This window comes from Hafnia psychrotolerans (assembly GCF_014639435.1).
In the GTDB taxonomy this organism is placed as follows: Bacteria; Pseudomonadota; Gammaproteobacteria; order Enterobacterales; family Enterobacteriaceae; genus Ewingella; species Ewingella psychrotolerans.
Genome location: NZ_BMFZ01000014.1, coordinates 73135 through 127415, shown reverse-complemented (window position 1 = coordinate 127415; position 54281 = coordinate 73135). Strand labels below are relative to the sequence as shown.

The window sequence follows — 54281 nt, the reverse complement described above, 5'->3', positions numbered from 1 at the left end:
GTCTGGACCGTGTCTCAGTTCCAGTGTGGCTGGTCATCCTCTCAGACCAGCTAGGGATCGTCGCCTAGGTGAGCCATTACCTCACCTACTAGCTAATCCCATCTGGGCACATCCGATGGCGTGAGGTCCGAAGATCCCCCACTTTGCTCTTTCGAGGTCATGCGGTATTAGCTACCGTTTCCAGTAGTTATCCCCCTCCATCAGGCAGTTTCCCAGACATTACTCACCCGTCCGCCGCTCGCCGGCAAAGTAGCAAGCTACTTTCCGCTGCCGCTCGACTTGCATGTGTTAGGCCTGCCGCCAGCGTTCAATCTGAGCCATGATCAAACTCTTCAATTAAAAGTTCGATTTGCTTCAACAAGTGAAGCGGTGCTCAGAGATTACTTCGTAATAATTCAACTAAATGAATTACTGCTTGGTCACTCTAAGACTTGATATTTTTTGCCACCGAGGTGGCTGATATCGTCTTGTAGTTACGCGCTTTCGCTTGGTAACTCGAGGTGGCGTATATTACGCTTTCCTCTTTCAGTGTCAACCGTTTATTTCACCGGATGCCGCTGTTTTTAATCTTTCCGACCCGGTCACTTCGTGATGTTGTTCACGTTGTTCCCTGTCGATGGAGCGGCATTATAGGGAGCCGGGACGGAATGGCAAGCGAATAAATGCAGTTTCATTTCGTTTGCCTGTTTTTTACTCACAAAGGCTTATTTAACCGCTTTTTTGATGAAAGAAGGCAGTTCTGTAAGGCTTGTAAGCACGCCGTCAGCCAAGGCTTCACCTTCTGCAGTAACCGGCTTACCACTTCTCACTAAGATTTTATGTCCCACGCCCGCTGCTGCTGCTGCCTGCATGTCTTCAATTTTATCGCCTACCATATAAGAAGCAGCCATATCGATGTTCAACTCATCTTTTGCAAGGAGGAACATTCCAGGCATTGGCTTTCGGCATTCACATATCTGAGTAAACGCTTCTACCACGCCTTCAGGATGATGAGGACAAAAATAGATGCCATCCAAATCAACGCCACGGTCTGCCAGTGACCAATCCATCCACTCTGTTAAGCGAATAAATTGTTCTTCTGTAAATTTACCGCGCGCGATACCCGACTGGTTAGTGACGAGGACTAAAGCAAAACCTATTTCCTTTAATTGCAGGCAGGCTTCTATTACACCTTCAATAAATTGGAAATCATCGATTTCATGGACATACCCGTGATCAACATTAAGGGTACCATCTCTATCTAAAAAAATTGCTGGAACAGTTTGTGCCACGTCTTGGCTCCTGATAGCTGATTAAGTGAATAGTATTGCATGTTTTAAGGGGGAGTGAGAATGCTATCCCAGTTGACTTAGACGTCTAGACGCCTTAGCATCCACCGCATACTTATGGCTTATGCCATAGAGCCATTTTCTTGAGTCACGGTCCCAAAGATAGAATAAGAAGAATATGATTAAACTTTCTAACATCACCAAAGTTTTTCAGCAGGGTTCGCGCTCTATTGTCGCACTCTCTGACGTGAGTCTTCATGTTCCTGCTGGGCAGATTTATGGCGTGATAGGCTCTTCCGGGGCAGGTAAAAGTACATTGATCCGTTGCGTAAATTTGCTAGAACGTCCGACAGAAGGCCATGTTGTGGTCGACGGCCAGGATCTGATGGCCTTTTCAGAGAAAGCATTGACCAGTGCACGCCGTCAGATTGGCATGATTTTCCAGCATTTTAACTTGCTGTCTTCTCGCACGGTGTTCGGCAATATTGCGCTGCCTTTAGAACTTGATAACCGCTCTTCCGATGAGATTAAAAAAAGAGTCGCGGAATTGCTGAAGCTTGTCGGTCTGGAAGATAAGCATGATGTTTACCCAGCCAATCTTTCCGGAGGCCAAAAACAACGTGTGGCTATCGCCCGCGCTTTAGCCAGCAACCCCAAAGTTTTGCTGTGTGATGAAGCCACCAGCGCACTGGATCCGGCAACGACCCGCTCTATTCTGGAGCTACTCAAAGACATTAACCGTCGCTTAGGGCTGACCATTTTATTGATCACCCATGAGATGGATGTCGTTAAGCGCATTTGCGATCAGGTTGCAGTGATCAGTGATGGTAAGTTGATTGAGAAAGATAAAGTCAGCGAAATGTTCTCACATCCTAAAACGCCACTGGCACAGCAGTTCATTCAGTCCACATTACATCTTGATATTCCAGATGATTATGCGGCTCGTTTGATTCCAGAACCTACTGATGGCCGTGTTCCTTTATTACGTCTAGAGTTCACTGGTCAATCGGTGGATGCCCCACTGTTATCTGAAGTCGTTCGCCGCTTTAATATTAATAACAATATTATCAGCGCGCAGATGGATTACGCCGGCGGGGTTAAATTCGGCATTATGTTGACAGAGATGCATGGTGAAGAAGCGAGTACACAGGCAGCTATTCAGTTCCTGCATGAAAATCAAGTTAAAGTAGAGGTGCTCGGTTATGTCTGAGGCAATGATGTGGTTAATGGGCCGAGGCATATGGGAAACGGTAATCATGACGCTGACTTCCGGTTTTTTCGGCTTCGTACTAGGTTTACCGTTTGGTGTCCTTTTATATGTCACCCGCCCTGGGCAGATTGCGGAGAATAAAAAGGTTTACCGCATTATGTCAGCGCTGGTGAATATCTTCCGTTCGATCCCGTTCATTATCTTGTTGGTGTGGATGATCCCATTCACCCGTTTAATTGTAGGAACGTCGATTGGTCTCCAGGCGGCTATCGTTCCATTAACTGTGGGGGCAGCACCCTTTATCGCACGTATGGTTGAGAATGCTCTGCTGGAGATCCCAAGTGGTTTGGTCGAAGCTGCCAGGGCAATGGGCGCAACCCCAATGCAAATCATCCGTAAAGTGCTGTTGCCCGAAGCGCTACCTGGCCTCGTCAATGCCGCAACTATCACATTGATCACTCTGGTGGGATACTCCGCAATGGGTGGTGCAGTTGGCGCTGGCGGTTTGGGGCAAATCGGTTATCAGTACGGTTATATCGGTTATGACGCCACCGTGATGAATACTGTATTAGTTTTGTTAGTTGTTCTGGTTTATCTGATTCAATTCTGTGGCGACCGTATCGTCAAAGCGGTTACCCATAAGTAAGGCAACAACAGCTGTAACCTAAACATTGCGAATAATTTATCTCCGCTTATAGAGGAAAGGATATGTCTACTAAATTTAAATCAATCGCGTTGGTTGGCGCGCTTCTGGGAACGCTGGCGCTGGTTGGATGTGGCCCTAAAGAACAAGATCCAAACCATATAAAAGTGGGCGTGATTGTCGGTGCTGAGCAGCAGGTTGCAGAAGTTGCACAGAAAGTGGCTAAAGAAAAGTATGGGCTGGATGTTGAGTTGGTAACCTTCAATGATTACGTTCTGCCTAACGAGGCGCTGAACAAAGGGGATATCGATCTTAATGCCTTTCAGCACAAGCCTTACCTGGATCAACAGATTAAAGATCGCGGTTACAAACTGGTCCCAGTCGGTAATACCTTTGTTTACCCGATTGCCGGTTACTCCAAGAAAATCAAATCCATTGATGAGTTGAAAGAAGGCGATCAGATTGCCCTGCCTAATGACCCGACTAACCTGGGGCGTTCTCTGCTATTGCTGCAAAAACAAGGCTTGATCAAACTGAAAGATGGCGTTGGCCTGTTGCCAACCGTTCTTGATGTCACTGAGAACCCTAAGAATCTGAAACTGGTTGAGCTGGAAGCCCCGCAACTACCACGTTCACTGGATGACAACAAAATTGCACTGGCGGTGATCAACACCACTTACGCAAGCCAAATTGGTTTGACGCCGGAGAAAGATGGCATCTTCGTAGAAGATAAAAACTCTCCTTATGTGAACCTGCTGGTTGCTCGTGAAGATAATAAAGATGCTGAGAACGTTAAGAAATTCGTTCAGGCTTATCAGTCAGACGAAGTAAATGCAGCGGCCAATAAAATCTTCAACGGTGGAGCCGTTAAAGGCTGGTAAGCCTTATCACTTTTCTATCATTGAGATTAAAACTAAAACCTTTCTAAACATTTCTTTTAGAAAAATAACAAGGCGGGCTTATGCCCGCCTTGTTATTTTCTCAATACCTTGCTTCAATAACGCCACATTATTCCCCTAACATAGTAAGAGCAGAGGATATACCATGCGTGCTTTACCTCTCTGTTTGTTAGCTTTCTTGTTAGCGGGTTGTGCTACGACTCATAAAACGCAGCCACCCGCTCCTGTACAGCCAACTCCGGTAGAACCAAAACCCGTAAAAACTAAACCCGCCCCTGTTCGTCCGGCGCCGGTGAAACTGTACAAAGATGCTGAAGCGCTGGTGGGAACCCCTTTCCGCGACTTGGGTGAAGTGTCAGGTGAATCCTGTCAGGCAGACACACAAGATTCTCCACCCAGTCTGGCAACGGCCCGCAAAAGAATGCTGACCCGGGCTTCTTATATGAAAGCAAATGCCGTCTTACTGCATCAATGTCAGATTCTGAGTGGAGTTCCTGGCTGCCATCAACAGGCTATTTGCCAGGGATCCGCCCTGAATGTCACCTTTAAATGACCTCATTTCACTTCGCTCAAATAGGGACCATTCATTCGCCCTATAAAGAGAAGTTTGCTATCCCTCGCCAGCCCGGTTTGATCGAAGATGGCGGGGGAGAGCTGCATCTGCTCTCCCCTTACAATCAGCCCGAAGCGGTGCGAGGTCTTGAAAAATCCAGTCATATTTGGGTTATGTTCATTTTCCATCAAACTATGGATGGCGGCTGGCGCCCCACTGTTCGACCTCCCCGTTTAGGTGGTAACACGCGCACCGGAGTATTCGCAACCCGTTCGACCTTTAGGCCGAATCCACTGGGTATGTCGCTGATCGAACTAAAGGGAATTCGTTGCCAGGGCCAGAATGTTATTTTGGAATTAGGAAGTTTTGATCTGGTTGATGGCACGCCGGTGGTAGACATCAAGCCCTATCTTCCTTTTGCGGAGAGTCATCCTGATGCTCGTGCGGGCTTTGCCCAACAGGCACCAGATTCAGACATGCCGGTAGAGTTTTTGCCTCAGGCTGAGCAACAATTGGCTGAATATTTTCGGTCATACCCTCACCTGCGTCGTTTTATCACTCAAGTTTTAGGTCAGGATCCTCGTCCTGCATACCGTAAAGGTGCGGAAAGTGAAAAGGATTATGCGGTAAACTTGTTAGAATTCAATGTGCGCTGGCGCGTTATTGGTGGGTTGAATCAGGTCTTATCCCTCGACAAAAACTAATTTCCGTCCCTTCTCTTTTGACAACCCTCAGTCGCTGGTAAACTAAGAAACTTTTCACGTTTTGGCTGCCCAATGGCAGCCCGATTGCAATTAGCAGTGCTAACGGAATCAACACAACATGCGTACAACTCAATATCTGCTCTCCACTCTGAAAGAGACGCCAGCCGACGCCGAAGTGATCAGTCATCAACTGATGTTACGTGCCGGGATGATCCGCAAACTAGCATCAGGGCTCTATATCTGGCTGCCAACCGGTTTACGTGTACTTCGTAAAGTCGAAAACATCGTCCGCGAAGAGATGAACAACGCGTGTGCCATCGAAGTCTCCATGCCGGTGGTTCAACCTGCAGACTTATGGCTGGAGAGCGGTCGCTGGGACCAATATGGTCCTGAATTGTTGCGCTTTGTGGATCGAGGCGATCGTGCCTTTGTACTTGGCCCAACGCATGAAGAGGTGATTACTGATCTGATCCGTAACGAAATCAGCTCTTATAAGCAGTTGCCGCTGAATTTCTTCCAGATCCAAACCAAATTCCGTGATGAAGTTCGTCCGCGTTTTGGCGTGATGCGCTCACGCGAATTCATCATGAAAGATTCCTACTCTTTCCACGCTACACAGGAATCCTTGCAAGAAACCTACGACACCATGTATGCGACCTATAGCAAAATTTTCAGCCGTATGGGCCTGGACTTCCGTGCTGTACAGGCTGATACCGGCTCGATCGGTGGTAGCGCATCACATGAATTCCAGGTACTCGCATCAAGTGGTGAAGATGACATCATCTTCTCGACAGAATCTGACTATGCGGCCAACATCGAGCTGGCTGAAGCAGTAGCACCTGCGGCACCGCGTGCGGCGGCCTGCGAAGAGCTGCGCCAGATCGCAACGCCTGATGCGAAAACCATCGCCGAACTGGTTGAACAATTTCAGACTCCGATTGAGAAAACAGTCAAAACACTGATGGTGCATGCTACGCCAGAGAGCGGCCATAAATTGGTTGCGCTGTTAGTGCGTGGCGATCACGAATTGAACGAAATCAAAGCCGAGAAGCTGCCACACGTTGCTTCGCCGCTGACTTTTGCCACTGAAGATGAGATCCGCGCCATCGTTAATGCCGGCCCAGGTTCATTAGGCCCGGTCAATCTGCCGATGCCAATCGTGGCTGATCGCACTGTTGCCGCCATGAGCGATTTCAGCGCTGGTGCTAATATCGATGGTCAGCACTATTTCGGTATCAACTGGGAGCGAGATCTACCACTGCCGCAAATTGCTGATATTCGTAACGTAGTGGAAGGCGATATTAGCCCGGATGGTAAAGGTACGCTGCTAATCAAACGCGGCATCGAAGTGGGTCATATTTTCCAGCTCGGTACGAAATATTCAGAAGCGATGAATGCCACAGTACAAGGCGAAGATGGCCGTAATCAGGTCATGACGATGGGCTGTTATGGCATCGGTGTGACCCGCGTGGTGGCTGCAGCAATCGAACAGAACCATGATGAACGCGGTATCATCTGGCCAGCAGCAATTGCACCTTTCCAGGTCGCTATTCTCCCAATGAATATGCATAAATCGTTCCGCGTTAAAGACGCTGCAGAAGAGCTTTACCAGACTCTGCGGGCCAAAGGCATTGATGTGATCCTCGACGATCGTAAAGAGCGTCCTGGCGTGATGTTTGCAGATATGGAACTGATCGGCGTACCGCATCAGGTGGTTATTGGCGATCGAAATCTGGATGCGCAAGAGCTGGAATACAAAAACCGTCGCAGCGGTGAAAAGCAAATGATCAAACAAAGCGATATCGTTTCTTATCTGCTGAGCCAGATCCCGCGTTAAGGATCGGCAATAGATCGTTGTAGATAAAAATGCCCGCATGAGCGGGCATTTTTGTTTGTGCTTTTAGTTTGACTGAAGTGCTTACGGGCAAGCTTTGGTTGCATCAAACTTTACGTTTGCATCCGCCACCACGGCTTTCTGTATCTGCCCTTCTTCCATCGACGGTTCCGTCATGAAATGCCCGTCCATCGACACAAAAACCAGCTGATTTGGTGACTTACGCGCAGCGAGATACCCCTGCTCCAGCGACTTGCTGGCAGACATCGGGAAAACTTTACCTGTCGCACAATCCTTAAAAGAAGCCGCATCAGCGCTGTATTGCATCATGCCGGTCAGCGGCATCGGCGTCTTCGGCAAAGTCTGCTGCGTAGGTTTTAGCGTGTAATTGAGCGACGAAACAATCGGCGCACCACTGGTATCAAGCATTTCAAGATTTTCATCTTTCGGATGGAAGTAACGCTTTTCACCTTTCGCATCGGTCAGGACCAGTTTGTCAGCGGTTCTCGCCCAACTGCCATAGCTGGCGAAAGTCTGATCGCCGTCCCTGGTATCCTGATAAGTTTCCTGCAGAACATAAGTGCCGTCCTGTTGGAGGAATAATGATGTCTCCAGCCCGCCGCAATCGGCGCACGGCAGGACACCACTGTAACTTTGCTGCATCGCCTGCAACGGTTTTTCTTGATTGAAAGCAGCGGTATGGCAGCCGAACAGTGACAGCGCCCCGAGCGCCAGCACTGCGGTTATGATGATTTTTTTCACAGTTTCTCCCCTACTGCTTTTTCTGAGTGTTGCGATAAATATTGTCCTGCAACACGATATAAGGCTATCGAACTTTGCCCCGCAATGCTTTTGTCGCGCCCTTGCGCACTTTACTTTCTACCCGACGAATTTTAGAACCCCGTGTCGGCTTCGTCGCCCGACGTGGTTTTTCCACCACCATCGCCTGCGTAATCAGATTACTTAAACGAGCCAGCGCCGCTTCGCGATTCTGTTCCTGACTCCGGGACTCCTGAGCCTTAATAACCACCCAACCGTCAGGGGTGATGGAGTGGTGATTGAACGCCATCAGCCGCTCTTTGTAATAGTCTGGCAAACTTGAGGCTTTAATATCAAAACGTAAATGTATTGCCGTTGACGTTTTATTGACGTTCTGGCCACCATTGCCCTGAGCGCGGATCGCCGTTAATTCAATTTCGCTGTCTGGTATTTCCATTTTCCCGGAAAGGATAAGCACACCGATTACCTTGCTTCTTTTACGATTGACTCTTTCCATTCAGAAAAATGAATTTCTAAATTACTCTGAGCATCGGAAAGCCAAATAGTTCCGTCTTGCAAAGTCGCCTGTAAATCCATGGTTCTGCTGCCAAATGCGGTGAGCTGAGTCAGCATTTCATCATCAATATAACGGATGCGCAGATTTTCAAAACCTCTGACCTTGCCTTCAATTTGCGACCACCAGACTCTGGCAGCCCGCTCACCGTATGCGTAAAGCACCACTTCGCGCGACTGGTTACAGGCTTTTTTCAGGCGTTTTTCATCTGGCAAGCCAAGCTCGATCCATAATTCAATGCCGTTGTGATCGTTTTTCCGCCAGATTTCAGGCTCGTCTTCCGCGCTCAATCCGCGGGTAAAGCTAAGATGCTCATCGGCATGGCAGATCCAAGCCAGTAAACGCAACATCATACGTTGTTCGGTTTCTGAAGGATGCTGCGCCAGCGTCAGGTTGGCATCGTAGAAAAAATTGCGGTCCATATCTGCAATATTAATTACCGCTTTGTAGATCGTCGCTTTTAACGCCATTGGAAACCTCTTGATAATAGACGCACAGTGTACTTGAAAGCAGTGCCTGGCAGCCAGTTTAACGCCGTCTTGCAAGGGATTAACTGACTATCAGCTAAAGAGAAACCTGCATTTGCTCGCTAATAACTGGACCTTGCCTGTGCTATAGTCGTTAAATACTGAGAGTTTATCTTTCTGGGCTTTTAATACGATAATTACCCCAGCGGGATATGCTTTTAAGGAGAACCTATGCAACAGTACTGTGAGTCTGTACGCCGTAAATATGCGGAGATTGCCAGCGGTGATCTCGGCTATGTGCCCGATGCGTTGGGCTGTGTGTTGAAAGCATTAGACGATGTGGCGGCGAATGCCGAACTTCCGTCTTCTATCCGGGAACAGGCGGCCTATGCCGCCGCTAACTTATTGGTGAGCGATTATGTCGATGAATGATGAGTACCAACCCATCAATTGTGATGACTACGATAATCTTGAGCTCGCCTGCCAGCATGATTTGGTTTTGACGCTGACGTTGCGTAGCGGAGAAATCGTTGAAGGGAAAGCCTGCGATCTGTTAATGCGCAAGAAAGTCGAATATTTAGTCGTCGATATCAACGGCGAAAAACGTGATCTGCGCCTTGACCATATTGAAAGTTATATCCACCCGGAAATCGGTACCGTAGTGGTCAGCATCGAATAGTACTGATCAACCGTCTAAGCTAAACGGGCAATCTAAGGATTGCCCGTTTGCATTTCTGTAGGATGTGCTTTTACAAGCAGGTCATTTAAGTGGCGTCAGATTAGCGTAATAAGCGGCCAAATCGTGGATATCCTCATCGGATAGTGATGACGTAAATGCCTGCATCACGCCTGCCTGTCCTGCGTTGCCACTTCTCATAAGACAGGATAGCCCGCCGGAAAATCACACTTTAAATGTCTTTATTTTTAAATGAGTTATCCGCGACCGGTTGATACCACGTTACCTGCCATTGTGGTGCATTAGTTTTTGCCAGCGCCTGACGAGTGATAAACAACCCCGGTGCAGCCATCAATTGTTCGTTGTAATAAATCAGCGGTGTGCGTTCACGCTGCCACGGTGGAATATTGAGTTCCTGCCACAGCTTTTTGCTCTGTCGGGAATGCTGACGCCCCGCTTTTTCAATCATGCCTTGCGTCTGAAAACGCACGCTGACCTGTTCATCATCACGTGGAAGACGGATGCTTTCAGCATTTTGTACAAACACTTCGCTGGCCTGTAACTGACCGAGACCATCGGGAAGCGTCAGCGGCGAAGCCGTATCCCAAAGTAAGACGGTCTGCTTTAACGAAGCCATCGGTGGCAGAAGATATAAACGCTGGCGAAAACGGCGCACGCTCAAAAGATTAAGTTGCAGTTGGGGTTCGGCATCCTCGCGACTGAGAGCAACTTCATCCCATATACGCTGCAACTGATCCCGTGAAGGCATGCAAGCCCCCTGATCTGCCAGCCACCGGCGTAATAAGGCCTGGCGACGTGGTACGGACATAGCAGCTATAGCGGGAATGTCCAGACTACCATTGCTATCGTCTGTTAAAACTTGCAGAGATTCGCTCAGCAGTTCATCCAGTAGCGTTTCCTGCTCTGCGCACAAGGTGGCGCTGCGGGATACCGCCTGCGGAAAATGCGGCCAGCGCTCATACAACGCAGGTAAGATGCAAAGCCTTAGAAAATTGCGGTCAAAGCGCACGTCCTGATTGCTGTCATCTTCAATCCATTTAAGGCCAGCATCGGTCGCGAATTGCTCCAACTGCTGACGGGAAAGTGACAAAAAAGGCCGTAACAGTGGATACCCCTTATTGCCTGATAGCGCGGCCATCGCCGAAAGGCCAGCCGGACCACTGCCCCGTTTTAACGCCAGCAAAAAAGTTTCACACTGATCATTCAAATGCTGAGCGGTAAGCAATATTTCACCCACTGCAAGATGATCGGCAAAGGCCTGATAACGGGCTGTTCTGGCCGCAGCTTCAACTCCCTTACCCTTCGCGTCAACATTGACATAGACCACTTCCAAAGGCACCTGTAGTTGCCGGCAGAATGCTACGACGTGCGCCACCCAGTCATGGGCCAACTCACTTAGCCCATGATGTATATGGATAGCGCGCAGAGAAAGATCGGGGTGCGGCCCTGCACGCAGTGCTGTGAGGGCTGCCAGCAACACGGTGGAATCCAGCCCGCCACTGAGGGCGACGCAGAGTTTACGTTCATCACCGATCTGTTCTGCGAGATGATTGGCCACGCTAGTTTGAGAAAGGTTTCTGTTCATGATGGTTCAGCTGATTTCGTAAAGTTCCAATGGCAGGCCATCGGGATCGCAGAAGAAAGTAAAACGTCGGGATGTATAAGGATCGATCCGCACCGGTTCACATGACACGCCCGTACTGGCAAGCCGGACAATCGCCAAATCAATATCGTCGACGCTGAAGGCCAGATGGCGCAAACCACAGGCTTCAGGGCGGCTGACCCGCGCCGGAGGGTGCGGAAAACTGAACAACTCAATAGCGTAATGCCCATTGAGAGCCAGATCGGCTTTCCACGAATCTCTCTCTTCACGATAAAACTCATCGAGTAGGGTAAAACCCAACACATCGCAATAGAAGGCTTTGCTACGGGCATAGTCCGACGCGATGATCGCAATATGGTGAATCTGACGCAAGTTGAGCATAATAATGTCCTGTCCGTTCTTGTGAATGACGGTCTATCGAATCCGCACCCACCTCCCTGAGAGGCGGGTATTTATGCGGCAGGCAGTTTGAGAACTTTCACCCAATAACGGCCATCTTCCGTAAGTTTCGCACCGTGAATGTCGGTTTCAAAGCCCGGATAACGTTCACCAATGGAACAGAGCATAATCAAGAAATCCAGCACGGCGCGGCTATGCTGGGTGATCATCTCTCCGGGCATCACTACCGGTACTCCCGGCGGATAGGGCAGGATCATATTCGCCGCGACCTTGCCGATCAAATCGCCAATTTCACACTCTTCTATGTGACCACGCACCTGATGCTGGAACATGTCGTAAGGCGTCATGACCATTTCGGGCAGCACATCAAATGCCCTAATCATCAGGCTTGGCAGATCGTGTTTACGGATCAGTTTATGAATGCCCTGAGCCAGATCCTGAATGCGCATGTGCCGGTAAAAATCAGGATCCTCCGCGTAGAGATCCGGCAGCATATTCTTAACACGCAAATTCAGATCATAACCCCGTTTAAAGTCCGTCAGCCCGCGCATCAAACTCATGGATTTCGTTTTGTCGATACCGATGCTGAACAGGAACAACAGATTGTAAGGCCCGGTTTTCTCAACCACGACACCACGTTCGTCGAGGAATTTCGCCACCAACGCAGCGGGGATACCTTCTGCCGCGAGCTGTCCCTGTTCGTCCATTCCGGGTGTCAGAATGGTTACCTTAATCGGATCCAGATACATATGATCGGTGTCTGCATTGGCAAAACCATGCCAGTTTTGATCCGGGTTTAGAGGCCAGCATTCAGCTTCATCGATCTCTTCAGGTTGCCATATGTCATAGAACCAGCCTTCCGTCTCTTCACGCAAGCGCTGAATCTCTTTACGAAAGTGCAGCGCGCGTTCAACCGAACGGTTGATCAAACGACGGCCGGGATTACCTCGCAACATGGCCGCCGCAGTCTCTGCCGAGGCAACAATACCGTAGTGAGGCGATGTCGTCGTGTGCATCATGTAAGCTTCATTAAAGGTGCTTTCGTCGTAATCACCTTTAATATGAATCATTGAGGCTTGTGAAAAAGCCGCCAGTAATTTGTGCGTAGACTGCGTTTCATAAATCACTTTGCCAGCCACTCGCTCGCCACTCATGCCGCTTTTGCCGGCATAAATTGGGTGGAAATTAGTGTAAGGCACCCAGGCTGAATCAAAGTGAATGGATGGCACATCCAGGGTTTGCTTGATGTAGTCGGTATTGTACAACAGGCCATCGTAGGTGGAATTGGTGATGACTGCGTGTACCGGCCAGGTCGCATTTTGCGTCATGGCGACTTTCTCTTCAATGCTCTCGCGGGTGAATTCACGCTGTGGAATCCCCCCTAAAATGCCATAAGCATTGCGATTCGGCCGCAGATAAATCGGCACGACATTGGTCATCATCATCAGATGCGCCAGCGACTTGTGGCAGTTGCGGTCAATCAATACTGTACTGCCAGCGGGAGCCGCATACATACCCACAATTTTGTTGGCTGTGGAGGTGCCATTCGTCACGATATAGCTCTGCTCTGCGCCGAAGGTTCGGGCGATATACTCTTCCGCCTCAAGGTGCGGGCCGGTGTGATCCAGCAGCGAGCCAAGTTCAGTGACAGAAATAGAGATATCAGCCTTTAGCGTTTTCGCGCCAAAAAAATCATAAAAAAGCGTGCCAACCGGGCTCTTTAAGAAAGCCGTTCCTGCCATATGGCCTGGCGTGCAGAACGTATATTTGCCCTCTTCAACATAGCGGAACAGCGCTTTAGTCAGCGGAGGCGTGATGGTGTCAATATACTCATCGGTGTACTGCCGGATACGTTTAGCAATATCATCGGCCGCATTCAGGGCATATTCGAAGAAATAGAGCACCATGCGCATGTCGTTTACGGTGACATCCAGTGAAGAATGGGTATTGATAAAACCATACAACGGCAGGTATTCATTCAGCTCGTTGATTTCAGTGCACAGCTCCGTGCTGTGCTGATCCCAGTCAAAAATGGCGCCACAAATACGAGCGTTATTTTCGATGAGCTTGAGCAGATCGGCATTGTTCCGTGGATAAATCGTCTTGAAGCCAAGGTTAGTCAGTGCAAGATCTAGTTCGCGGATTGGCTCATCTTTATAGTAGGCCCCTTCTGGGCTCATGATGGCGAGAATATTCATCTGACAAATCCTTCTAATAAAAAAGGCCGTGCAAGCACGGCCTTTCAGAGTCTATAAATGTCTGGATGAAACTCAGCAATAACCGTAATTCATCAAACGCTGATAACGGCGGTTACGCAGTTCTTCATTATTCAGCACATCCAGATCGCTGAGATCGGCTTCCAGCTGTGCGCGTAGCGAGACGGCCATAGCAGGAACGTCACGATGCGCACCACCCAATGGCTCAGGTATTACCGAGTCAATCAGTTTAAGCTCTTTCAGACGAGGGGCAATGATACCCATCGCTTCCGCAGCTAAAGGCGCTTTATCAGCACTTTTCCACAGAATCGAGGCACAACCTTCCGGTGAAATCACCGAATAGGTACTGTACTGAAGCATGTTAACTTTATCACCAACGCCGATAGCCAACGCGCCGCCTGAGCCACCTTCACCAATCACGGTACAGATAATCGGCACGTTCAGGCGGGACATTTCACGCAGGTTGTGCGCGATAGCCTCAGACTGGCCACGTTCCTCAGCGCCAACGCCTGGATAAGCTCCCGGCGTGTCGATGAAGGTAATGATAGGCAGCTTGAAACGCTCAGCCATTTCCATCAATCGCAGCGCTTTACGGTAGCCTTCAGGTGCAGGCATACCGAAGTTACGACGAATTTTTTCTTTGGTTTCTCGGCCTTTCTGATGACCAATGATCATCACGGCTCGTTCACCTAACCGCGCGATACCACCAACAATAGCTTTGTCATCAGAGTATGCGCGATCACCCGCTAGCTCATCAAAATCGGTAAAGATATGTTTGATGTAGTCTAGGGTGTAAGGACGACGCGGATGACGTGCCAGTTGGGCAATTTGCCAGGCACCCAGATCAGAGAAAATCTTACGAGTCAGTTCAACGCTTTTACCACGCAGGCGTTCAACTTCCTCGTCCAGATTAATATCCAATTTTTCGTCTTGACGGCTGACTGCTGTCAGCGAGTCAATTTTCGCTTCAAGCTCCGCAATCGGCTGTTCAAAATCAAGAAAATTCAGACTCATAGCATTCCTATTTTAGTCAAATTCCAGTTCCACCTGCTCGATACCTACAAGCGTCCGCAGATCCAGCAACAGTTTATCGGTTGGCGTAACACGCCATGACGCACCGAATCGTAGCCGGGCACGTGCATTTTCTCTTTGGTAATAGAGATGTACTGGTATCGTCCCCGATCGATGCGGTTCCAACGATTGGCGGAGACGGTTCAAAAGCTGGTCATCAATTTGCCTGTCAGTCAGCGAGATAGCAAGACCGCGAGCATATTTTTCCCGTGCTTCACTGATGTCCATAACATCGCGGGCCATCATTTTAAGGCCACCGCTGAAGTCATCAAAGCTGACCTGTCCTGTCGCGATAAGGATACGGTCTTTTTCCAATAAATGCTGAAATTTTTCCAAAGCTTCAGTGAAAAGCATCACTTCCAGACGCCCTGATCGGTCGTCCAGCGTACAGATACCAATGCGATTTCCCCGCTTGGTTATCATCACCCTCGCAGCAATAACCAGCCCAACCGCGATGGTCATTTTACCCCGTTCGGTCGGGTGCATATCTTTCAGACGCTGCCCGCCACCATAACGTTCGATCTCTTTCAAATATTGGGTGATGGGATGGCCGGTAAGGTAAAGCCCTAAGGTTTCACGTTCGCCATCCAATACCGTCTGTTCAGGCCACCGCGTAACATTAGCATAGGATTTCTCCACCTGCTCAGGCGCATCCGCCAATACACCAAACATATCAACCTGGCCAATGGCTTCCGCCTTTGCATGTTGATCGGCGGCTTTCAGCGCATCGGGCAGCGAACTCATCAATGCCGCACGGTGCGGCCCCAGGCGGTCAAATGCGCCGGACATAATCAGTTTTTCAAGGATGCGTTTATTAAGCTTTTTCACATCGGCACGGGCGCACAAATCAAACAACTCTTTGAAATAGCCTCCTTCATTACGTGCTTCGATAATCGCTTCAATCGGCCCTTCACCAACGCCTTTGATAGCACCGATGCCGTAAACGATCTCTCCTTCATCATTGACGTGGAAGTGATACAAACCGCTGTTGATATCCGGTGGAAGGATCTTAAGCCCCATGCGCCAGCATTCATCCACCAGGCCAACGACCTTCTCGGTGTTGTCCATATCCGCCGTCATTACCGCCGCCATAAATTCAGCCGGGTAATGCGCTTTCAGCCATAAGGTCTGGTAAGAGACCAGCGCATAAGCGGCGGAGTGGGATTTGTTAAAACCATAACCGGCGAACTTTTCCACCAGATCAAAGATTTTAACCGCCAGTTCGCCGTCAATTCCACGGGATTTAGCACCATCCTCGAAACCACCCCGCTGTTTGGCCATTTCGACCGGATTCTTTTTACCCATGGCGCGACGCAACATGTCCGCGCCACCCAACGAGTAGCCCGCCAGTACCTGAGCAATCTGCATGACCTGTTCCTGATACAGGATAATGCCATAGGTTGGCTCCAGCACCGGCTTCAAGGATTCGTGCTGCCATTGTATGTCGGGATATGAGAGTTCTTCACGCCCATGCTTACGGTCAATGAAGTTATCCACCATGCCGGACTGCAAAGGACCTGGGCGGAACAGAGCAACCAGAGCGATCATGTCCTCGAAGCAGTCAGGCTTCAGGCGTTTGATGAGGTCTTTCATCCCGCGTGATTCAAGCTGGAATACCGCAGTCGTTTCGGAACGTTGCAGCATGTCGAAGCTTTTCTTGTCTACCAGCGGAATTGCCGCGATGTCGATAGGTTCCAGGCCGGTTTTCGCCCGGCGGGCGTTGATCATACGCAGCGCCCAGTCGATGATCGTCAGGGTACGCAGTCCAAGGAAGTCAAACTTCACCAGCCCGGCATATTCCACATCATTTTTATCGAACTGGGTAACCGGATGGTTTCCCTCGGCATCGCAGTATAGCGGCGCAAAGTCAGTAATTTTGGTTGGCGCAATCACCACACCACCGGCGTGTTTACCGGCGTTACGAGTCACACCTTCGAGCTTACGAGCCATGTCGATCAGCGCGCGAACCTCTTCATCCGCTTCGTAAATTTCAGGCAACTGAGGCTCAGCGGCGAAGGCTTTTTCCAGGGTCATTCCCGGATCAGGCGGCACCAGTTTTGAAATGCGGTCGACGAAACCGTAGGGATGGCCGAGTACCCGGCCGACGTCGCGGATTACGGCTTTTGCCGCCATGGTACCGAACGTTATGATCTGTGAAACCGCTTCGCGGCCGTACATTTCCGCAACGTGATCAATCACAAGATCACGTTTTTCCATGCAGAAGTCGACGTCAAAGTCGGGCATGGATACACGTTCCGGATTGAGGAAACGTTCGAAAAGCAAGTCAAATTCCAGCGGATCCAAATCAGTGATTTTCAGCGCGTAAGCCACCAGAGAACCGGCACCTGAGCCACGCCCTGGTCCTACCGGCACGTCGTTATCCTTGGACCACTGGATGAACTCCATCACAATCAGAAAGTAACCGGGGAAACCCATTTGGTTGATAACTTTCAGTTCGAGTTCCAGACGGTCATCGTACTCTGGGCGCTTCTGCGCACGCTGTTCCGGGTCTGGGAACAAAAATTCCAGACGCTCTTCCAACCCTTCTCTTGATTTCGCAACCAGGAAGTCTTCGGTGGTCATCTCTCCGGTCGGGAACTGTGGCAGGAAATATTCACCAAGGCGAATAGTAACGTTACAACGCTTGGCGATCTCGACGCTATTCAGCAGAGCTTCGGGGATATCTTCGAACAGCTCACACATTTCGTTTTCACTACGCATATATTGCTGCGGCGTGTAATTTCGCGGGCGTTTAGGATCGTCTAGGGTAAAGCCATCATGAATAGCAACGCGGATCTCATGGGCATCAAAGTCACCTGGCATCAGAAAACGCACATCATTGGTAGCCACGACAGGCAGATCGCGTTCAGCCGCCAATGCCACAGCGGCATGCAGATAATTCTCTTCTTCCGGACGGCCGGTGCGAGTCAGTTCAAGATAATAGCGGTCCGGGAAATAGTGTTGGTAAAACTCCAGACATTGCTCGACCTGAGGCTGATTGCCACGGATGAGGAATTTACCAACATCCCCCATTTTTGCGCCAGAAAGCAGAATCAAACCTTCGTTTAACTCTGCCAGCCATTCACGGTCAATGATCGGTCCTGCTGCGCCATAGCCGCGTTGATAAGCCCGCGAGATAAGCAGGGTCAGATTCTGATAACCCTGATTATTCATCGCCAGCACGGTCAACTGAGCCAGTTCATCACCGAGGATCTCACTCTGCACGTTGAAATCTGCACCAATGAGCGGCTTGATCCCCGCTCCGTGAGCCGAGCCGTAGAATTTCACCAGCCCACAGAGGTTAGTAAAGTCGGTAATGGCCAGCGCAGGCATACCGAGCGACGCCGCGCATTTCACCAACGGGCCAACTTTGGCTAATCCATCCACCATAGAGTAGTCACTGTGTACACGAAGGTGAATAAAACGAGGTTCGGCCATATCCAGAATCCAGAAATGAGTAATGAATGAACGATTGTCGAGATGACAAACTCTTGTGGCTAACGCGAAAACACGCTAGCTAAGCCAGACCCAGCACACGTTTGACCGGCGCGAAACTGCGTCGGTGGTGCAATGTCGCCCCCAGCCTCGACAGACTCTCGAGATGAGCTGGGGTCGGATAGCCTTTATGTTTAGCAAAACCGTATTCAGGGAACTGACGATCCAGCTCGACCATCTCACGATCACGTGTCACTTTAGCTAAAATAGAGGCTGCGCTGATCTCGGCGACTTTGCTGTCGCCCTTGACCACGGCCTGAGAGGCCATTGGTAATACCGGACAACGGTTGCCGTCAATTAATACCATATCAGGCTTGATGCTAAGACCCGCTACCGCGCGTTGCATGGCCAACATTGTCGCATGCAGAATATTCAGCTCATCGATTTCATGCGGCTCAGCGCGTCCTAAACTCCAGGCGAACGCTTTCTCTATAATTTCGATGTACAAGGCTTCGCGGCGTTTCTCACTGAGTTTTTTAGAGTCTGCAAGGCCGACGATCGGTCTTGCAGGATCAAGGATAACCGCAGCAGTGACAACGGCACCGACTAACGGCCCACGACCCACTTCATCCACACCAGCAATGCATAACGCCTGCGGATAGATAAAAATATCACTCATCGTTTTGCCAGTTCTAGCACGGCCTGAGCAGCCTGTTCATCGGCGTCACAACGAATACTTTCGTGCAGTGCCAGGAAGGTTTTCTGCAACTCATGGCTCTGTTCGCCACCGGCTAATAGCGGCAATAATGCCGCAGATAATGTATCCGGTACACATTGGGTTTGCAGAAGTTCGGTGACAATTTCACGCCCGGCCAACAGATTTGGCAATGAGACGTAAGGCGTTTTCACCAGTCGTTCTGCAATCCAGTAAGTGAAGGGTTTCATGCGATAACCTACCACCATAGGACATTTTGCCAGCATGCACTCCAGCGCGGCCGTACCGGAAGCCAGTAACGCGGCATCGCTGGCAATCATTGCATTCCGCCCCTGCCCGTCCAGCAGATGTGCAGGCAAATCTGGCGCTATCTCAGCCTTGATTCGCTCAAACTGTTCACGCCGCTTGGCATTGACCAGCGGCACCACGATATGCAAATCGGGATAACTCTGACGCAACTGTAAAGCCGTTTTGAGAAAGTCTGCACTGAGCATTTCCACTTCGGCGTGACGGCTGCCCGGCAACAACGCCAGACAATGTACGTCAGAAGGAATACCTAATGCTGCGCGCGCCGCCGCTTTATCAGGCTGCAGCGGCATAGAGTCCGCCATCGTGTGACCAATGAAACGACAGGGAACATTGAATTTGTCGTAAAACGCTTTTTCGAAAGGCAGGAATGCCAAAACCAGATCAGTTGCTTTCCCGATTTTGAAAACACGTTTTTGGCGCCAGGCCCAGACAGACGGGCTGACGTAGTGAATAGTTCGGATCCCGCGCTGCTTCAAACGCCCTTCAAGGGTGATGTTGAAGTCAGGTGCATCAATGCCCACGAACACATCGGGATTTAATACAGAGAAACGTTGAGTCAAGTCTTTGCGGATTTTCAACAGGCGCGGCAGACGTTCGAGAACCTCTACCACGCCCATCACCGCCAGTTCTTCCATTTCGTACCAGGCTTCGCATCCTTCCGCCTGCATCAGCGGACCTGCAACACCCACAAAACGGGCGTCAGGATGATGCTTCTTCAAAGCTCGAATCAGCCCGGCGCCAAGAATGTCACCGGACGTTTCACCGGCCACCAGGCCAATTGTCAGAACAGGCTTTTGCATTATTTTCCGTAGCGCAGATCAGCGAATAATGCCGCGCGTTGAGCGGGCAAAGAAATCACTGAATGGTTTAGCTTTCGGGAATTCAGCCGCGATAGCAGCGATTTCCGGTTGTGCTTCTTCCAGCGTTTTACCACTGCGGTACAGTAACTTATAAGCATTGCGGATAGCGTGCAGATCGGCTTTTTCAAAACCACGACGCTTAAGCCCTTCGATATTGATACCGAATGGCGTAGCGTGGTTACCCTGCGCGATAACAAATGGCGGTACATCCTGAGCCACGCCAGAACAGCCACCGACCATCACGTGTGCACCAATGATACAGAACTGATGCACAGCGGTCATACCACCAATGATAGCGTGGTCGTCAATTTCGACATGGCCACCTAAGGTCGCATTATTGGCCAGAATACAATGATTCCCGATGACGCAATCATGGGCAATATGTGCGTTAACCATTAACAGGTTATCGTTACCCACTTTGGTCAAGCCACCGCCCTGAACGGTACCACGATGAATGGTGACGCTCTCACGAATATTGTTGCGATCGCCGACCTCAACGCGTGTTGGTTCGCCCGCATATTTCAGATCCTGGTTAATTTCACCAATGGAAACGAACTGGAAAATGCGGTTGCCGCGACCAATTTTGGTCACGCCATTGAGAACAACGTGTGATTTAAGCTCAGTACCTTCACCGATTTCCACCTGGGAACCGACATAACAGAAAGGACCGATATGAACACCGGCACCGATAACGGCACCGTCTTCAACAATAGCGCTTGGATGAATAAAGGCGGTTTTATCTATCACGTATTAAGCCTCCCGGCGGCGGGCGCACATCATTGATGCCTCGCAAGCAATCTCACCATCTACTTTAGCGACACCTTTAAAACGAGCAACACCACGACGCTCTTTAATAAATTCAACTTCAAGAATCATTTGGTCACCCGGCAGTACCGGGCGTTTGAAACGTGCATCATCAATGGCTGCAAAATAGTACAGCTCACCCGGCTCTAATTTACCCACGCTTTTGAACGCTAAGATACCGGTGGCCTGCGCCATCGCTTCAAGAATCAACACGCCTGGGAAAATAGGTTTACCCGGGAAATGACCCTGGAAGAACGGTTCGTTGAAAGAAACGTTTTTCACTGCGCGTAAAAACTTCCCTTTTTCGAAATCCAGCACGCGATCAACCAGCAAGAATGGATAACGGTGTGGCAGCAGATCCAATATCTCTTCAATACGCAGAGTATGAGTGTCAGTTGTCAAAATACTCTTCCTGTCTAAAACTAATGGCATCAATAACACGGCCTGCTTGATCCTCAAAGAGGGTCATTAGGCAGGCCGCAAATAGAAACTTGTACTGCCGGATATGGCACTCACCGCCTTGTCCCGCAACACAGTAGTCGGTAATTTAGTCTTCTTCGATTTTACGCTCGACAGCTTTCAAACGTTTATTCATCTCATCGATATTCATTACCAACGCAGCGGTTTTACGCCACACTTTATTCGGCTGTAACGGAATACCGGAGGAGTATACCCCAGGTTCAGTGATTGGTCGCATCACCATTCCCATTCCTGTCACCACGGCCTTGTCACAAATATCCATGTGACCGTTGATAACACTGGCTCCGCCTATCTGGCAGTAGCGTCCAATTTTCAGACTACCGGCCATAATGACACCGCCAGCAACCGCTGTATTCTCTCCAATCACGACGTTGTGCGCAATCTGACATTGGTTGTCGATGATGACACCGTTGCCGATTATGGTATCGTCGAGTGCACCGCGATCGATTGTGGTACAGGCACCAATTTCAACGCGATCACCAATTAAAACCGTACCGAGTTGCGGGATTTTAATCCAATTACCACGGTCATTGGCATAGCCAAAACCATCGGCACCGATGACGGTACCGGACTGAACAAGGCAAGCTTCGCCTATTTCAACATTATGATAAATAGACACATTCGCCCAAATACGAGTTCCTGCACCTAATCTTGCATTCTTACCAATGAAACAGCCAGCGCCGATAACCACGTTATCGCCAAGAACTACGCCAGACTCGATCACCGCGTTAGCGCCTACAGAGACATTCTTACCCAAGGTTGCGCTGTCAGAAATGACGGCACTCGCCGCAATATCCTGCGCAGGAGCCGGCGTAGTGTCGAGCAGCTGCGCCATACGTGCGTAAGTCAGGTAAGGGTTTTTAACCACTAAAGCCGCTGTTTGGCAAAATGGCAGATCCGCTTCCGTCAACACTACAGCCCCTGCAGCGCAGGTTGCTAACTGTTCACGGTAACGGCTGTTTGATAAAAACGTGATTTGCTCAGAGTGTGCGGAATGCATTGAAGCAACGCCGGTGATGACGAGATCGCCATCACCGTGCAATTGTGCATCCAACTGCTGTGCGAGATCAGCCAGTCGAATTGAAGACATGTTATTTAACCTGTTTCAGCACATCAGCAGTGATGTCTTTATCACTGTTAGCGTAAGCCACAGCGTTAGCATCGATTACAACATCGTAACCTTCTTTGCTGGCAACAGTTTTAACAGCATCCTGAATACGGCTCAGGATTTTATTACGTTCTTCAGCCTGGCGGCGACGGTTATCTTGTTCAAAAGCCTGAGCTTTTGTAGAGAAAGTTTCGCGCTGAGCCATAACATCTTTTTCAAGTTTGCTGCGATCGCTGGCCTTCATGGTCGAGCCATCACGCTGCAATTTCTGCATTTTAGTCTGCAGATCACGCTCTTGAGCCTGCAATTGAGTTGCACGGCCTTTGAACTCATTTTCCAACTGTTTTGCTACAGCATCACGTGCTGGCATTTGTTGGAAAATGCTTTGAACGTTAACAACAGCAATTTTGTCAGCAGCTTGAACGCTGGCTGAAGAAGCCATAACTAAACCGAGGCCGGCGGCATATAACCACTTTTTCACTATATAACTCCTTCCATCACCCGTTTGTGCCATATGGCACGATAAGTACACAATAAGCATGAATTGAAAAACAACTCTCGGGCGATTTACCCGAGAGTTGTGGCAAACTCAAGCCTTTGTAACTTCTGCGTAAAGACTTAGTTCACCCAACGTGTTACCACGTTTTACCGATGTTAAATTGGAACTGTTCCGCTTTATCACCGTCGTATTTCTTGATCGGTTGTGCGTAAGAGAAGACCAATGGTCCCAGTGGTGACATCCACTGCAGTGCAACACCTGAAGATACACGGAAGTTGTCTGCTTTACTGTAGTCAGGTACACCAGCCGCTTCAGTCTGTGCTGTATTCTTCCACGATGTATCCCATACAGTACCACCATCAACAAACAATGAAGTACGTACAGAGTTAGCGTATTTCTCACTGATGAATGGTGTAGGAACGATCAGCTCAGCACTCAAAACAGCCATCGCGTTACCACCCACAGCATCGTCCGAGTTATTAACCGCACAGTTGCTGTAAGAAGTACTGCCTGCGGCGCAGTTATAATATGCCGCCTTAGGACCAATGGTATTTGACTGGAAGCCACGAACGCTGCTGGAACCACCGGCATAGAAGTTGTCGTAGAACGGCACTTCTTTACCACCTAAGCCATCGGCATACCCCGCACGCGCACGCCCCATCAGCACCCAGTTACGGCTCTCACTCAACGGCATATAGCTGGTTGAATCGAACGTAATTTTATAATACTCGTTATCCGAACCTGGTACGGTCACTTTTCCATTCAAGCTGGCTTTAGTACCGGAAGTAGGGAAATAACCGCGATCCAGATTATTGTAACCCCAGCCAAGGTTGGCAAAGAAGTCGTTCGTACTGAAGTTAGCATCCGACGTCGTACCAGTACCAACCGTAACCGCTGGGTCAATCCCTACTGAATTCAGGTATCTGAACATACTAACCTGAGGTTCCATATTGGACAGGTCGTTATGTACGTAATCCAGGCCAAGACGCAACGAGTTGGTTTCGTTGATAGGGAAACCCAGTGTTCCACCCAAGCCATAACTTTTGTTGGTATAGTCAGATAGATCTGCGTTATCCGCTTTAAAGTCATTGTAGAAGACACGGCCACCCAGACTCACACCATCAACGGTGAAGTACGGGTCAGTGATCGTGAATTCCGCATAGGTCTGATAATCATTTTTGGTACCGCTGATACCCACTGAGTTACCCGTACCCAGCCAGTTATCCTGTTGGACACCCGCCTGGAAACTGACGCCACTCTCAGTACCGAACCCTACACCAAAGTTGAAACTACCGGTGTTGCGTTCTTTAACTTTGTAGACGACATCAACCTGATCTGGGGTACCCGGAACACGTTGTGTATCAACATCAACGGTATCGAAATAACCTAAGCGGTTAAGACGCTCTTTACCTTTGTCGACCAGATCGTTGCCCAACCAGGCACCTTCCATCTGACGCATTTCGCGACGCAGAACGCTGTCTTTACTGGTGTCATTACCTTCAAAACGTACGTGACGGACATAATACCGGTTACCGGCATCTACGCTCACATGCAGTTTAACAGTTTTATCGACATCATTGATTTCCGGCTGAGTTTGAACGCGCGGATAAGCATAACCATAACGACCCAACATTTGCTTGATGTCGTTTTCCATCTTGGTCACTTTAGCGCCGTTATAAAGCTCGCCTTTGTCAATTTTAGTCAGACTTTCTACTTCCGCAGAATGCCCAGCCATGCTGCCGTTGACCTCGACGCCAGAAAGCTTGTACTGATCGCCTTCAGTAATGTTGAGGGTAATATAAATGCCTTTTTTATCCGGTGTCAGGCTGACCTGAGTCGAATCAATGTTGAAACGTGCATAACCGCGATCCAGATAGAAGCTACGCAAGGTTTCAAGATCGCCTGCCAGTTTCTGTTTCTGGTATTTACGGTCGCCGACCACGTTCCACCAAGGCACTTCATCACGTAATTGGAAACGTGAGATCAGTTCGTCGGTACTGAAAGCATGGTTCCCAACGATGTTAATCTGCTGAATTTTGGCAGACATACCTTCGGTGAAGACCAACTTCAGGTCAACACGATTACGCGGTAAAGGCGTGACAACGGCTTTCACCGAGGCGCTGTATTTACCGACGCTGTAGTAGAAATCTTCAAGACCTTTTTCAATGCTGGTGAGTGTGGTCCGGTCCAGCGCTTCGCCAACCCGGACGCCAGAGGCTTCCAGGTTTTCTTTTAGCATGTCATCTTTCACCGATTTATTGCCGGAGAAAGTGATGCTGGCGATTGTAGGGCGCTCTTTGACTTGAACAATCAGGGTATTACCATCGCGAAGGACGCGAACGTCCTCAAAGTTGCCAGTGGCAAACAATGCACGAATAGTATTACTGATGTCGTCGTCGGTGATGGTATCACCTACGCGAACCGGCATATTGAGTAACGCCGCACCGACGGCAACTCGCTGCAGGCCTTCGAAATGAATATCTTTCACTACGAAACCGTCTGCACCGTATACGGTGGCGCTGCCAAACAGCAGCGACGCTATGAGCAACTTTTTGATCGCCATCGTTGTTATGCGTTCTTCCTAACCTAATCCCCAGCCTTAAAGACGGGAGAAATCATTGAAAAGTGCAAGCCCCATTACCATCATCAGCAGTACTGCACCAATACGGTAACTGAAGTTTTGAACTCGCTCGGAAACTGGTCCACCTTTTAGTTTTTCTATAGCCAGAAAAACCAGATGACCACCATCTAACACGGGTAACGGGAAAAGGTTTACGATCCCAAGATTGACACTGATCAGTGCCAAAAACATCAGGTAGTACACCAACCCATATTCCGCTGATATTCCTGCGCCCTGTGCGATAGATATTGGGCCACTCAGATTGTTCAGCTTTACATCACCCGTTATTAATTTACCTAGCATGTTGACCGTTAGTTTCATCAGTTGCCAGGTTTTGTCCCCAGCCTCATAAAACGCCACAAACGGCCCATACTGACGGATAATTTTGTACTCATCAGGAAGAGGTATGACTTTCGGAACTACCCCAGCAAAACCCTGCGCTTTACCCTTCCCTACCGACTTACTGTCCGGCACCAACGTCATGTTAAGAGGCGAACCCGCGCGCTCAATGTCAAGCGTGATGGGTTTACCCGGGTTGTCGCGTACTAGCAAGGCAAACGTGCGCCAATTTGCCAAAACTTGACCATCGACTTTAACGATCCTGTCCCCAGCTTGCAAACCTGCTTTCTGGGCGGCGGAACCCGTTTGCACTTCCGCAAACACTGATTCTATCCGTGGACCGAGAGGAATAATACCCAATGCGACCACCGGGTCCTGCTTTTCGGGATCAAATAGCCACTGATGTAAATCCAGTGTTTTTTTAATCACCTCAGATGACCCAAACGGTGAGACACCTAAAGTGGTTTGATTGTTTCCAATCTCCCCCATTAAAGACAGACGAACTGATTCCCAATCAGGCGTTTCGATACCGTCGATTGACTTAAGTTCCATGCCCGGAGAAATTTTGGCTTGCGCAGCAATAGATTGCGGGGTGATTTCACCCACAATGGGACGCACGGAAGGGACGCCGATAATGAAGACCAGCCAGTAAGCGAAAACCGCAAAAATAAAGTTCGCGATCGGGCCTGCGCTGATAATGGCAGCACGCTGCAAGACTGACTTACTATTAAATGTAAGATGACGAAGTTCTTCTGGAACAGGTTCAACCCGCTCGTCGAGCATTTTGACATAACCACCGAGGGGGATCACCGCGAGCACAAACTCAGTACCGTGACGGTCTGTTCGTTTCCATATTGCGCGCCCAAAACCTACGGCAAAACGTTCTACCCTCACGCCACAACGACGAGCAACCCAGAAATGGCCAAACTCGTGCACGGTGATTAGCACCCCCAATGCAACGATAAAGGCGGCCAGGCTCCAGATTATGTTCATCATATTCGCAACTATTCCTTAAAAGACGTCCCGTCTTAGACGGTTAAAACACCAATAGCATTAAGCATGCAAATACAGGGACGGCGGCAGTCAGGCTATCGATACGATCCAGTATCCCACCATGACCGGGGATAAGATTCCCGCTGTCTTTTATACCAGCTTCGCGTTTGAACATACTTTCGGTCAGGTCACCCAATACCGAGGCCAGCGCCGCAATCACTGTACATATCAGCAACGTGGCAGGCACGACATTTAGCGGAGCATAGCTGCCAAACAGCCATGATATCAGCGCTGAAGTAAGAAGACCGCCGATTAATCCTTCCCATGTTTTCCCTGGAGAGACTTTCGGGGCCAGCTTATGCTTGCCGAAAAGCTTACCGAACAAATAAGCACCAGAATCAGCCCCCCAGACCAGTAGCATGACATACAGCAACCACCATGCGCCGGCATGGTGATTTTCAACATACCCATACTGGCGCAGCGCCACCATACCCCAAAAGAATGGGACGATGGTTAATAAACCGAAAACTAAACGCAATACACGTGAATTTCGCCATAGCGAGGCGGATGTGGGATAAAAAATCACCAGCAAGAATGCAGTGCACCACCACACCAGCGATACCCAAAGTAAGGAGCTCACCAGAGGCAAGTCAACTGACCGACGATAAGCAGGTAAACTCAACATCATGGCGGCCAGTAGAAAACCGCAAAGAATGGCTAGCCAAACACGCTGTGATCGTGATGAAAAACCAGACAACTGGCCCCATTCCCAGGCAGCCAACATACAAATAGCCAAAGTGACAATGGCAAAACCGAGTGGCGGTAATAAAAACAGCGCCGCGATAACAATCGGGATTAAAATCAAAGCTGTGATAATGCGATACTTCAGCAAAAGTTCTCCCTAGGACGCATTGGCGCCAATAGGTATAGTCCCCCCGAAGCGGCGCTCGCGTTGTGCAAAAGCATTTAGCGCACCTTCAAAGATGTTTTCATCAAAATCAGGCCAGAGGACATCAGTAAAGTAAAGTTCAGCATAGGCGATTTGCCATAAAAGAAAGTTACTAATGCGATGTTCCCCACCGGTTCTGATCACCAAATCGACGGGTGCCAATTCGCTCATACAGACTGCAGCACTCAATGCCTCTTCTGTAATATGCTCAGGCCGTAAAGTGCCAGCTTCTACCTGAGTAGCTAGCTTTTTTACACCCTGAATAATATCCCATCGCCCACCATAATTGGCAGCAATGTTTAGCGTAAGACCATCGTTATTTTCTGTAAGTGTTTCTGAACGACGGATTCTTTCCTGCAGACGTGAGCTGAAACGGCTGACATCACCTATTATCCGTAACCTGACGTTATGCTTGTGCAGACTTTTGACCTCACTGTCCAATGCACGCACGAACAGCTCCATTAATGCCGAAACTTCCTGCACCGGACGGTTCCAGTTTTCACTACTAAAGGCATAAAGCGTGAGGGCATCAAATTGATGATTGGCTGCAAAGCTGACAGCTTTACGCACAGACTTCACTCCAGCTCTATGGCCAAAAACCCTCATTTTTCCCTGAAGTTTTGCCCAGCGGCCATTGCCGTCCATAATAATGGCGACATGACGTGGTGTCTCGCAAGACAGGTCAGCTATCTGTTGATTTTCGAGGGACATAACGCCTACACATTTCCTTAATCAGAACACAACGGCATTCACTCATCGACTGTCGCCATTAAATGCGCAAAAAAGCCGTGTCTCCTGCTCAGGCACGGCTCATCCTGACAATTTATCGCTACATAAGATAAACATATTCAGGTACAAGCCCTGAAGACACTATCAGGTGCCGCAGACTATAACATTTCAATGTGATGCGAACAAATTGCCGCAACTATAAGTGCGAGATATCACAGCGCAAAGGCCTGTAGCTTCTCACGCGTAGAGGCCCGGGCAAAACGATCAATTTCCAGCACTTCTTCCACCGAGTTCGGCTCTTTCGCCACCGAATGCTCCATAATTTCGCGGTTGATGTTAGCAATATCGTTAAAACCAATATGTCCTGCGAGAAATGCAGCTACCGAGATTTCATTTGCCGCATTCAGTGCCGTGGTGGCAGCTTGCCCGGTCCGACTGGCTTCCATCGCCAAATAGAGACAGGGATAGCGGCTGTAGTCGGGCTCATTGAACGTCAGCGCGCCAATACGACAGAAGTCCAGTACTTCGACGCCAGCGTCCACACGCTGCGGATAAGCCATCGCATGGGCAATAGGCGTGCGCATATCAGGCGAACCCAACTGAGCCAGAACACTGCCATCGCGATAACGTACCATCGAATGGATAACGGACTGTGGGTGAATGATGACTTCCATCTGTTCAGCAGACGCATTAAACAGCCAGCGGGCTTCAATATACTCGAGGCCTTTATTCATCATTGTAGCGGAGTCGACAGAAATCTTACGGCCCATTGACCAGTTAGGATGAGCGCAAGCCTGATCGGGGGTGACACGCCCCAAATCAGCTAAGGGTAGCTCACGGAACGGGCCACCGGAACCGGTCAGAATAATTCGCGAGACGCCATTCTCTTCCAGTGACGCATAACCTAATTGCTGCTGAATTCGTTCAGGCAGACTCTGGAAGATAGCGTTATGTTCACTGTCAATTGGCAGAAGCTGGCTGCGACTCTGGCGCACGGCTTCCATGAATATACGGCCACAAGTGATCAGGGACTCTTTATTGGCAAGTAAAATCTGTTTCCCGGCGCGAACGGCTGCAAGGGTAGGCAACAAGCCAGCGGCACCGACAATTGCCGACAATACCTGATCCACTTCATCTAATGCAGCCAGCTCACTCGCAGCCTCAGAACCTGACAATACCTCAGTATTCACACCCTGCTCTGCAAGAATAATGCGCAGTGCCTTTGCCGACTCTTCGTTGGCCATGGACGCAAAGCGTGGGAGGAATTCGATACATTGCTGCGCCATAACCTCGACGTTACTGCCCGCAACCAATGCGGTGACGTTAAATGCTTCAGGGTTAGCGCGAACAACCGCAAGGGTGCTGGTGCCGACAGACCCTGTCGAACCAAGGATAGTCAGTTGTTTCATGAGAATGCCCGGTAGAACGAGTATAAATTCGAAAAGTGCATCAGTCTGAAACCTCTTTAACAGCTTGTCTATGAGATTTAAGAAGTAGATGTAAAAAGTCGATCCCTACTAAAAAATAAAGCGCCGCAATTGCGGCGCTTAGGCGGTGTTGAAGCAAGGATTAAAAATCCATCAATTCAGCTTCTTTCTCGCTCAACGCGACATCGACCTTCTTGATGAAGACATCAGTCATTTTTTGAATCTCGTCCTGAGAGCGACGATCTTCATCTTCACTGATCTCTTTATCTTTCAACAGCGCTTTGGTTTTGTCGTTCGCATCACGGCGCACGTTACGTACCGATACGCGCCCCTGTTCAGCTTCAGCACGAACCACTTTAATGAGGTCTTTACGGCGCTCTTCGGTCAATGCGGGTAATGGCACACGAATAGTGGCACCGGCAGAGGAAGGGTTAAGGCCTAAATCAGAAGACATGATCGCTTTTTCAACGGCTGCGCCGATTGAACGGTCAAACACAGAAATAGCGAGAGTACGGGAATCTTCAACCGTCACCTGAGCCAACTGGCGCAGTGGTGTTGCAGAACCATAGTAATCCACCATGATGCCGTCAAGAATACCCGGAGAGGCACGGCCAGTGCGGATTTTGCTTATATGGTTTTTGAATGCTTCGACACATTTTTCCATACGGATTTCAGCATCTTTTTTAATGTCGTTAATCACGTTGCGAACCCTTTAAAACTGGTTACTTGGCAGACCATAACATCAGTATAGTCCGTGAATACTCATGCCAGCGAAGGCTGGCAAAACTTGCTGTCTGAACGTATAGACTTGGGAAATATCAGACGCTACTTTTACCGTTAGTGATCAAAGTGCCTTCGTTTTCGCCCATCACCACACGGCGTAGCGCGCCAGGTTTATTCATGTTAAAGACACGGATTGGCAGATTATGGTCGCGTGCCAATGTAAAGGCCGCCAGATCCATCACTTTCAATTCCTGCTCTAACACTTCCTGATAAGTCAGCTCTTCGTACAGTGTCGCTTCAGGGTTTTTCACCGGATCGGCAGAATAGACGCCATCCACTTTAGTCGCTTTCAGCACGACATCGGCTTCAATCTCAATACCGCGCAGGCAAGCTGCAGAATCCGTAGTAAAGAACGGATTGCCAGTACCGGCAGAGAAAATCACGACACGATTATGGCGCAGCAGGCTAATGGCTTCAGCCCAGCTGTAGTTATCACACACACCATTAAGTGGAATTGCAGACATCAGACGAGCATTCACATAGGCACGGTGTAATGCATCCCGCATTGCCAGACCGTTCATTACCGTGGCCAGCATACCCATGTGGTCGCCCACAACGCGGTTCATACCCGCTTGCGCCAGACCCGCACCGCGGAACAAGTTCCCGCCGCCAATGACAACGCCGACCTGAATGCCCAGTTCGACCAGCTCTTTGACTTCCTGAGCCATACGATCCAAAACGCTCGCGTCGATACCAAAACCTTCACTGCCCTGCAGGGCTTCGCCACTGAGTTTTAGCAGGATACGCTGATAAACGGGTTTTGCATTGGTAGCCATGGTGTGTGTCCTAGAAGCAATGTGTCGTAATGGGAATCAATCTTTACATCATAGCGTTGTTATAAAAAGACAGCGCATAATGTTATTAGAATTTGGGGGTGGATAAAATGGAACCGCTAAATTTAGCGCGGTTCCATTTTTGTACATCAATGACGAATTAAGACTGTTTGGTCATTGCTGCAACTTCAGCAGCAAAGTCAGTCTCAGCTTTCGCGATGCCTTCACCCACTTCAAAACGGATAAAGTTGATAACGTCAGCATTATGCTCTTTTAGTACCTGTCCAACAGTCTTGCTTGGTTCGATAACAAAAGGTTGACCCGTCAGAGAAACTTCGCCGGTGAATTTCTTCATGCGGCCTTCAACCATTTTCTCTGCGATTTCTTTAGGCTTGCCAGACTGCATGGCGATGTCCAATTGAACCTGGTACTCTTTTTCTACTACATCGGCAGACACATCTTCCGGCTTCACGAATTCTGGCTTGCTTGCCGCAATGTGCATTGCGATCTGCTTAACCAGCTCTTCGTTAGCGCCTTTAGCCGCAACCAAAACACCAATACGCGCACCGTGTAAGTAGCTACCCAGTACATCGCCTTCCAGGGAAGCAATGCGGCGAATGTTGATGTTCTCACCGATTTTGGCCACTAACGCTACACGTTCTTCTTCGAACTGAGCTTTCAGTACTTCAACGTCAGTAATTTTGCCTGCAAAAGCAACATCCAGCACTTTTTCAGCAAACGACTGGAAACCACCATCTTTAGCAACGAAGTCGGTCTGGCAGTTAACTTCAAGAATCAAGCCATAGTTGCCTTCGATCTTGGTTTTAATCACGCCGTCAGCAGCTACGTTGCCTGCTTTTTTCGCTGCTTTGATCGCGCCAGATTTACGCATATTTTCAATCGCCAGCTCGATGTCGCCATCAGATTCAACCAGCGCTTTCTTACAATCCATCATGCCAGCGCCAGTACGTTCGCGCAGTTCTTTTACCAGGGCAGCGGTAATATCAGCCATTGTATTTTCCTCGATTATCTCGGTGCAAAAAGGCATTTCGCGGTGAGATATTTCTCGCATTTAAGATAAGCAAAGGGGGCCAATTAAGGCCCCCTAACCAACATATTCAATACCTGGTTAATAAGGGCTCTTGCGTAGAGCTTGCCTTATTATTCAGCTTCTACGAAGCTTTCTTCTGCCTGAACAGCCAGATCTTGCGAACGGCCTTCACGGACAGTGGCAGCAACAGCGCTCAGGTACAGATTAACTGCACGGATTGCGTCATCGTTACCAGGGATAACAAAGTCAACGCCATCCGGATCGGAGTTGGTATCAACAATGGAGAATACTGGGATACCCAGGTTGTTAGCTTCTTTGATTGCGATGTGTTCGTGATCAGCGTCGACAACGAACAGTGCATCAGGAAGACCACCCATATCCTTGATACCGCCCAAGCTATTTTCCAGCTTCGCAAGCTCACGAGTGCGCATCAGCGCTTCTTTCTTAGTCAGCTTTTCGAAAGTGCCGTCTTGAGACTGGATTTCCAGATCTTTCAAACGTTTGATGGACTGACGAACTGTTTTCCAGTTAGTCAGCATGCCGCCCAACCAACGATGGTTCACGAAGAACTGATCGCAGTTGTGTGCAGCTTCTTTTACCGCTTCGCTTGCAGCGCGTTTAGTACCAACGAACAGGATCTTTCCTTTACGGGAGGAGATCTTCTGTAACTCAGCCAAAGCTTCGTTGAACATTGGAACAGTCTTCTCAAGGTTGATGATGTGAACCTTGTTGCGTGAACCGAAGATGAATGGCTTCATTTTCGGGTTCCAGTAACGGGTCTGGTGACCGAAGTGTACGCCGGCCTTGAGCATGTCGCGCATGGAAACAGTTGCCATGATAAAACCTCTAATAGTAGATGTTGGGGTTATGCCTCCACGTATCCCATAACACCGACCCCGTAGAACGAATTCCCAGAGCACCCCGGTGTATGTGCCGATACGTGTGTGTTATTACTTACGATAAACAATAAGTACACATATGAGTGTTCGGCTTTAACCGCACTGGAGCCTCTCAGCCACAGCGGATTGCCGGCGCGCTTTATACCATAATCCACCACCACAGAGCAAATTTTGTTAGGAAGTTTGCCGCATGAGGAAATGATAATTTGGCAGGTATTATCGGGGCTGATACCATGGGACCTAGCTCATTATTGACGACGTTGCAGTTGAAAGAAGCGCGTCAAAACAGGATATCTGCAGGACTATTCATGGCAATTACAATCAAAACACCTCAAGACATCGAAAAAATGCGCATCGCTGGCCGCCTGGCCGCAGAAGTGCTGGAAATCATTGAGCCTCACGTCAAACCTGGCGTAAGTACCGGTGAGCTGGACCGCATCTGCGCTGATCACATCAATAATAAACAGCAGGCGATTTCAGCCTGTCTGGATTATCACGGTTTTCCAAAATCAGTCTGTATCTCTGTCAATGAAGTGGTGTGTCACGGCATCCCAAGTGACGACAAAATTTTGAAAGACGGTGACATTGTTAATATCGACGTGACTGTCATTAAAGAGGGTTTCCACGGCGACACTTCTAAAATGTTTATCGCGGGTAAACCAACCATTCTGGGTGAACGCCTCTGTCGTATTACCCAGGAAAGCCTATACCTGGCGTTGAAGCTGGTTAAACCTGGCATTCGTCTACGTACATTGGGCAAAGAAATCCAAAAGTTTGTTGAAGCAGAAAACTTCTCCGTAGTCCGTGAATATTGCGGCCATGGTATCGGTGAAGGTTTCCACGAAGAGCCTCAAGTCCTGCATTACGATGCAGATGACGGCGGCGTGGTCTTGCAGGCGGGTATGGCGTTCACCATCGAACCGATGGTCAACGCTGGCGACTATCGCATTCGCAGCATGAAAGATGGCTGGACAGTAAAAACCAAAGATCGCAGCTTGTCGGCTCAGTACGAGCATACTATTGTGGTAATCGATAACGGTTGTGAAATCATGACGCTGCGTAAGGATGACACCATCCCGAATATTATTACGCACGACCAGCAGTAACCCGTACTTCTCCCGAGGGTTGAATCTGGTGACCAAGCCGGCGAAAGCTGGCTTTTTTGTCTCTTACTGTGAATGGGCTGCGCAAATATGATTAAACATCTTCCCTCTGAAGAGAGTATTAAGTCCCAGCAACTGCCGGAACTTATCCAGGAGCACCTTCCGCAGCCCGCCTCTCCATTTACCTACCCTGATGACGACCTCAACCGTCAAAGCCTCAAACAGCACATGGAGCAATTTCAGCTGTGGCTGGCTGATGCCTTTAACGCCGGGCACCGTGCCGAAGCGTTAGTGGATGCCCGTTCACTGTTTATTGATCGTCTTTTACAGCGGTTATGGACCTTCTACGGCTTTGATAATATTCCGGAAACTGCCATGGTCGCTGTCGGCGGTTATGGACGTGGTGAATTACATCCTCTTTCAGATATCGACGTGCTTGTGCTGAGCCAGAAGCACCTGAATGATGAACAAGCCCAGCGCATTGGTGAACTGATCACCCTACTGTGGGATTTAAAGCTGGAAGTTGGCCACAGCGTTCGTACGCTGGAAGAGTGTTTGCTGGAGGGTTTGGCCGACCTGACGGTTGCCACTAACCTGATTGAATCACGGCTGATTTGCGGCGATGTAGCCCTATTCCTCAACATGCAAAAGCACGTCTTTAGCGACGGTTTCTGGCCCTCGCCAACCTTCTTCCGTGCCAAAATTGATGAACAGAACGAGCGCCATCAGCGCTACCACAGCACCAGCTACAATCTTGAGCCTGACATCAAAAGCAGCCCAGGTGGCCTACGCGATATACACACCATTTTATGGGTAGCCCGCCGTCACTTCGGCGCGACCTCATTAGATGAAATGGTCGCGTTTGGTTTCCTGACCAAAGCCGAGCGTAACGAGCTGATTGAGTGCCAAAGCTTCTTGTGGCGCATCCGCTTCGCACTGCATCTGATTCTGCCGCGTTACGATAACCGCCTGCTGTTTGACCGCCAGCTCAATGTCGCTCAAATGCTGCAATATCAGGGCGAAGGCAACGAGCCGGTAGAGCGGATGATGAAAGATTTCTATCGCATGACCCGACGGGTTGGCGAGCTGAATCAAATGCTGTTACAGCTGTTTGATGAAGCGATTCTGGCCATAGGGCCAAACGAAAAACCCCGGCCACTGGATGAACATTTCCAACTGCGTGGCGACCTGATCGACCTGCGTGACGAAACGCTATTCACCCGTCGACCGGAAACCATCATCAGCATGTTCTATCTGATGGTGCGCCACCGCGAAATTAAAGGTATCTACTCCACAACAGTCCGCCTACTGCGCCATGCGCGCCGACATCTGAAAGAGCCGCTGTGCATGATCCCTGAGGCACGCGATATTTTCATGGCGATTTTACGCCATCCCGGTGCCGTCTCCCGCGCGCTGGTGCCAATGCACCGCCACAGCGTGCTTTGGGCTTATATGCCGCAATGGGGGTTGATTGTCGGTCAAATGCAGTTTGACCTATTCCACGCTTACACCGTCGATGAGCACACTATCCGCGTGCTACAAAAGGTGGAAAGTTTTGCCGACGAAAACATCCGCCCAAAACATCCGCTGTGTGTGGAGTTGTATCCGCGCCTGCCGCAGCCGGAGCTGCTGTTAATGGCCGCACTGTTCCACGATATCGCAAAAGGACGTGGTGGCGATCACTCGATCCTCGGCGCACAGGATGTTCTGGAGTTTGCCGAACTGCATGGTCTCAATTCACGCGAAACACAACTGGTTTCCTGGTTGGTGCGTTGCCATCTGCTGATGTCAGTCACGGCGCAACGTCGTGATATTCAGGATCCAGCCGAAATTCAACAGTTTGCTGCCGAAGTGCAAAGCGAAAACCGCCTGCGTTATCTGGTTAGTCTGACCGTTGCAGACATCTGTGCCACCAACGAAACGCTGTGGAACAGCTGGAAGCAAAGCCTAATACGCGAACTCTATTTCGCCACCGAGAAACAGCTGCGACGGGGTATGCAAAATACGCCTGACTTACGTGAGCGCGTTCGTCACCATCGCCTCCAGGCATTGGCGTTGCTGCGCATGGACAATATTGACGAAGAGGCACTGCACCGCATCTGGAGCCGTTGCCGTGCAGACTACTTTCTGCGTCACTCGCCAAACCAGCTTGCCTGGCACGCCCGTCATCTGCTCGAACATGATTCGACCAAGCCGCTGGTATTGGTCAGTCGCCAGGCGACGCGCGGCGGCACAGAGATCTTTATCTGGTGCCCGGACCGGCCTTATCTGTTTGCCACCGTAGGCGGTGAACTGGACCGGCGCAACCTGAGCATCCATGACGCGCAAATCTTCACCAACCGTGACGGAATGGCTATGGATACCTTCATCGTGCTGGAGCCGGATGGCAGCCCGCTGGCACAGGACCGTCACGAAGCTATTCGCTATGCGCTGGAACAATCGATGACCCAGCCCTACCAGCCGCCGCGTGCCCGTCGACCTTCGCCAAAACTACGTCATTTCAGTGTACCGACTGAAGTTAGCTTCTTGCCAACCCATACCGACCGGCGCAGCTATATGGAGCTGGTTGCACTGGATCAGCCAGGTTTACTGGCCCGCGTCGGGGAGGTGTTCTCTGATTTAGGACTGTCACTTCATGGCGCGCGTATCTCAACCATTGGCGAACGCGTAGAGGACTTATTCATTCTGGCTAACGGCGAACGCCGGGCGCTGGATAGAAATACACGGCATGAAATACGGCGTCGCTTAACACAGGCGCTCAACCCCAACGAAAAAATGTGATACAAGTAGCGTTGACTTTTTTACATCACTATCAGGAAAGAGAACAGGATGCAGCAACTACAAACCGTTATTGAGCAGGCCTTCGAACGCCGTGCAGAGATCACTCCGGCAAACGCAGACAGCGTAACGCGCGATGCAGTTAACCAGGTTATCAATAAGATCGACAGTGGCGAATTACGCGTTGCTGAGAAAATTAATGGTCAGTGGGTAACACATCAGTGGCTGAAGATGGCGGTACTGCTCTCTTTTAGAATCAACGACAACCAGGTTATGGATGGCGCTGAAAACCGCTTCTATGACAAAGTGCCGATGAAATTCGCTGACTATGATGAAGCCCGTTTCCAACGCGAAGGTTTCCGCGTCGTACCCCCCGCAGCGGTGCGCAAAGGCGCATTCATCGCACGCAATACTGTACTTATGCCTTCCTATGTCAATATTGGCGCTTACGTCGATGAAGGCACGATGGTTGATACCTGGGCTACTGTTGGGTCTTGCGCGCAAATAGGTAAAAACGTACACCTATCGGGCGGTGTCGGCATCGGCGGCGTTTTAGAGCCATTACAGGCAAGCCCGACGATTATCGAAGATAACTGCTTTATCGGCGCACGTTCAGAAATCGTTGAAGGTGTGATCGTCGAAGAAGGTTCAGTGATCTCGATGGGCGTTTATATCGGCCAGAGCACCAAGATTTATGACCGTGAGACCGGCGAAGTCCATTACGGCCGCGTACCGGCAGGTTCTGTGGTTGTTTCCGGCAACCTGCCTTCAAAAGACGGCAAGTACAGTTTGTACTGTGCGGTGATTGTTAAGAAAGTGGATGCCAAAACGCTAGGTAAAACGGGTCTTAATGAGTTATTACGCTCTATCGACTAAACTGAATCGGGCGGGTTTGTTTAACTCGCCATTTTATATTTTCATGGCGGCAAACTATGTCACGAATCAACGATCCTGACCGCCGTTCGGTTCATCATGATAATCCTCTGTAAAAACTAAAAGGTGCCGCTATGTATGACAACCTGAAAAGCTTGGGTATTAATAATCCCGACGATATTGATCGTTATAGCCTGCGTCAGGAGGCCAATAACGACATCCTGAAAATTTACTTTCGCAAAGACAAAGGCGAGTTTTTTGCCAAAAGCGTGAAATTCAAATATCCACGCCAGCGCAAAACTATCGTGGCCGATAATGCTGGTCAAGGTTATAAAGAAATTCACGAAATCAGCCCAAATCTCCGGTATGTGATTGATGAGCTGGATCAAATTTGTCAGCGAGATCAGGTAGAGGTGGATCTGAAACGCAAAATTCTTGATGACCTTCGTCATCTGGAATCCGTTGTGGCGAATAAAATTACCGAGATCGAGTCCGATCTGGAAAAATTAACCAACGGCCGTTAATGATCCCTCTTTCGCTTTTGTGAAAGTAGAAAATAAAAGGTCAGGGATCACCTGACCTTTTTTATTTCCGTGGAGAACAGGCTGGTTTATTCGCACATTTATTTAAGCAACTGCGCCCATTTCATTACCCAGGGTATGGCAACAGACTCCGGCTCTGGTGTTTCCATTGCATCAATTTCCAACATGTCACCGACGCGCGACGCGCCCTGTTCCTGCAATAAATCATCCATCTTATGCCCACCACCACAGAAGTGATCATAACTGCTGTCACCGAGAGCGATGATCCCATAGCGCAACTCAGGTTGATAACCCACCGTATCGCGGATCACCGTGAACAGCGGTGCAATGCTGTCAGGCAAGTCGCCCTGACCGGTGGTTGAGGTGATAATCAGAGCAAAATGATGGCGATAGTACTGCCAGGCTTCCAGTGTGCCTTCCTCAAACAGTTTGACCTCGTGGCCTTGTTTCTTCAGGACAGTTTCAGCCTCTTCCGCTACCAGCAGCGCGTTACCGTAAACGGTGCCGACAAAAATACCAATCTCAGCCATGGTTTTACTCCCTTGTTGTCCTGAATATCATTAAAAATTGTTAGTTATCCTGACCCCAGTCTGCGGCAAACTCAACCCTTTCAAGTGCAGGGACAGTGTCTTGCCAGCCGAACTGCTCCACCACATGTTGCCACCGCGGATCCCACCTGGCGGTTAACTCAATCGTCTCTCCGGTCACAGGATGGGACAACTGCATATGGCTGGCATGCAACATCAGGCCAGGGCAGGAAAAATGTTTAATCATGCCGCGGTTCTGCTTGAGATCACCATGCGCGCTGTCACCCAGAATCGGATGGTGCAAATGGGACATATGACGACGTAGCTGATGCTTGCGACCCGTTTCAGGTGTCAGTTCTACCAGACTATAGCGTGCCGTATCATAGGGGCCGACCGGTACAGGCATCTCCACTTTAGCCAGCACACGATAATGAGTGACTGCCGGCTGCGGTGCTTTGCCCGGATTGGCGAACTTGTCCGCAATCTTGTCCAGCTCTTCGGTGAGGGAATAATCCACCGTTCCATCTTCTGGCATATATCCACGCACCACGGCGTGATAGACCTTATTCACCTGATGATTTTCAAGCTGCTGTGAAAGCAGACGGGCGACATCGCTTGACAGTGCCAGTAGTAAAACCCCAGACGTGGGCTTATCCAGGCGATGAACAGTAAACACATGCTGACCAATCTGGTCGCGCAACGTTTGCATCACAAAAACGGTTTCGTGCCTGTCCAGCCAGCTACGATGAACCAACATCCCGGCAGGTTTATTCACCGCCACCAGATGTTCGTCCTGATACAAAATTTCCAGCATGTCAGTCTTCTATATTCAGCAAGTCATCAAGGCGCTGTAGTTCTGCCAGCAAAAGAACGGCATCGGGCATTGCCACTTCAAAATAGGGGGTAATAGCAAAACGGGTTGGCAATGCAGCATCGGTCCCCAACAGTGAATACATCCGTGGAATCAACACCCATTGCAACCATTGTTCTGAAGACATGGTATCGACGGAAAAAGGCTCGACACTGTCAAATGCAGCGTCTTCAGGAGGCGTGGCATGCCACAATTTCAGATCACGCATGACCTGTTCGATATCCTGCAATATCTGGCGAACCTGATTTTCTGTACTCATCAATCTCTCTTGAATTCGTCATTTGTGACAGCCACAGTGCGGGCGCAAAGTGGCAAAGCATAGCATTGAAGGCGTTTGGCCCCAACTTTCTCCTGCATGACTCTTTTAATCATAATGACTAAATCTCAGCCATCAGTTTTTCATACTGGTACTCAACCTCCTGACCGGGCAAAATAAATCAACCTTACATAAATTGACACGACCTAATGCCTGCTCAACGTTCCCAAAAAGCCCACGCAACACCAGCAAAAGCCATGATCGCCTCCGTCACCGGATATGCAATGGATGGCTTCGATTTATTAATTCTTGGTTTTATGCTGCCAGCCATCGCCATCGAACTCGGTTTGACCTCGTCTCAAAGCGGTTCACTGGTTACCTGGACGCTGATTGGTGCCGTGCTGGGCGGCGTAATTTTTGGCCCCATCAGTGACCGCTATGGCCGCATCCGCGTTCTGACATTCACCATTTTGATGTTCTCTCTGTTCACTGGCTTGTGCGCCGTGGCACAAGGTTACTGGGATTTACTGGCTTACCGCACTTTGGCAGGCGTTGGTCTGGGCGGTGAGTTTGGTATCGGTATGGCACTGATTGCTGAAGCCTGGCCCGCTGAAAAACGTAACCGCGCTTCGGCTTATGTCGGTATGGGTTGGCAACTCGGCGTGCTACTCGCTGCGTTTCTCACCCCCTTGCTGCTGGGTGTGATTGGCTGGCGCGGTATGTTCTTAGTCGGTCTGCTGCCAGCACTGGCCTCCTTCCTGATTCGCAGCACGATGGGCGAGCCTGAAGAATTTGTGAAGCACGCCGCTCAGGCCCCCAATGAGTCCCGGCTAAGCCGGATAAAACTACTGTTTAAGGATCGACCAACCACGAAGGCGAGTATTGGGATCCTGATACTCTGTTCAGTCCAAAACTTTGGTTACTATGGGCTGATGATCTGGATGCCCACTTATCTCTCGAAGAACTTTGGCTTCTCGCTGACCAAATCCGGGTTATGGACGGCCGTCACCGTAGTCGGTATGACTTTCGGTATCTGGCTATTCGGAATGCTCGCTGACCGCTTCCCACGCTGGAGGATTTTCCTGATTTATCAGGTTGGCGCCGTTGTGATGGTGGTGTGTTATGCGCAGTTAACCGATCCAACAGCTATGCTGTTTGCGGGTGCGATAATGGGTATGTTTGTGAATGGCATGATTGGCGGTTACGGCGGCCTGATTTCTGATACTTACCCAGTCAATGTGAGGGCTACAGCGCAAAATATTCTGTTTAATATCGGACGTGGTGTCGGCGGATTTGGACCGTTAGTGATTGGCATGCTGGTCTCGCAGGTGTCATTTACTGCTGCATTAACTTTACTGGCGGCGATTTATCTGCTGGATATTTATGCAACGCTCTTCCTGTTGCCAAAAAGTCAGGGTAAAGAAGATGCACTGGGAGCGATTGGCTAAGACGGATTGGGTTACGGGATAATGTCTGAATCTGCCTGAGCGAAGAGTGATGCTCAGGCAGTGCATCGCATAACGACAACGAATAGGACGCAAAAAAAGTTGAGGGCACTGTTTTCACAGTGCCCTCGGTTCGTTTTATAGCAATCCAGCTACCTAAGTGCTCCCTGCTCAATCCTTGAAAACTTTTCCTGTGGTTATCCTAACCAGCCATCCTTTGCATCGTCCTACTTTCATCCTGACGAGTCTTCCTAATGTCTTCCAGACATGTTTCCTTCAGTCTTCCTGACCCACCCGTTATCCCTTCCGAGCTCTCAATCTCCGTCCTGGAGGTGTCCATTGCTTCATCATGAAGCGTCCTGACCATTCCTTAGTCTTTCCCCTACTTTATGAAACAGCCATCATCCTAATGTTCCGTTTCATGCCATCCTTCGGCACAGTTAGAATCGTTGATTTTGCCTCTTCAAACAATACAGCCTGTAAGCCAAATAAAACGGCCGTAAGCTTTACGGATAATAAAAAATAGTTAAGATTTTGATTTTAATTGACTATTTGAAAGAGACGTGGAAATTACCGCAAGGATTAAACGAGATATCCTACAGGCCGTGTGAGAGATATCTCACACGCTTGTGAGCCAATGCTCAAGGAAGTAAATAAGAATCAGTCGGGGAAACGAGGAGATAGCATGGTAAGAAATTCAGACAACGATGACGACAGAAGCGTTCGCTTCTTACTGCCAAATTGTTCGAGTATCACTTCACCACTCACATTGCATAGCGACACCATGCTCATTTCTGACTCTGTGGTAGCCAGAAAAATCGTCGGCGGGAGCTTGAGGCGCTTTTGGGTAACCAGATGCCCTATCAGATTCTCCTGTAAGCGGGTGAAGTCTTCCGGGCTCCAAACCTGTAATAATGTCAAAGCATTATCCTCCCATTGAGCGGCCATATCTCCGGCAAACTGGGTGGTATAAAACGCATGAGCTTCGGGCCGCAATTGCAGTTCCAGCGCGCGTTCGACATTAGTCAGTGTATCAGCCGGGTTAAAAATCTGCGTCAGCCAGTAGACGGCCGTTTCACTGCTTTTCACCACACAAGGCGACTCAACATCCAACAACGCCTCGCTTGACGGAGGGAAGCCTGTCTCCCGCTGCCATAAATCCACATACCGTTGGGTAAATTCGCGCAACGCGACAGAAACATCAGACTCCATAAATTCTCTCATCTTCAGACCAGGCTAAGTTAAACTAGGGAAACGATTTCAAACTCTATTGTACCCAGAACTTAGACCAAGGTGACAGCATGTCCTTTTATCAGGATAACCCGGCCCTATCTCAACTGACATTGGGCAAACCGACTCCGTACCGTGATCGTTATGACGCTTCCTTATTACAAGCTGTTCCTCGTAGCATGAATCGGGAGCCGTTGGGTCTTTTTCCGGATGCGCTGCCCTTTCAGGGGGCGGACATCTGGACGTTATATGAACTCTCATGGCTTAATGCCAAAGGATTGCCGCAGGTTGCCGTGGGTGAAATCAGTCTGAATGCGGACAGCATCAATCTGATTGAGTCCAAAAGCTTCAAGCTCTACCTCAACAGCTTTAATCAGACAAAATTCGACAACTGGGGTAGCGTTCTGGCTACGCTCACGCGCGATCTTAGCGCCTGCGCGGAAGGCGATGTCGCAGTCACTCTGACTCGCCTCGGCGACGTCGAAGGCAGTACCATTGGCCGCTTTACCGGCGAGTGCATTGACGACCAAGATATCGAGATTGATAGCTACGAATTCAACGCCGAATACCTTGTTAATGCAGTTGGTGACGAGGTTGTCGAAGAGTCACTAGTGAGCCATCTGCTTAAATCCAACTGTCTGATCACGCATCAGCCAGACTGGGGGTCGGTGCAAATTCAGTATCGCGGGCCTAAAATAGACCGGGAAGCACTGTTGCGTTATTTAGTCTCCTTCCGTAACCACAATGAATTCCACGAGCAGTGTGTTGAGCGCATCTTCAATGACATCCTGCAATGCTGCACGCCTGAATATTTGACAGTGTACGCCCGCTATACGCGCCGCGGAGGGTTGGACATCAATCCCTGGCGATCTAACTTCCCGTTTACCCCTGCAACAGCAAGACTTGTCAGGCAATAATGCGAGGCCTTGCTCAAGAACTGAGCTAACAGTCAGCAACGGTTGGTAAAAGCCTGAGGACAAGGTTACTGTTAATTCAGAAGTGATACTGCAGGGCAACAGACCCCGCATAGATACCTTCAAAATCAGTTAATTATTTCTGCCAACAGGATTCGGCACGCCGCAAAAAGCGAGATCCAAAAAATCATGTGCAACCTTTCTCCGGCAGAAATGACATCCCATAATGGGTGTAAAGGAGCAACTTTGATTACACATATCAGCCCTCTTGGCTCAATGGATCTGTTGTCGCAGTTAGAAGTTGACATGCTAAAGCGCACAGCGAGCAGCGACTTATATCGTCTGTTCCGTAACTGCTCATTAGCCGTGCTCAACAGTGGCAGTCAGACCGACAGCAGCAAAGAACTACTTGAGCGCTATGAAAGCTTTGATATCAATGTGTTACGCCGCGAACGCGGTGTTAAACTTGAGCTCGTCAATCCGCCTGAAGATGCTTTTGTGGATGGCCGAATTATCCGTTCCCTGCAAGCCAATCTGTTTGCCGTGCTTCGCGACATCTTGTTCGTCAATGCGCAAATCAGCAATAACATCCGCTTCGAGAATTTCAACAGTGAAAACTCGGTGCATCTCACCAATATGGTGTTCTCTATTCTGCGTAACGCCCGCGCCCTTCATCTGGATGAAGATCCGAACATGGTGGTTTGCTGGGGTGGACATTCAATAAACGCCGTCGAATACCAGTACGCCCGCAACGTTGGTAGCCAACTCGGCCTGCGTGAATTGAATATCTGTACCGGTTGCGGCCCTGGAGCCATGGAAGCACCAATGAAAGGTGCCGCAGTAGGCCACGCGCAGCAACGTTACAAACTAGGGCGTTTCATCGGAATGACCGAACCTTCTATCATCGCCGCTGAACCACCAAACCCGCTGGTGAATGAACTGATCATCATGCCGGACATTGAAAAACGGCTTGAAGCCTTTGTACGTATCGCTCATGGGATCATTATATTCCCAGGTGGCGTAGGTACAGCAGAGGAACTCCTGTATCTGTTGGGAATTTTGATGGATCCGGAAAACAGTGATCAGGTTCTGCCTCTTATCCTCACCGGTCCGAAAGAGAGTGCAGATTACTTCACCGTACTTGATGCTTTCATCAAAGACACACTGGGCGAAGAAGCGCGTAAGCATTACACCATCATCATTGACGACCCGACTGAAGTAGCACGTCAAATGAAGCGTGCCATGCCGCTGGTGAAAGAGAACCGTCGTAACAGCGGCGATGCCTACAGCTTTAACTGGTCTATACGCATCGCGCCTGACCTGCAAATGCCGTTTGAGCCAAACCATAGTAATATGGCAGCACTGAATCTCTATCCAAATCAGCCACCAGAAGAACTCGCTGCCGCACTACGCCGCGCCTTCTCGGGAATTGTGGCGGGTAACGTTAAAGAGTTCGGTATTCAGGAAATTGAAAAACACGGCTGCTTTAAACTGCACGGCGATCCGGCGTTAATGAAGAAAATGGACAGCCTGTTGCAAGGATTTGTCGCTCAGCACCGTATGAAATTGCCGGGCAGCGCGTATATTCCTTGTTATGAAATTTGTGCCTGATAGCGGGGTTACATCATTTTAAAAAGGCTTGATTCAGGGCGGCGTATATGTCGCCCTGTTTATTAATGGAAGCCACCTCAACATGCCTATAAATCTGCTTATTATTGACGCGCTGAATCTTATCCGCCGTATTCATGCGGTACAGGGTTCGCCGTGCCTACTGACCTGCCAGAATGCCATCGGGCAGTTAATTCAACACACCCAACCCACCCATGCTGTCGCCGTGTTTGATGAAGATGACCGCGATAACAGCTGGCGTCATCAGTGCCTGCCCGACTACAAAGCAGGCCGCTCACCGATGCCTGACAACCTTTTGGCCGAAATGACGAGTCTGAAAGAGGGATTTATTGCCTGCGGTGTCGCTTGCTGGCATTCACCTGGCAATGAAGCCGACGATTTAGCCGCCACGCTGACAGCCAAAGTTGCGGGTGGGGGACATCAGGTAACCATTGTATCTACCGACAAGGGCTACTGTCAGTTACTGGCACCTAACGTGCAGATTCGTGACTATTTTCAAAAGCGCTGGCTGGATATGCCTTTTGTACGCGAAACCTTTGGCGTTACACCACAGCAGTTAACCGATTACTGGGGGTTGGCGGGGATCAGCAGCAGTAAAATCCCCGGAGTGCCAGGCATTGGGCCGAAAACGGCCATAACACTTTTGACTCAGGCCGGAACGTTGGATGCGCTCTATGAAAACCTCGAGTCTATTCCTGAAAAATGGCGTGCAAAGTTAGCCGAGTATCGGGATTTGGCCTACGCATGTAAACGGGTTTCAACTCTGCAAACAGATCTCCCTCTCGACGGAAACCTGCGACAGTTACGCCTGCCCTAATCGACTATGAAACAATAAAAAACGCCGGGCTTAGAAAGCACCGGCGTTTTAATTCTCACCTGAATAAGAGTCAGGTTATCGCCATTTAACGCTCGTCGCGGCGTCCACCCACGGTAGCCCAGAAGCGGCGCACGTGGACAGTGACTTCTTCACGGTCATGGTAGAGATGCTTGGCAAAAATTTCTGCGTGAATGTGGTTTTCCTCCAAACGCTCTTTAATACGTTCGAGAATGTTAGTCACTTCCTCATAACGCTTCTTCATTGGGAGTTTCAGGTTGAAGATAGCCTCACGACACCAGCCGTTGACCAACCAGTCACACATTAACGCCGCCACTTTCGCCGGTTTCTCTACGACGTCACATACCAGCCAGTAGTTTTTCCAACTTGTTGATTTATACCTAAAAGCATCTTCTTTCAGATGAATTACCTGCCCGGTATCCATCAGGCTCTGTGCCATCGGACCGTTATCTATTGCGGTAACCATCATGCTGCGCTGAACCAATTGATAGGTCCAGCCGCCCGGACAAGCTCCGAGATCCACTGCATACATCCCGCTTGCCAGACGCTCTTCCCACTCATCGGCAGGAATAAACACATGGAAAGCTTCTTCCAGTTTCAGCGTCGAGCGGCTTGGCGCCTCTGACGGAAACTTAAGACGCGGAATACCCATATAAAACGTCGAGTTATTATTGCTATATGAATAGCCGACATAACAGCAACCGGACGCAATAAAGAAAACATGGACGACCGGGCGCAGCGAATTTTCACGTTTTCCCAGGATCCGTTGCTCGCGCATCGCCGAACGCAGAGGAACGGTCAATTTACGACAAAACTTAGTCAACTCTTTACTTTCATTAGTATCCGGCATTTCAACACGCAGCTCGCCGCCGTTGGTGATCACACCATGCAGCATGCCGACAATCGGCGACACGCGGTCTTCCGGCGGGAGATCTTTCAGCAACTCGCCGACCACAATCAACTGGCGAGCAAAAATCAGCTCGCGAAAAGGTATTTCTTTCGCCAGACGATCGGCATCTTCAGGCTGGTAGCATTCAAAAATCACATAACCGCTGTCTTCTTTAACGCGAGCAAAACCAAAGATTTCAAGTTTGGCGGCTTTGGCCGTAATTTCTGCGGCACACTCTTTTTCAAAACCAGAGCGGCAATAGAGAGCAACTTTATTCATGGCGTTCTGCCTTATTTTTCAGACGCAAAGCGCCAGTCAACATCAATATCCAACCGATCAGGAAGAAAGTTCCACCTATCGGCGTAACAAATACAAACAATCTGAGGTGTGAAAGCGCCAGGCAATAAAGGCTGCCGCTAAACAGCACAGTACCAAGTGCCAGGCACGCGCTGCTCCAATAAAACCAGATATTACGCTGACGTTGCATCGCAACACCTAGCGCCAAAATGGCCAGCGTATGCACACTTTGGTACGTTAAGCCGGTTTGGATCCAAGCCATCTCAGCCTGACCCAGTGAATTATTCAGTACATGGGCGCCGAAAGCGCCGAAAGCAACATAGATAAAGCCACTGATAGCAGCGAAGATCAACATTGAACGACTGGTCATGAGGCTTACCTATTATCGTTAGTGATTGATGAGTCAGCCGGGATCGGCAACTCAGCAATATAATCTACGGGATGTATTATCAGGCTTAGGCCTGGTCGTAACGAAAGCGCAATTTCTCCTGCTCGCTGGCTGCACGGGCAAGGATCCACTGACGAAAGGCGGCTATTTTACCCAGTTCTGCCTGACTGTCATGACAAACCAGATAAAAAGCATTTTTACTGATCAATACTTCATTAAACGGGCAGACCAGTCGTCCCGCTTCAATCTCAGTTTGCGCCATGACATTATTTGCCAGAGCCACGCCCTGCCCGTGAACAGCAGACTGAACAACCATCGCACTGTGGCTGAAGATTGGCCCTTGCTGCACATTAATATGCTGCAACCCCAGTTGCTTGGTATAAGCCAGCCAGTCCCGGCGTGAAGCATCATGCAACAGCGTATGGTTTGCTAGATCTTCGGGAGTTTTTAACGGCTTATCCCCCATTAGCAACGAAGGGGAGCAAACCGGTAACAGATATTCGGCGTATAAACGTTCGACTCGCAAGCCCGGCCAATTACCCCGCCCATGAAAAATCGCCACATCAACATCGTCCGCCAGCTTATCTTCTTCACGGTCAACGGCCTGGATACGCACGTCGATTCCCGGATAAGCTGAGTTAAAGCCAGAGAGTCTCGGCACCAGCCACTGAATAGCAAAGCTTGGGGGTAAACTGACGGTCAGCGCGCCTTTCGCACTTCGTGCCTGAAGCTTACGCGTCGCTTCATTCAGCGAAGAAAATATCTCTTTGATATCCAGATAATAACTCTGGCCTTCCTCGCTCAGTAACAAAGAGCGGTTACGTCGACGAAATAACTTCAATCCTAGAAAGTCCTCAAGAGACTTAATCTGGTGGCTTACTGCCGCTTGCGTAACAAAAAGTTCCTCTGCCGCTTTAGTAAAACTGAGGTGGCGTGCTGCAGCGTCGAAAACACGCAGGGAATTAAGAGGCGGTAAACGTTTTGACATGGAATGGATACTTCTCATTCGCCGGCGAGCGACGCGCTTAGCCGTGGGTTGTACTATTAGTTTTTTTAATCCGAGACATTATAAATTGTCCGTTGAGGATGTACAGGCAAAAACCTATAGTGGCGCCACTTCCCAGGCCGGAACGAAAAGTAGTTTAGTATGAGGATGCTGAAATGCTTTTGGCTTGTGGTTGTGATGTTGTGTTTGCATTGTCTGGCAATCCGGACACGTGGCTTGAATGCCACAAATTTTTCACTTCCTGTACATTACCCTGTCTGTCCAAAGTGATTTTTTAGCACCGCATTTAGCGGTGCTTTTTTTTATCTGTCACTTTATTACCGATGAGCAAAACCGAGTCGCATAATATAACAAAACCGGCAGCATCTTTAAGATGGCCGGTTTTGTTAATGCAAGTAAAGAGCGCTTTCCGCTTGGGAAAGTCTCAACTTAAGGATTAGTTACCTTGAGCCATCTCTTTAACTTCAGATTTATTGATCTGCTGTTTGTTGCCATACGCATCGGTATAACTGATCATACCGGTATCGCTGTCTGTGCTTGGCTTGCCTTCAGCAACAATCGTGCGGCCATCATTGGTATGCATGACGTAGTTGCTCGAACACGCAGCAAGGGTACAGGTCAGCAGTACGGCTGAAACTACGGCGGCGATCTTCTTCATCATAGACTCCTTGTAGATTAAAATACTTATAATGGCAGTGAATACATATATCTAATTCTTCTTGCCTTCGTTATTCAGCATAACAAGCTTCTGATATATTGCCACGGTAACCATTCCTAAAATGAATACATCCAGGCTACCGATAGGGAGAAACTTCATGCCAGGCTGCTTACTCACAAAAGTTGAACGCGTATGACTGACTTTGATTTCGCTAAATTTCGCCTGCAATTTCCTGCACTTACTCACGGACAATGCTACCTGGACAGCGCGGCAACAGCCCTTAAGCCCAAAAGTGTCATTGATGCAACCCTCGAGTTTTACTCGCAAGAAGGTGCCACGGTTCACCGCAGCCAGCATCGTGCAGCACAATCTTTGACCGAAAAATATGAGCAGACGCGTGTACGGGTGGCGAGATGGATCAATGCCGCGTTACCCGAAAATATTGTGTGGACACGCGGAACTACCGAATCAATTAATCTTGTCGCGCAAAGCTATCTGGCACCGCGTCTGCAACCAGGCGATGAAATCATCGTCAGCCAGGCGGAGCATCATGCCAACCTGATCCCTTGGCTGATGCTGGCTGAACGCTATAAAGCAACAGTGGTTACGCTGCCGCTCGATGAAAAATTCTTACCAGATCTCAACCGGTTACCCGCACTACTTAATAGAAGAACACGTCTGCTGGCACTCGGGCAGATGTCGAACGTGACGGGGGGTATGCCAGACTTATCTCGTGCCATTGAGCTGGCACATGCCAACGGCACCTTGGTGCTGGTAGATGGCGCACAGGGCGTAGTCCATTGTCCCGCCGATGTTCAGGCATTAGATATCGACTTTTACGTATTTTCCGCCCATAAGCTTTACGGTCCGACCGGTATCGGCGTGCTCTATGGCAAAACGGCATTGCTTGACGATATGCCCGCCTGGCACGGCGGCGGGAAAATGTTAACGTACGCCTCAATGCAAGGTTTCACCCCGCAAACAGTGCCACATCGTTTTGAAGCAGGCACACCGAATATCGCCGGCGTGCTTGGGTTTGATGCCGCTCTTGGCTGGCTGGAGAGTATTGATACTGCGGCAGGTGAACGATACGCTCAGCATCTGGCGACGCAGGCTGAACAGCAACTGGCAGCACTGCCCGGTTTTCGCAGCTTCCGCTGGCAGACTGCCTCTATTCTGGCCTTTGATATCGCAGGTGTGCACCACAACGATATTGTGACGCTAACCGCTGAGCAGGGCATCGCGTTACGCGCCGGTCAACATTGCGCGCAACCGCTGATGGAGGCAATGGGGGTCAGTGGCACACTTCGAGCCTCTTTCGCTCCCTATAATACGGCAGATGATGTCGATCGTCTGGTAAAATCGATAAAGTATGCGCTGGAGCTACTGGCCGATTAACGCCTTTTAAAATAGAGAAATTGTATGTTAGCACCTCATCCTTTTGGACATAACATTACCGAACAGACGCTGGTCGAAAGCTTTTCCGGCTTACGCCAGTGGGAAGATCGCTACCGTCAGTTGATCCTAATGGCGAAAAATGTCCCCACGCTGGACGGCAGTTTAAAAACGCCGGAAACTGAACTGTCAGGCTGTGAGAATAAGGTGTGGCTGGGGGCGGAGCTATTGGAGAATGGCAACATGCATTTCTATGGCGACAGCGAAGGCCGCATAGTCAAAGGCCTGCTGGCTATTTTGCTGACGAAAGTGGAAGGCAAAACACCACAAGCGATCCTGGCAGATGATCCCCTGATATTGTTTGATACGTTAGGCCTGCGCGAACAGCTTAGCACCAGCCGCGCCAGCGGTTTAAAAGCCCTGTCAGAAGGCGTACGGCAACTGGCACGCAAGGCGTTGTAGTTCAGTCTGAATCTCGGGTGGCGGCTTGCAGCCGCTGCGCTTTGGCCATCATCTTTTTTAGCACATGTGATACCGCGACAAAACCGAACGTGGCAGTGACCATGGTTGCCGCACCAAACCCCGTTGTACAGTCCATGCGTTTTGGCCCTTCCGCTGTAGCACGTGATGCACACACCGAACCATCTGCCTGCGGATACATCAGCGGTTCGCTGGAAAAGACGCAATCAATCCCGAATTTGCCCTTACTGTTCTTCACTACGCCAAAATCACTTTTCAGCCGTTCACGTAATTTTGCTGCCAGCGGATCCTGAATGGTCTTCGCCAGATCCACGACCGCGATTTGCGTCGGATCAATCTGCCCGCCCGCACCACCGGTAGTCACCACCGGGATCTTGTAGCGGCGGCAATAAGCCAGCAATGCCGCTTTAGGTCGCACACTGTCGATAGCATCAATCACATAGCTGAAATCGCGATTGAGCATTTCCGCCACATTGTCTGGGGTAATAAAATCGTCGATACAAGTGACATGACACTCCGGGTTAATTGCCAGAATACGCTGCGCCATTACTTCCGTTTTTGCCTGCCCGACATTTTCACGCAGCGCATGAATCTGGCGATTCGTGTTTGTCACACAGACATCATCCATATCAATCAGCGTGATAGCGCCAATACCGGTACGCGCCAGTGCTTCGGCCGACCAAGAACCTACGCCTCCGATACCGATAACACAGACATGCGCCTGCGAGAACAGCGCCAGCGCCTGCTGACCATAAAGGCGCGCGGTGCCACCAAAACGCTGCTGATAGGCATCGGAGTAAACTGCTGTCATGACGGATTAACCTCTGTACTTGCTATGAAATTCAACGTGATACTGATTTTTCGCCAAAACAAAGCAGCCCGCAGGCTGCTTTGAGTAGAACATTTTACCGCAACCAGACTATTTCAGCAGGAAAGATCCGCTGTTGCTGGTGGTTGCCGGTACGGGGGCCAGCGCAGAGGGCGTCGCGCTGGAAGACGAACTACTCGCTGCATTGTAAGCAGTAAACAGCGGCTTGCCATTTTGCGCTGATTTTAGCACCCAAACGCGGCCATAGTGATTGTAATAACCGGCCGCATGTCCGGCATCTGGCCCAATCCCCTGATACATATCAAAATGTTGTCCTTTAATTGCCCCACCGACATCCAGTGCAACCATCAGACGCATATGATATTTACCGGTGAACTTGCCTTTATTGTTCAGTTCAGGTACTTCTGCCAATATGGTGGTTCCCGCCGGAATCAGGGAACGGTCAGACGCCACAGAGGCTTTCGCAATCAATGGAACACCGCTGGCACCTTTAACTGGCGCAAAAGGCACGGGCTTGAAGAAAACAAATGATGGGTTTTGTTCCAACAGTTCCTGAACTTCACTCGCGCTGTGCGTGTCAGCCCAATGACGGATTGCCTGCATGGACATATTCTCACGCGCAACTTCGCCACGGTCGATCAGCACTTTACCAATACTGCGGTAAGCGTGACCGTTTTTACCGGCATAGCCGAAGAACGTCAGCGGGCGGCCATCGCCATAATCGACATAACCGCTTCCCTGCACTTCCATCATGAAGTTATCCATCAGGGAATTGGTCCAGGCCACCACATATTTTTCGCTCAGTGCCCCGGAATAGATAGAAGCGCGATCAGGTAGACGCCCACGTTTCGGCGGCATGCGGTATAACGGATACTGGAATGCGCCCTGACGGGTATAACGAGCTTGCAATACCGGTGTGTAATACCCGGTAAATTGCACGTTACCGAAATTGTCTGCCCCTTCCATCTGGTAGGCATTGATGCCGTATTGGCTCAAGGTGCGGGTATCAGCGCCGGAGCGAATCCACTGCTCCACCGCCTGAAAAGTCGTGTTGTTACGGCCATAAAGGGATGAGGAGGCGTATTGCACTTCCATCACCTGATCAGCGTAATCTTTAGCGTTAACCGGTTTGCCGGTGGCGTTCGGCTCATTAACGTACTCAAGTGCATTGTCTAGTCGACCATCTTTATACTGCTGACCGCGATCAGTAGGCCTGGACGAGCACCCCGCCAACACGGCGATGACCAAACCACTCAGCAGATACTTACTCCAACGTCCTTTCATTATTACTGCACTCTCTTGCTTTCAGGTGGACTTGCGCCAAAACCATAACAAACGGGCTATCAGAAAGGAATTGGCATCAACGAAAATAATAGATTCTGTTAAACCCGTAGAAAAAAGCAGCACTCTGTATAAAAAGCAAGTAACCGAGTGGTTTATCACATCAATTCCGAAAAAAAGGTTGCACGAATTCTCATGCAGCGTATAGTTCGCCCTCATCGGACGCGGGGTGGAGCAGCCTGGTAGCTCGTCGGGCTCATAACCCGAAGGTCGTCGGTTCAAATCCGGCCCCCGCAACCAATACGATGCTGTAGTAAAAGCGCGATTGGAATGAAAGACTTACCGATAAAAGTAGTACAGTAGTGACGGACGCGGGGTGGAGCAG

Annotated in this window: 52 protein-coding genes, 2 tRNA genes, 1 rRNA gene and 1 pseudogene (1 of these 56 running past the window's edge); 20 read left to right on the top strand and 36 right to left on the bottom strand. The window is 49.7% G+C overall.

Features of this window, described 5'->3' with window-relative positions:
• Positions 1–339 (bottom strand): 16S ribosomal RNA (locus tag IEV89_RS20200); the annotation flags it as partial.
• A gap of 365 nt (positions 340–704) precedes the next feature.
• The gene (gene gmhB, locus IEV89_RS20195; protein WP_188475309.1) at positions 705–1271 is read right to left on the bottom strand and encodes a D-glycero-beta-D-manno-heptose 1,7-bisphosphate 7-phosphatase; all 567 of its coding nucleotides are present in this window, start codon (positions 1269–1271) and stop codon (positions 705–707) included.
• Positions 1272–1446: 175 nt separating this feature from the next.
• Here gmhB and metN point away from each other — a divergent pair, with 175 nt between their 5' ends.
• The 6 genes from metN to proS all read left to right on the top strand — a co-directional run bounded on the left by metN (position 1447) and on the right by proS (position 7114).
• A complete protein-coding gene (metN, locus tag IEV89_RS20190; protein WP_188475308.1) occupies positions 1447–2478 on the top strand; it encodes a methionine ABC transporter ATP-binding protein MetN in 1032 nt (343 codons plus the stop codon).
• Entirely contained in the window at positions 2471–3124 is a 654-nt protein-coding gene (locus tag IEV89_RS20185) for a methionine ABC transporter permease MetI (protein ID WP_188475307.1), read from the top strand. Before metN ends, IEV89_RS20185 begins: the two co-directional genes overlap by 8 nt.
• 62 nt (positions 3125–3186) lie before the next feature.
• Positions 3187–4002: a MetQ/NlpA family lipoprotein gene (locus IEV89_RS20180; RefSeq protein WP_188475306.1), complete on the top strand. Its 816-nt coding sequence runs from the start codon at positions 3187–3189 to the stop codon at positions 4000–4002.
• Between the two features lie 163 nt (positions 4003–4165).
• On the top strand, positions 4166–4573 hold the full coding sequence (gene rcsF / locus IEV89_RS20175) for an envelope stress sensor lipoprotein RcsF (protein WP_188475305.1): 408 nt from the start codon (positions 4166–4168) through the stop codon (positions 4571–4573).
• Complete coding sequence (tsaA, locus tag IEV89_RS20170; RefSeq protein WP_188475304.1) at positions 4570–5277, top strand: tRNA (N6-threonylcarbamoyladenosine(37)-N6)-methyltransferase TrmO; 708 nt, start codon at positions 4570–4572, stop codon at positions 5275–5277. Before rcsF ends, tsaA begins: the two co-directional genes overlap by 4 nt.
• Before the next feature lie 118 nt (positions 5278–5395).
• Complete coding sequence (gene proS / locus IEV89_RS20165) at positions 5396–7114, top strand: proline--tRNA ligase (RefSeq protein ID WP_188475303.1); 1719 nt, start codon at positions 5396–5398, stop codon at positions 7112–7114.
• Positions 7115–7195: 81 nt separating this feature from the next.
• Here the strand turns inward: proS and nlpE are convergent, their stop codons facing one another.
• The 3 genes from nlpE to IEV89_RS20150 all read right to left on the bottom strand — a co-directional run bounded on the left by nlpE (position 7196) and on the right by IEV89_RS20150 (position 8914).
• Positions 7196–7873, bottom strand: a complete 678-nt coding sequence (gene nlpE / locus IEV89_RS20160) for an envelope stress response activation lipoprotein NlpE (protein ID WP_188475302.1) — start codon at positions 7871–7873, stop codon at positions 7196–7198.
• Between the two features lie 64 nt (positions 7874–7937).
• Entirely contained in the window at positions 7938–8387 is a 450-nt protein-coding gene (arfB, locus tag IEV89_RS20155) for an alternative ribosome rescue aminoacyl-tRNA hydrolase ArfB (protein ID WP_373283428.1), read from the bottom strand.
• A complete protein-coding gene (locus tag IEV89_RS20150) occupies positions 8354–8914 on the bottom strand; it encodes a YaeQ family protein (protein WP_188475315.1) in 561 nt (186 codons plus the stop codon). The genes arfB and IEV89_RS20150 overlap by 34 nt, the downstream gene beginning before the upstream one ends.
• A 228-nt stretch (positions 8915–9142) precedes the next feature.
• On the opposite strand from IEV89_RS20150, the gene IEV89_RS20145 reads away from it, so the two are divergent.
• Together IEV89_RS20145 and rof are read left to right on the top strand one after the other, a co-directional pair.
• Complete coding sequence (locus IEV89_RS20145) at positions 9143–9343, top strand: YaeP family protein (protein ID WP_188475300.1); 201 nt, start codon at positions 9143–9145, stop codon at positions 9341–9343.
• Positions 9330–9590: a Rho-binding antiterminator gene (gene rof / locus IEV89_RS20140; RefSeq protein WP_188475299.1), complete on the top strand. Its 261-nt coding sequence runs from the start codon at positions 9330–9332 to the stop codon at positions 9588–9590. The genes IEV89_RS20145 and rof overlap by 14 nt, the downstream gene beginning before the upstream one ends.
• A gap of 81 nt (positions 9591–9671) precedes the next feature.
• Here rof and IEV89_RS21830 read toward each other — a convergent pair.
• From IEV89_RS21830 to rpsB, 21 genes and pseudogenes are all read right to left on the bottom strand, one after another.
• Positions 9672–9770 (bottom strand): annotated as a pseudogene (locus IEV89_RS21830) (c-type cytochrome); the annotation flags it as partial.
• 49 nt (positions 9771–9819) lie between these two features.
• Positions 9820–11193 (bottom strand): tRNA lysidine(34) synthetase TilS, encoded by a 1374-nt coding sequence (gene tilS / locus IEV89_RS20135; RefSeq protein ID WP_188475298.1) that lies wholly within the window; start codon positions 11191–11193, stop codon positions 9820–9822.
• A 6-nt stretch (positions 11194–11199) separates the two neighbouring features.
• Entirely contained in the window at positions 11200–11592 is a 393-nt protein-coding gene (locus tag IEV89_RS20130; protein ID WP_188475297.1) for a VOC family protein, read from the bottom strand.
• A gap of 71 nt (positions 11593–11663) precedes the next feature.
• Positions 11664–13808 (bottom strand): lysine decarboxylase LdcC, encoded by a 2145-nt coding sequence (locus IEV89_RS20125; RefSeq protein WP_188475296.1) that lies wholly within the window; start codon positions 13806–13808, stop codon positions 11664–11666.
• A 72-nt stretch (positions 13809–13880) separates the two neighbouring features.
• The gene (accA, locus tag IEV89_RS20120; RefSeq protein ID WP_188475295.1) at positions 13881–14840 is read right to left on the bottom strand and encodes an acetyl-CoA carboxylase carboxyl transferase subunit alpha; all 960 of its coding nucleotides are present in this window, start codon (positions 14838–14840) and stop codon (positions 13881–13883) included.
• A 12-nt stretch (positions 14841–14852) separates the two neighbouring features.
• Entirely contained in the window at positions 14853–18335 is a 3483-nt protein-coding gene (gene dnaE / locus IEV89_RS20115; protein WP_188475294.1) for a DNA polymerase III subunit alpha, read from the bottom strand.
• A gap of 79 nt (positions 18336–18414) precedes the next feature.
• Entirely contained in the window at positions 18415–19011 is a 597-nt protein-coding gene (gene rnhB, locus IEV89_RS20110; protein ID WP_188475293.1) for a ribonuclease HII, read from the bottom strand.
• Complete coding sequence (gene lpxB / locus IEV89_RS20105) at positions 19008–20156, bottom strand: lipid-A-disaccharide synthase (protein ID WP_188475292.1); 1149 nt, start codon at positions 20154–20156, stop codon at positions 19008–19010. The genes rnhB and lpxB overlap by 4 nt, the downstream gene beginning before the upstream one ends.
• Positions 20157–20174: 18 nt before the next feature.
• Complete coding sequence (lpxA, locus tag IEV89_RS20100) at positions 20175–20963, bottom strand: acyl-ACP--UDP-N-acetylglucosamine O-acyltransferase (protein ID WP_188475291.1); 789 nt, start codon at positions 20961–20963, stop codon at positions 20175–20177.
• A gap of 3 nt (positions 20964–20966) precedes the next feature.
• Entirely contained in the window at positions 20967–21452 is a 486-nt protein-coding gene (gene fabZ / locus IEV89_RS20095; protein ID WP_188475290.1) for a 3-hydroxyacyl-ACP dehydratase FabZ, read from the bottom strand.
• A gap of 115 nt (positions 21453–21567) precedes the next feature.
• On the bottom strand, positions 21568–22590 hold the full coding sequence (lpxD, locus tag IEV89_RS20090; protein WP_188475289.1) for a UDP-3-O-(3-hydroxymyristoyl)glucosamine N-acyltransferase: 1023 nt from the start codon (positions 22588–22590) through the stop codon (positions 21568–21570).
• 1 nt (position 22591) lies between these two features.
• The gene (gene skp, locus IEV89_RS20085; protein ID WP_188475288.1) at positions 22592–23089 is read right to left on the bottom strand and encodes a molecular chaperone Skp; all 498 of its coding nucleotides are present in this window, start codon (positions 23087–23089) and stop codon (positions 22592–22594) included.
• Positions 23090–23243: 154 nt separating this feature from the next.
• Positions 23244–25670, bottom strand: a complete 2427-nt coding sequence (gene bamA, locus IEV89_RS20080; RefSeq protein ID WP_188475287.1) for an outer membrane protein assembly factor BamA — start codon at positions 25668–25670, stop codon at positions 23244–23246.
• Between the two features lie 36 nt (positions 25671–25706).
• The gene (gene rseP, locus IEV89_RS20075) at positions 25707–27062 is read right to left on the bottom strand and encodes a sigma E protease regulator RseP (protein WP_188475286.1); all 1356 of its coding nucleotides are present in this window, start codon (positions 27060–27062) and stop codon (positions 25707–25709) included.
• A 40-nt stretch (positions 27063–27102) separates the two neighbouring features.
• Positions 27103–27951, bottom strand: a complete 849-nt coding sequence (gene cdsA / locus IEV89_RS20070; protein WP_188475285.1) for a phosphatidate cytidylyltransferase — start codon at positions 27949–27951, stop codon at positions 27103–27105.
• Positions 27952–27960: 9 nt separating this feature from the next.
• Positions 27961–28719 (bottom strand): (2E,6E)-farnesyl-diphosphate-specific ditrans,polycis-undecaprenyl-diphosphate synthase, encoded by a 759-nt coding sequence (gene ispU / locus IEV89_RS20065; protein ID WP_188475284.1) that lies wholly within the window; start codon positions 28717–28719, stop codon positions 27961–27963.
• 230 nt (positions 28720–28949) lie between these two features.
• Positions 28950–30146 carry a 1-deoxy-D-xylulose-5-phosphate reductoisomerase gene (ispC, locus tag IEV89_RS20060; RefSeq protein ID WP_188475283.1) on the bottom strand — a complete coding sequence of 399 codons (1197 nt, stop codon included), beginning with the start codon at positions 30144–30146 and terminating at the stop codon, positions 28950–28952.
• Positions 30147–30306: 160 nt separating this feature from the next.
• Complete coding sequence (gene frr, locus IEV89_RS20055; RefSeq protein WP_188475282.1) at positions 30307–30864, bottom strand: ribosome recycling factor; 558 nt, start codon at positions 30862–30864, stop codon at positions 30307–30309.
• A gap of 118 nt (positions 30865–30982) precedes the next feature.
• Positions 30983–31723: a UMP kinase gene (gene pyrH / locus IEV89_RS20050; RefSeq protein WP_188475281.1), complete on the bottom strand. Its 741-nt coding sequence runs from the start codon at positions 31721–31723 to the stop codon at positions 30983–30985.
• 157 nt (positions 31724–31880) lie between these two features.
• Positions 31881–32732 (bottom strand): translation elongation factor Ts, encoded by an 852-nt coding sequence (gene tsf / locus IEV89_RS20045; protein WP_188475280.1) that lies wholly within the window; start codon positions 32730–32732, stop codon positions 31881–31883.
• A gap of 149 nt (positions 32733–32881) precedes the next feature.
• A complete protein-coding gene (rpsB, locus tag IEV89_RS20040) occupies positions 32882–33607 on the bottom strand; it encodes a 30S ribosomal protein S2 (RefSeq protein WP_188475279.1) in 726 nt (241 codons plus the stop codon).
• Between the two features lie 371 nt (positions 33608–33978).
• Between rpsB and map the strand changes: the two genes are divergently transcribed.
• From map to IEV89_RS20020, 4 genes are all read left to right on the top strand, one after another.
• Entirely contained in the window at positions 33979–34776 is a 798-nt protein-coding gene (gene map, locus IEV89_RS20035; protein ID WP_188475278.1) for a type I methionyl aminopeptidase, read from the top strand.
• 87 nt (positions 34777–34863) lie between these two features.
• The gene (glnD, locus tag IEV89_RS20030) at positions 34864–37554 is read left to right on the top strand and encodes a bifunctional uridylyltransferase/uridylyl-removing protein GlnD (RefSeq protein WP_188475277.1); all 2691 of its coding nucleotides are present in this window, start codon (positions 34864–34866) and stop codon (positions 37552–37554) included.
• A gap of 48 nt (positions 37555–37602) precedes the next feature.
• Positions 37603–38427, top strand: coding sequence for a 2,3,4,5-tetrahydropyridine-2,6-dicarboxylate N-succinyltransferase (gene dapD, locus IEV89_RS20025; RefSeq protein WP_188475276.1), 825 nt, complete (start codon positions 37603–37605; stop codon positions 38425–38427).
• A gap of 131 nt (positions 38428–38558) precedes the next feature.
• Positions 38559–38948: a DUF3461 family protein gene (locus IEV89_RS20020; protein ID WP_188475275.1), complete on the top strand. Its 390-nt coding sequence runs from the start codon at positions 38559–38561 to the stop codon at positions 38946–38948.
• Positions 38949–39046: 98 nt separating this feature from the next.
• Here the strand turns inward: IEV89_RS20020 and IEV89_RS20015 are convergent, their stop codons facing one another.
• The 3 genes from IEV89_RS20015 to IEV89_RS20005 are packed head-to-tail and all read right to left on the bottom strand — an operon-like array spanning position 39047 to position 40623.
• Positions 39047–39496 carry a flavodoxin gene (locus IEV89_RS20015; RefSeq protein ID WP_188475274.1) on the bottom strand — a complete coding sequence of 150 codons (450 nt, stop codon included), beginning with the start codon at positions 39494–39496 and terminating at the stop codon, positions 39047–39049.
• A gap of 40 nt (positions 39497–39536) precedes the next feature.
• Positions 39537–40307: a tRNA pseudouridine(65) synthase TruC gene (gene truC, locus IEV89_RS20010; protein WP_188475273.1), complete on the bottom strand. Its 771-nt coding sequence runs from the start codon at positions 40305–40307 to the stop codon at positions 39537–39539.
• Position 40308: 1 nt separating this feature from the next.
• The gene (locus tag IEV89_RS20005; protein WP_188475272.1) at positions 40309–40623 is read right to left on the bottom strand and encodes a YqcC family protein; all 315 of its coding nucleotides are present in this window, start codon (positions 40621–40623) and stop codon (positions 40309–40311) included.
• Positions 40624–40829: 206 nt separating this feature from the next.
• Between IEV89_RS20005 and IEV89_RS20000 the strand changes: the two genes are divergently transcribed.
• Positions 40830–42068 carry an MFS transporter gene (locus IEV89_RS20000; RefSeq protein ID WP_188475271.1) on the top strand — a complete coding sequence of 413 codons (1239 nt, stop codon included), beginning with the start codon at positions 40830–40832 and terminating at the stop codon, positions 42066–42068.
• A gap of 657 nt (positions 42069–42725) precedes the next feature.
• On the opposite strand, the gene syd is transcribed toward IEV89_RS20000, so the two are convergent.
• A complete protein-coding gene (gene syd, locus IEV89_RS19995) occupies positions 42726–43277 on the bottom strand; it encodes a SecY-interacting protein (RefSeq protein WP_188475270.1) in 552 nt (183 codons plus the stop codon).
• Between the two features lie 89 nt (positions 43278–43366).
• Here syd and queF point away from each other — a divergent pair, with 89 nt between their 5' ends.
• The 3 genes from queF (at position 43367) to xni (ending at position 46655) form a co-directional block, all read left to right on the top strand.
• The gene (gene queF / locus IEV89_RS19990) at positions 43367–44212 is read left to right on the top strand and encodes an NADPH-dependent 7-cyano-7-deazaguanine reductase QueF (protein WP_188475269.1); all 846 of its coding nucleotides are present in this window, start codon (positions 43367–43369) and stop codon (positions 44210–44212) included.
• A 243-nt stretch (positions 44213–44455) separates the two neighbouring features.
• Entirely contained in the window at positions 44456–45820 is a 1365-nt protein-coding gene (ppnN, locus tag IEV89_RS19985; RefSeq protein WP_188475268.1) for a nucleotide 5'-monophosphate nucleosidase PpnN, read from the top strand.
• Positions 45821–45902: 82 nt separating this feature from the next.
• Positions 45903–46655 carry a flap endonuclease Xni gene (gene xni, locus IEV89_RS19980; protein ID WP_188475267.1) on the top strand — a complete coding sequence of 251 codons (753 nt, stop codon included), beginning with the start codon at positions 45903–45905 and terminating at the stop codon, positions 46653–46655.
• 85 nt (positions 46656–46740) lie between these two features.
• On the opposite strand, the gene rlmM is transcribed toward xni, so the two are convergent.
• The 4 genes from rlmM to IEV89_RS19960 all read right to left on the bottom strand — a co-directional run bounded on the left by rlmM (position 46741) and on the right by IEV89_RS19960 (position 49911).
• Entirely contained in the window at positions 46741–47841 is a 1101-nt protein-coding gene (gene rlmM, locus IEV89_RS19975) for a 23S rRNA (cytidine(2498)-2'-O)-methyltransferase RlmM (protein ID WP_188475266.1), read from the bottom strand.
• Positions 47834–48229, bottom strand: a complete 396-nt coding sequence (locus IEV89_RS19970; protein WP_188475265.1) for a DUF423 domain-containing protein — start codon at positions 48227–48229, stop codon at positions 47834–47836. The genes rlmM and IEV89_RS19970 overlap by 8 nt, the downstream gene beginning before the upstream one ends.
• Before the next feature lie 85 nt (positions 48230–48314).
• Positions 48315–49235 carry a transcriptional regulator GcvA gene (locus IEV89_RS19965; RefSeq protein ID WP_188475264.1) on the bottom strand — a complete coding sequence of 307 codons (921 nt, stop codon included), beginning with the start codon at positions 49233–49235 and terminating at the stop codon, positions 48315–48317.
• Positions 49236–49689: 454 nt separating this feature from the next.
• On the bottom strand, positions 49690–49911 hold the full coding sequence (locus IEV89_RS19960; protein ID WP_188475314.1) for a YgdI/YgdR family lipoprotein: 222 nt from the start codon (positions 49909–49911) through the stop codon (positions 49690–49692).
• A 192-nt stretch (positions 49912–50103) separates the two neighbouring features.
• Here IEV89_RS19960 and csdA point away from each other — a divergent pair, with 192 nt between their 5' ends.
• Positions 50104–51309 (top strand): cysteine desulfurase CsdA, encoded by a 1206-nt coding sequence (csdA, locus tag IEV89_RS19955; RefSeq protein ID WP_188475263.1) that lies wholly within the window; start codon positions 50104–50106, stop codon positions 51307–51309.
• Positions 51310–51333: 24 nt separating this feature from the next.
• Positions 51334–51768, top strand: a complete 435-nt coding sequence (gene csdE / locus IEV89_RS19950) for a cysteine desulfurase sulfur acceptor subunit CsdE (RefSeq protein WP_188475262.1) — start codon at positions 51334–51336, stop codon at positions 51766–51768.
• A 1-nt stretch (position 51769) separates the two neighbouring features.
• Here the strand turns inward: csdE and tcdA are convergent, their stop codons facing one another.
• Both tcdA and mltA read right to left on the bottom strand, forming a co-directional pair.
• The gene (tcdA, locus tag IEV89_RS19945; protein ID WP_188475261.1) at positions 51770–52597 is read right to left on the bottom strand and encodes a tRNA cyclic N6-threonylcarbamoyladenosine(37) synthase TcdA; all 828 of its coding nucleotides are present in this window, start codon (positions 52595–52597) and stop codon (positions 51770–51772) included.
• Between the two features lie 108 nt (positions 52598–52705).
• Positions 52706–53899 (bottom strand): murein transglycosylase A, encoded by a 1194-nt coding sequence (gene mltA / locus IEV89_RS19940; protein WP_188475260.1) that lies wholly within the window; start codon positions 53897–53899, stop codon positions 52706–52708.
• 220 nt (positions 53900–54119) lie between these two features.
• Here mltA and IEV89_RS19935 point away from each other — a divergent pair.
• Positions 54120–54196: transfer RNA gene (locus IEV89_RS19935), tRNA-Met, on the top strand.
• A gap of 70 nt (positions 54197–54266) precedes the next feature.
• Positions 54267–54281, top strand: a tRNA-Met gene (locus tag IEV89_RS19930); it runs 103 nt beyond the window's last position.

What these genes read in the sequence shown, in the direction of transcription:
- metN (WP_188475308.1), top strand. Translation starts at nt 1,447, where the DNA reads ATGATTAAACTTTCTAACATCACCAAAGTTTTTCAGCAGGGTTCGCGC.
- IEV89_RS20185 (WP_188475307.1), top strand. Translation starts at nt 2,471, where the DNA reads ATGTCTGAGGCAATGATGTGGTTAATGGGCCGAGGCATATGGGAAACG.
- IEV89_RS20180 (WP_188475306.1), top strand. Translation starts at nt 3,187, where the DNA reads ATGTCTACTAAATTTAAATCAATCGCGTTGGTTGGCGCGCTTCTGGGA.
- rcsF (WP_188475305.1), top strand. Translation starts at nt 4,166, where the DNA reads ATGCGTGCTTTACCTCTCTGTTTGTTAGCTTTCTTGTTAGCGGGTTGT.
- tsaA (WP_188475304.1), top strand. Translation starts at nt 4,570, where the DNA reads ATGACCTCATTTCACTTCGCTCAAATAGGGACCATTCATTCGCCCTAT.
- proS (WP_188475303.1), top strand. Translation starts at nt 5,396, where the DNA reads ATGCGTACAACTCAATATCTGCTCTCCACTCTGAAAGAGACGCCAGCC.
- arfB (WP_373283428.1), bottom strand. Translation starts at nt 8,387, where the DNA reads ATGGAAAGAGTCAATCGTAAAAGAAGCAAGGTAATCGGTGTGCTTATC.
- IEV89_RS20150 (WP_188475315.1), bottom strand. Translation starts at nt 8,914, where the DNA reads ATGGCGTTAAAAGCGACGATCTACAAAGCGGTAATTAATATTGCAGAT.
- IEV89_RS20145 (WP_188475300.1), top strand. Translation starts at nt 9,143, where the DNA reads ATGCAACAGTACTGTGAGTCTGTACGCCGTAAATATGCGGAGATTGCC.
- rof (WP_188475299.1), top strand. Translation starts at nt 9,330, where the DNA reads ATGTCGATGAATGATGAGTACCAACCCATCAATTGTGATGACTACGAT.
- tilS (WP_188475298.1), bottom strand. Translation starts at nt 11,193, where the DNA reads ATGAACAGAAACCTTTCTCAAACTAGCGTGGCCAATCATCTCGCAGAA.
- IEV89_RS20130 (WP_188475297.1), bottom strand. Translation starts at nt 11,592, where the DNA reads ATGCTCAACTTGCGTCAGATTCACCATATTGCGATCATCGCGTCGGAC.
- IEV89_RS20125 (WP_188475296.1), bottom strand. Translation starts at nt 13,808, where the DNA reads ATGAATATTCTCGCCATCATGAGCCCAGAAGGGGCCTACTATAAAGAT.
- accA (WP_188475295.1), bottom strand. Translation starts at nt 14,840, where the DNA reads ATGAGTCTGAATTTTCTTGATTTTGAACAGCCGATTGCGGAGCTTGAA.
- dnaE (WP_188475294.1), bottom strand. Translation starts at nt 18,335, where the DNA reads ATGGCCGAACCTCGTTTTATTCACCTTCGTGTACACAGTGACTACTCT.
- rnhB (WP_188475293.1), bottom strand. Translation starts at nt 19,011, where the DNA reads ATGAGTGATATTTTTATCTATCCGCAGGCGTTATGCATTGCTGGTGTG.
- lpxB (WP_188475292.1), bottom strand. Translation starts at nt 20,156, where the DNA reads ATGCAAAAGCCTGTTCTGACAATTGGCCTGGTGGCCGGTGAAACGTCC.
- fabZ (WP_188475290.1), bottom strand. Translation starts at nt 21,452, where the DNA reads ATGCCATTAGTTTTAGACAGGAAGAGTATTTTGACAACTGACACTCAT.
- lpxD (WP_188475289.1), bottom strand. Translation starts at nt 22,590, where the DNA reads ATGTCTTCAATTCGACTGGCTGATCTCGCACAGCAGTTGGATGCACAA.
- bamA (WP_188475287.1), bottom strand. Translation starts at nt 25,670, where the DNA reads ATGGCGATCAAAAAGTTGCTCATAGCGTCGCTGCTGTTTGGCAGCGCC.
- rseP (WP_188475286.1), bottom strand. Translation starts at nt 27,062, where the DNA reads ATGATGAACATAATCTGGAGCCTGGCCGCCTTTATCGTTGCATTGGGG.
- ispU (WP_188475284.1), bottom strand. Translation starts at nt 28,719, where the DNA reads ATGTCCCTCGAAAATCAACAGATAGCTGACCTGTCTTGCGAGACACCA.
- ispC (WP_188475283.1), bottom strand. Translation starts at nt 30,146, where the DNA reads ATGAAACAACTGACTATCCTTGGTTCGACAGGGTCTGTCGGCACCAGC.
- pyrH (WP_188475281.1), bottom strand. Translation starts at nt 31,723, where the DNA reads ATGGCTACCAATGCAAAACCCGTTTATCAGCGTATCCTGCTAAAACTC.
- tsf (WP_188475280.1), bottom strand. Translation starts at nt 32,732, where the DNA reads ATGGCTGATATTACCGCTGCCCTGGTAAAAGAACTGCGCGAACGTACT.
- rpsB (WP_188475279.1), bottom strand. Translation starts at nt 33,607, where the DNA reads ATGGCAACTGTTTCCATGCGCGACATGCTCAAGGCCGGCGTACACTTC.
- map (WP_188475278.1), top strand. Translation starts at nt 33,979, where the DNA reads ATGGCAATTACAATCAAAACACCTCAAGACATCGAAAAAATGCGCATC.
- glnD (WP_188475277.1), top strand. Translation starts at nt 34,864, where the DNA reads ATGATTAAACATCTTCCCTCTGAAGAGAGTATTAAGTCCCAGCAACTG.
- dapD (WP_188475276.1), top strand. Translation starts at nt 37,603, where the DNA reads ATGCAGCAACTACAAACCGTTATTGAGCAGGCCTTCGAACGCCGTGCA.
- IEV89_RS20020 (WP_188475275.1), top strand. Translation starts at nt 38,559, where the DNA reads ATGTATGACAACCTGAAAAGCTTGGGTATTAATAATCCCGACGATATT.
- IEV89_RS20015 (WP_188475274.1), bottom strand. Translation starts at nt 39,496, where the DNA reads ATGGCTGAGATTGGTATTTTTGTCGGCACCGTTTACGGTAACGCGCTG.
- truC (WP_188475273.1), bottom strand. Translation starts at nt 40,307, where the DNA reads ATGCTGGAAATTTTGTATCAGGACGAACATCTGGTGGCGGTGAATAAA.
- IEV89_RS20005 (WP_188475272.1), bottom strand. Translation starts at nt 40,623, where the DNA reads ATGAGTACAGAAAATCAGGTTCGCCAGATATTGCAGGATATCGAACAG.
- IEV89_RS20000 (WP_188475271.1), top strand. Translation starts at nt 40,830, where the DNA reads ATGCCTGCTCAACGTTCCCAAAAAGCCCACGCAACACCAGCAAAAGCC.
- syd (WP_188475270.1), bottom strand. Translation starts at nt 43,277, where the DNA reads ATGGAGTCTGATGTTTCTGTCGCGTTGCGCGAATTTACCCAACGGTAT.
- queF (WP_188475269.1), top strand. Translation starts at nt 43,367, where the DNA reads ATGTCCTTTTATCAGGATAACCCGGCCCTATCTCAACTGACATTGGGC.
- xni (WP_188475267.1), top strand. Translation starts at nt 45,903, where the DNA reads ATGCCTATAAATCTGCTTATTATTGACGCGCTGAATCTTATCCGCCGT.
- rlmM (WP_188475266.1), bottom strand. Translation starts at nt 47,841, where the DNA reads ATGAATAAAGTTGCTCTCTATTGCCGCTCTGGTTTTGAAAAAGAGTGT.
- IEV89_RS19970 (WP_188475265.1), bottom strand. Translation starts at nt 48,229, where the DNA reads ATGACCAGTCGTTCAATGTTGATCTTCGCTGCTATCAGTGGCTTTATC.
- IEV89_RS19965 (WP_188475264.1), bottom strand. Translation starts at nt 49,235, where the DNA reads ATGTCAAAACGTTTACCGCCTCTTAATTCCCTGCGTGTTTTCGACGCT.
- IEV89_RS19960 (WP_188475314.1), bottom strand. Translation starts at nt 49,911, where the DNA reads ATGAAGAAGATCGCCGCCGTAGTTTCAGCCGTACTGCTGACCTGTACC.
- csdA (WP_188475263.1), top strand. Translation starts at nt 50,104, where the DNA reads ATGACTGACTTTGATTTCGCTAAATTTCGCCTGCAATTTCCTGCACTT.
- csdE (WP_188475262.1), top strand. Translation starts at nt 51,334, where the DNA reads ATGTTAGCACCTCATCCTTTTGGACATAACATTACCGAACAGACGCTG.
- tcdA (WP_188475261.1), bottom strand. Translation starts at nt 52,597, where the DNA reads ATGACAGCAGTTTACTCCGATGCCTATCAGCAGCGTTTTGGTGGCACC.
- mltA (WP_188475260.1), bottom strand. Translation starts at nt 53,899, where the DNA reads ATGAAAGGACGTTGGAGTAAGTATCTGCTGAGTGGTTTGGTCATCGCC.